At 39.1% G+C, this 56,981-nt stretch carries 70 protein-coding genes, 1 rRNA gene, 1 pseudogene and 2 other annotated features (1 of these 74 running past the window's edge); of the genes and pseudogenes, 70 read left to right on the top strand and 2 right to left on the bottom strand.

Annotated features, from left to right (window positions below):
• The 68 genes and pseudogenes from ispD to B1B04_RS15525 form a co-directional block, all read left to right on the top strand.
• Window positions 1–24, top strand: partial view of a 2-C-methyl-D-erythritol 4-phosphate cytidylyltransferase gene (gene ispD, locus B1B04_RS15860; RefSeq protein ID WP_079562453.1) — the 3' end only. The gene continues 669 nt to the left of window position 1, outside the view; only the last 24 of its 693 coding nucleotides appear in the window; its start codon lies off the left edge, out of view; it ends in the stop codon at window positions 22–24.
• A 273-nt stretch (window positions 25–297) separates the two neighbouring features.
• Window positions 298–774 (top strand): 2-C-methyl-D-erythritol 2,4-cyclodiphosphate synthase, encoded by a 477-nt coding sequence (ispF, locus tag B1B04_RS15855; protein ID WP_053482833.1) that lies wholly within the window; start codon window positions 298–300, stop codon window positions 772–774.
• 91 nt (window positions 775–865) lie between these two features.
• Window positions 866–2,326 carry a glutamate--tRNA ligase gene (gene gltX, locus B1B04_RS15850; protein WP_079562390.1) on the top strand — a complete coding sequence of 487 codons (1,461 nt, stop codon included), beginning with the start codon at window positions 866–868 and terminating at the stop codon, window positions 2,324–2,326.
• Window positions 2,327–2,376: 50 nt separating this feature from the next.
• Window positions 2,377–2,595, top strand: a binding site (T-box leader).
• Window positions 2,596–2,754: 159 nt separating this feature from the next.
• A complete protein-coding gene (gene epsC / locus B1B04_RS15840) occupies window positions 2,755–3,405 on the top strand; it encodes a serine O-acetyltransferase EpsC (protein WP_079562388.1) in 651 nt (216 codons plus the stop codon).
• Window positions 3,402–4,802, top strand: coding sequence for a cysteine--tRNA ligase (gene cysS, locus B1B04_RS15835; protein ID WP_079562387.1), 1,401 nt, complete (start codon window positions 3,402–3,404; stop codon window positions 4,800–4,802). Before epsC ends, cysS begins: the two co-directional genes overlap by 4 nt.
• A gap of 5 nt (window positions 4,803–4,807) precedes the next feature.
• Entirely contained in the window at window positions 4,808–5,227 is a 420-nt protein-coding gene (locus tag B1B04_RS15830; protein WP_276207763.1) for a Mini-ribonuclease 3, read from the top strand.
• Entirely contained in the window at window positions 5,227–5,979 is a 753-nt protein-coding gene (gene rlmB / locus B1B04_RS15825; RefSeq protein ID WP_079562385.1) for a 23S rRNA (guanosine(2251)-2'-O)-methyltransferase RlmB, read from the top strand. Before B1B04_RS15830 ends, rlmB begins: the two co-directional genes overlap by 1 nt.
• 2 nt (window positions 5,980–5,981) lie before the next feature.
• Entirely contained in the window at window positions 5,982–6,494 is a 513-nt protein-coding gene (locus B1B04_RS15820; protein ID WP_079562452.1) for an NYN domain-containing protein, read from the top strand.
• A 68-nt stretch (window positions 6,495–6,562) separates the two neighbouring features.
• A complete protein-coding gene (gene sigH / locus B1B04_RS15815; protein ID WP_079562384.1) occupies window positions 6,563–7,210 on the top strand; it encodes an RNA polymerase sporulation sigma factor SigH in 648 nt (215 codons plus the stop codon).
• Between the two features lie 7 nt (window positions 7,211–7,217).
• Window positions 7,218–7,433: a 50S ribosomal protein L33 gene (gene rpmG / locus B1B04_RS15810; RefSeq protein WP_370044011.1), complete on the top strand. Its 216-nt coding sequence runs from the start codon at window positions 7,218–7,220 to the stop codon at window positions 7,431–7,433.
• Window positions 7,434–7,480: 47 nt separating this feature from the next.
• Complete coding sequence (gene secE / locus B1B04_RS15805) at window positions 7,481–7,666, top strand: preprotein translocase subunit SecE (RefSeq protein ID WP_053596042.1); 186 nt, start codon at window positions 7,481–7,483, stop codon at window positions 7,664–7,666.
• Between the two features lie 510 nt (window positions 7,667–8,176).
• Entirely contained in the window at window positions 8,177–8,710 is a 534-nt protein-coding gene (gene nusG, locus B1B04_RS15800) for a transcription termination/antitermination protein NusG (RefSeq protein ID WP_079562382.1), read from the top strand.
• A 227-nt stretch (window positions 8,711–8,937) separates the two neighbouring features.
• A complete protein-coding gene (rplK, locus tag B1B04_RS15795; RefSeq protein ID WP_004233593.1) occupies window positions 8,938–9,363 on the top strand; it encodes a 50S ribosomal protein L11 in 426 nt (141 codons plus the stop codon).
• A gap of 119 nt (window positions 9,364–9,482) precedes the next feature.
• Window positions 9,483–10,181: a 50S ribosomal protein L1 gene (gene rplA / locus B1B04_RS15790; RefSeq protein WP_079562381.1), complete on the top strand. Its 699-nt coding sequence runs from the start codon at window positions 9,483–9,485 to the stop codon at window positions 10,179–10,181.
• Between the two features lie 61 nt (window positions 10,182–10,242).
• Window positions 10,243–10,389, top strand: a sequence feature (ribosomal protein L10 leader region).
• Window positions 10,390–10,421: 32 nt separating this feature from the next.
• Window positions 10,422–10,922: a 50S ribosomal protein L10 gene (rplJ, locus tag B1B04_RS15785; RefSeq protein ID WP_079562380.1), complete on the top strand. Its 501-nt coding sequence runs from the start codon at window positions 10,422–10,424 to the stop codon at window positions 10,920–10,922.
• A gap of 72 nt (window positions 10,923–10,994) precedes the next feature.
• On the top strand, window positions 10,995–11,357 hold the full coding sequence (rplL, locus tag B1B04_RS15780) for a 50S ribosomal protein L7/L12 (protein ID WP_079562379.1): 363 nt from the start codon (window positions 10,995–10,997) through the stop codon (window positions 11,355–11,357).
• 77 nt (window positions 11,358–11,434) lie between these two features.
• Window positions 11,435–12,037: a class I SAM-dependent methyltransferase gene (locus tag B1B04_RS15775; protein ID WP_079562378.1), complete on the top strand. Its 603-nt coding sequence runs from the start codon at window positions 11,435–11,437 to the stop codon at window positions 12,035–12,037.
• A 241-nt stretch (window positions 12,038–12,278) separates the two neighbouring features.
• Window positions 12,279–15,854: a DNA-directed RNA polymerase subunit beta gene (gene rpoB, locus B1B04_RS15770; protein ID WP_170938996.1), complete on the top strand. Its 3,576-nt coding sequence runs from the start codon at window positions 12,279–12,281 to the stop codon at window positions 15,852–15,854.
• A gap of 208 nt (window positions 15,855–16,062) precedes the next feature.
• Window positions 16,063–19,749 carry a DNA-directed RNA polymerase subunit beta' gene (gene rpoC, locus B1B04_RS15765; protein ID WP_079562376.1) on the top strand — a complete coding sequence of 1,229 codons (3,687 nt, stop codon included), beginning with the start codon at window positions 16,063–16,065 and terminating at the stop codon, window positions 19,747–19,749.
• 138 nt (window positions 19,750–19,887) lie between these two features.
• The gene (locus B1B04_RS15760) at window positions 19,888–20,136 is read left to right on the top strand and encodes a ribosomal L7Ae/L30e/S12e/Gadd45 family protein (RefSeq protein WP_079562375.1); all 249 of its coding nucleotides are present in this window, start codon (window positions 19,888–19,890) and stop codon (window positions 20,134–20,136) included.
• A 98-nt stretch (window positions 20,137–20,234) separates the two neighbouring features.
• Window positions 20,235–20,654: a 30S ribosomal protein S12 gene (gene rpsL / locus B1B04_RS15755; RefSeq protein ID WP_008181595.1), complete on the top strand. Its 420-nt coding sequence runs from the start codon at window positions 20,235–20,237 to the stop codon at window positions 20,652–20,654.
• 150 nt (window positions 20,655–20,804) lie between these two features.
• A complete protein-coding gene (gene rpsG / locus B1B04_RS15750) occupies window positions 20,805–21,275 on the top strand; it encodes a 30S ribosomal protein S7 (RefSeq protein ID WP_079562374.1) in 471 nt (156 codons plus the stop codon).
• 45 nt (window positions 21,276–21,320) lie between these two features.
• Window positions 21,321–23,399: an elongation factor G gene (gene fusA / locus B1B04_RS15745; protein ID WP_079562373.1), complete on the top strand. Its 2,079-nt coding sequence runs from the start codon at window positions 21,321–21,323 to the stop codon at window positions 23,397–23,399.
• A 139-nt stretch (window positions 23,400–23,538) separates the two neighbouring features.
• Entirely contained in the window at window positions 23,539–24,726 is a 1,188-nt protein-coding gene (gene tuf, locus B1B04_RS15740) for an elongation factor Tu (protein WP_079562372.1), read from the top strand.
• 295 nt (window positions 24,727–25,021) lie between these two features.
• On the top strand, window positions 25,022–25,705 hold the full coding sequence (locus B1B04_RS15735) for a response regulator transcription factor (RefSeq protein ID WP_079562451.1): 684 nt from the start codon (window positions 25,022–25,024) through the stop codon (window positions 25,703–25,705).
• A gap of 6 nt (window positions 25,706–25,711) precedes the next feature.
• Window positions 25,712–26,728: a sensor histidine kinase gene (locus B1B04_RS15730; RefSeq protein ID WP_079562371.1), complete on the top strand. Its 1,017-nt coding sequence runs from the start codon at window positions 25,712–25,714 to the stop codon at window positions 26,726–26,728.
• 96 nt (window positions 26,729–26,824) lie between these two features.
• Complete coding sequence (locus tag B1B04_RS15725) at window positions 26,825–27,586, top strand: ABC transporter ATP-binding protein (RefSeq protein ID WP_079562370.1); 762 nt, start codon at window positions 26,825–26,827, stop codon at window positions 27,584–27,586.
• Window positions 27,576–29,543, top strand: a complete 1,968-nt coding sequence (locus tag B1B04_RS15720) for an FtsX-like permease family protein (RefSeq protein ID WP_079562369.1) — start codon at window positions 27,576–27,578, stop codon at window positions 29,541–29,543. The genes B1B04_RS15725 and B1B04_RS15720 overlap by 11 nt, the downstream gene beginning before the upstream one ends.
• Before the next feature lie 165 nt (window positions 29,544–29,708).
• Window positions 29,709–31,025 (top strand): Na+/H+ antiporter family protein, encoded by a 1,317-nt coding sequence (locus tag B1B04_RS15715; protein ID WP_079562368.1) that lies wholly within the window; start codon window positions 29,709–29,711, stop codon window positions 31,023–31,025.
• Window positions 31,026–31,475: 450 nt separating this feature from the next.
• Complete coding sequence (gene rpsJ / locus B1B04_RS15710; protein WP_004233624.1) at window positions 31,476–31,784, top strand: 30S ribosomal protein S10; 309 nt, start codon at window positions 31,476–31,478, stop codon at window positions 31,782–31,784.
• A gap of 43 nt (window positions 31,785–31,827) precedes the next feature.
• On the top strand, window positions 31,828–32,457 hold the full coding sequence (gene rplC / locus B1B04_RS15705; protein ID WP_079562367.1) for a 50S ribosomal protein L3: 630 nt from the start codon (window positions 31,828–31,830) through the stop codon (window positions 32,455–32,457).
• Between the two features lie 26 nt (window positions 32,458–32,483).
• Entirely contained in the window at window positions 32,484–33,107 is a 624-nt protein-coding gene (rplD, locus tag B1B04_RS15700; RefSeq protein ID WP_079562366.1) for a 50S ribosomal protein L4, read from the top strand.
• Window positions 33,107–33,391, top strand: a complete 285-nt coding sequence (gene rplW / locus B1B04_RS15695) for a 50S ribosomal protein L23 (RefSeq protein WP_079562365.1) — start codon at window positions 33,107–33,109, stop codon at window positions 33,389–33,391. Before rplD ends, rplW begins: the two co-directional genes overlap by 1 nt.
• Window positions 33,392–33,438: 47 nt before the next feature.
• Window positions 33,439–34,269: a 50S ribosomal protein L2 gene (gene rplB, locus B1B04_RS15690; protein WP_079562364.1), complete on the top strand. Its 831-nt coding sequence runs from the start codon at window positions 33,439–33,441 to the stop codon at window positions 34,267–34,269.
• Between the two features lie 60 nt (window positions 34,270–34,329).
• Window positions 34,330–34,608 (top strand): 30S ribosomal protein S19, encoded by a 279-nt coding sequence (gene rpsS / locus B1B04_RS15685; protein WP_049662848.1) that lies wholly within the window; start codon window positions 34,330–34,332, stop codon window positions 34,606–34,608.
• A 22-nt stretch (window positions 34,609–34,630) separates the two neighbouring features.
• Window positions 34,631–34,975 (top strand): 50S ribosomal protein L22, encoded by a 345-nt coding sequence (gene rplV, locus B1B04_RS15680; protein ID WP_004233639.1) that lies wholly within the window; start codon window positions 34,631–34,633, stop codon window positions 34,973–34,975.
• A gap of 3 nt (window positions 34,976–34,978) precedes the next feature.
• Complete coding sequence (gene rpsC / locus B1B04_RS15675) at window positions 34,979–35,632, top strand: 30S ribosomal protein S3 (protein ID WP_049662850.1); 654 nt, start codon at window positions 34,979–34,981, stop codon at window positions 35,630–35,632.
• Between the two features lies 1 nt (window position 35,633).
• Entirely contained in the window at window positions 35,634–36,068 is a 435-nt protein-coding gene (rplP, locus tag B1B04_RS15670) for a 50S ribosomal protein L16 (protein WP_010860599.1), read from the top strand.
• Window positions 36,058–36,258: a 50S ribosomal protein L29 gene (gene rpmC / locus B1B04_RS15665; RefSeq protein ID WP_049662852.1), complete on the top strand. Its 201-nt coding sequence runs from the start codon at window positions 36,058–36,060 to the stop codon at window positions 36,256–36,258. The genes rplP and rpmC overlap by 11 nt, the downstream gene beginning before the upstream one ends.
• An 18-nt stretch (window positions 36,259–36,276) precedes the next feature.
• A complete protein-coding gene (rpsQ, locus tag B1B04_RS15660; protein WP_053482810.1) occupies window positions 36,277–36,540 on the top strand; it encodes a 30S ribosomal protein S17 in 264 nt (87 codons plus the stop codon).
• Window positions 36,541–36,585: 45 nt separating this feature from the next.
• Window positions 36,586–36,954, top strand: coding sequence for a 50S ribosomal protein L14 (gene rplN, locus B1B04_RS15655; RefSeq protein WP_004233650.1), 369 nt, complete (start codon window positions 36,586–36,588; stop codon window positions 36,952–36,954).
• A gap of 35 nt (window positions 36,955–36,989) precedes the next feature.
• Entirely contained in the window at window positions 36,990–37,298 is a 309-nt protein-coding gene (rplX, locus tag B1B04_RS15650) for a 50S ribosomal protein L24 (RefSeq protein WP_079562363.1), read from the top strand.
• Between the two features lie 28 nt (window positions 37,299–37,326).
• Complete coding sequence (gene rplE / locus B1B04_RS15645) at window positions 37,327–37,866, top strand: 50S ribosomal protein L5 (protein ID WP_079562362.1); 540 nt, start codon at window positions 37,327–37,329, stop codon at window positions 37,864–37,866.
• A gap of 21 nt (window positions 37,867–37,887) precedes the next feature.
• Complete coding sequence (locus B1B04_RS15640) at window positions 37,888–38,073, top strand: type Z 30S ribosomal protein S14 (RefSeq protein ID WP_004233656.1); 186 nt, start codon at window positions 37,888–37,890, stop codon at window positions 38,071–38,073.
• 29 nt (window positions 38,074–38,102) lie between these two features.
• Entirely contained in the window at window positions 38,103–38,501 is a 399-nt protein-coding gene (gene rpsH, locus B1B04_RS15635) for a 30S ribosomal protein S8 (protein WP_008181717.1), read from the top strand.
• Between the two features lie 30 nt (window positions 38,502–38,531).
• Entirely contained in the window at window positions 38,532–39,071 is a 540-nt protein-coding gene (gene rplF / locus B1B04_RS15630; RefSeq protein WP_079562361.1) for a 50S ribosomal protein L6, read from the top strand.
• A 32-nt stretch (window positions 39,072–39,103) separates the two neighbouring features.
• Window positions 39,104–39,463: a 50S ribosomal protein L18 gene (rplR, locus tag B1B04_RS15625; protein ID WP_075807301.1), complete on the top strand. Its 360-nt coding sequence runs from the start codon at window positions 39,104–39,106 to the stop codon at window positions 39,461–39,463.
• Window positions 39,464–39,484: 21 nt separating this feature from the next.
• Complete coding sequence (gene rpsE, locus B1B04_RS15620; RefSeq protein WP_053482806.1) at window positions 39,485–39,988, top strand: 30S ribosomal protein S5; 504 nt, start codon at window positions 39,485–39,487, stop codon at window positions 39,986–39,988.
• A gap of 13 nt (window positions 39,989–40,001) precedes the next feature.
• Window positions 40,002–40,184 (top strand): 50S ribosomal protein L30, encoded by a 183-nt coding sequence (rpmD, locus tag B1B04_RS15615; protein WP_049662869.1) that lies wholly within the window; start codon window positions 40,002–40,004, stop codon window positions 40,182–40,184.
• Window positions 40,185–40,218: 34 nt separating this feature from the next.
• Entirely contained in the window at window positions 40,219–40,659 is a 441-nt protein-coding gene (rplO, locus tag B1B04_RS15610) for a 50S ribosomal protein L15 (RefSeq protein ID WP_079562360.1), read from the top strand.
• Complete coding sequence (gene secY, locus B1B04_RS15605; RefSeq protein WP_079562359.1) at window positions 40,659–41,954, top strand: preprotein translocase subunit SecY; 1,296 nt, start codon at window positions 40,659–40,661, stop codon at window positions 41,952–41,954. The genes rplO and secY overlap by 1 nt, the downstream gene beginning before the upstream one ends.
• 70 nt (window positions 41,955–42,024) lie before the next feature.
• On the top strand, window positions 42,025–42,678 hold the full coding sequence (locus tag B1B04_RS15600; protein WP_079562358.1) for an adenylate kinase: 654 nt from the start codon (window positions 42,025–42,027) through the stop codon (window positions 42,676–42,678).
• A gap of 250 nt (window positions 42,679–42,928) precedes the next feature.
• Window positions 42,929–43,006: pseudogene (locus B1B04_RS25420) on the top strand (type I methionyl aminopeptidase); the annotation flags it as partial.
• A gap of 86 nt (window positions 43,007–43,092) precedes the next feature.
• Entirely contained in the window at window positions 43,093–43,311 is a 219-nt protein-coding gene (infA, locus tag B1B04_RS15595) for a translation initiation factor IF-1 (RefSeq protein ID WP_004233690.1), read from the top strand.
• 37 nt (window positions 43,312–43,348) lie between these two features.
• Complete coding sequence (gene rpmJ, locus B1B04_RS15590) at window positions 43,349–43,462, top strand: 50S ribosomal protein L36 (protein ID WP_000868344.1); 114 nt, start codon at window positions 43,349–43,351, stop codon at window positions 43,460–43,462.
• Window positions 43,463–43,486: 24 nt separating this feature from the next.
• Window positions 43,487–43,852 (top strand): 30S ribosomal protein S13, encoded by a 366-nt coding sequence (rpsM, locus tag B1B04_RS15585; protein WP_049662875.1) that lies wholly within the window; start codon window positions 43,487–43,489, stop codon window positions 43,850–43,852.
• A 25-nt stretch (window positions 43,853–43,877) separates the two neighbouring features.
• Window positions 43,878–44,267, top strand: a complete 390-nt coding sequence (gene rpsK, locus B1B04_RS15580; RefSeq protein ID WP_053482801.1) for a 30S ribosomal protein S11 — start codon at window positions 43,878–43,880, stop codon at window positions 44,265–44,267.
• 140 nt (window positions 44,268–44,407) lie between these two features.
• The gene (locus B1B04_RS15575; RefSeq protein WP_004233733.1) at window positions 44,408–45,352 is read left to right on the top strand and encodes a DNA-directed RNA polymerase subunit alpha; all 945 of its coding nucleotides are present in this window, start codon (window positions 44,408–44,410) and stop codon (window positions 45,350–45,352) included.
• Window positions 45,353–45,409: 57 nt separating this feature from the next.
• The gene (rplQ, locus tag B1B04_RS15570; RefSeq protein WP_012296051.1) at window positions 45,410–45,790 is read left to right on the top strand and encodes a 50S ribosomal protein L17; all 381 of its coding nucleotides are present in this window, start codon (window positions 45,410–45,412) and stop codon (window positions 45,788–45,790) included.
• Between the two features lie 512 nt (window positions 45,791–46,302).
• A complete protein-coding gene (locus tag B1B04_RS15565; protein WP_079562357.1) occupies window positions 46,303–47,148 on the top strand; it encodes an energy-coupling factor ABC transporter ATP-binding protein in 846 nt (281 codons plus the stop codon).
• Complete coding sequence (locus B1B04_RS15560; protein WP_079562356.1) at window positions 47,124–47,996, top strand: energy-coupling factor ABC transporter ATP-binding protein; 873 nt, start codon at window positions 47,124–47,126, stop codon at window positions 47,994–47,996. Before B1B04_RS15565 ends, B1B04_RS15560 begins: the two co-directional genes overlap by 25 nt.
• Window positions 47,993–48,790, top strand: coding sequence for an energy-coupling factor transporter transmembrane component T family protein (locus B1B04_RS15555; RefSeq protein ID WP_079562355.1), 798 nt, complete (start codon window positions 47,993–47,995; stop codon window positions 48,788–48,790). The genes B1B04_RS15560 and B1B04_RS15555 overlap by 4 nt, the downstream gene beginning before the upstream one ends.
• A gap of 14 nt (window positions 48,791–48,804) precedes the next feature.
• Entirely contained in the window at window positions 48,805–49,545 is a 741-nt protein-coding gene (gene truA / locus B1B04_RS15550) for a tRNA pseudouridine(38-40) synthase TruA (protein ID WP_079562354.1), read from the top strand.
• 531 nt (window positions 49,546–50,076) lie between these two features.
• On the top strand, window positions 50,077–50,514 hold the full coding sequence (gene rplM, locus B1B04_RS15545) for a 50S ribosomal protein L13 (RefSeq protein WP_053596074.1): 438 nt from the start codon (window positions 50,077–50,079) through the stop codon (window positions 50,512–50,514).
• A gap of 25 nt (window positions 50,515–50,539) precedes the next feature.
• Entirely contained in the window at window positions 50,540–50,932 is a 393-nt protein-coding gene (gene rpsI, locus B1B04_RS15540) for a 30S ribosomal protein S9 (protein WP_004233744.1), read from the top strand.
• Between the two features lie 225 nt (window positions 50,933–51,157).
• Window positions 51,158–52,108: a DUF4822 domain-containing protein gene (locus B1B04_RS15535; protein ID WP_079562353.1), complete on the top strand. Its 951-nt coding sequence runs from the start codon at window positions 51,158–51,160 to the stop codon at window positions 52,106–52,108.
• 233 nt (window positions 52,109–52,341) lie between these two features.
• A complete protein-coding gene (locus B1B04_RS15530; protein ID WP_079562352.1) occupies window positions 52,342–53,055 on the top strand; it encodes an N-acetylmuramoyl-L-alanine amidase in 714 nt (237 codons plus the stop codon).
• Window positions 53,056–53,126: 71 nt separating this feature from the next.
• Window positions 53,127–54,182 (top strand): P-loop NTPase, encoded by a 1,056-nt coding sequence (locus B1B04_RS15525; RefSeq protein ID WP_079562351.1) that lies wholly within the window; start codon window positions 53,127–53,129, stop codon window positions 54,180–54,182.
• Between the two features lie 53 nt (window positions 54,183–54,235).
• On the opposite strand, the gene gerD is transcribed toward B1B04_RS15525, so the two are convergent.
• Entirely contained in the window at window positions 54,236–54,844 is a 609-nt protein-coding gene (gene gerD, locus B1B04_RS15520; protein WP_079562350.1) for a spore germination lipoprotein GerD, read from the bottom strand.
• 153 nt (window positions 54,845–54,997) lie between these two features.
• Here gerD and B1B04_RS15515 point away from each other — a divergent pair, with 153 nt between their 5' ends.
• Window positions 54,998–55,672, top strand: a complete 675-nt coding sequence (locus B1B04_RS15515) for a KinB-signaling pathway activation protein (protein WP_079562349.1) — start codon at window positions 54,998–55,000, stop codon at window positions 55,670–55,672.
• A 156-nt stretch (window positions 55,673–55,828) separates the two neighbouring features.
• On the opposite strand, the gene B1B04_RS15510 is transcribed toward B1B04_RS15515, so the two are convergent.
• Window positions 55,829–56,488, bottom strand: a complete 660-nt coding sequence (locus tag B1B04_RS15510) for a hypothetical protein (RefSeq protein WP_240518312.1) — start codon at window positions 56,486–56,488, stop codon at window positions 55,829–55,831.
• 399 nt (window positions 56,489–56,887) lie between these two features.
• Between B1B04_RS15510 and B1B04_RS15505 the strand changes: the two genes are divergently transcribed.
• Window positions 56,888–56,981: ribosomal RNA gene (locus tag B1B04_RS15505) — 16S ribosomal RNA — on the top strand; the annotation flags it as partial.

Genomic DNA, 56,981 nt, shown 5'->3' with positions numbered 1-56,981 from the left:
AAACGTGCTTTGAAAACATTATGATAGCATACAAAAATCTCATTAGCAGTAGATGCTGATGAGATTTTATTTTTTAATTGAACTTTAGTCTAGAGTAAGGTTTACTGTTAACTCAATTTCCTAGGAAATATGTTAAAATATGAGGGTATAATATAGAGTAAATATAAAAGTGAAGGAAGGTGAATGAGACTGTCTTATAAGCTGAATAGAAGCTATTTAAGTCTGCATATTTCTTGAAGTAAATGAGCTTCAGTTGGTGGATTTTTTATTTATCTTATTAGACATTCTCAAAATCATATGTTTCGAGTGGGACAAGGATTTGACGTGCATGCATTTGAAGAAGGGCGTCCATTAATTATTGGTGGTATAACAATTCCTCATGAAAAAGGGTTGGTAGGGCATTCGGATGCAGATGTTTTATTACACACTGTAACAGATGCAGCGTTAGGGGCTATTGGTGAGGGCGATATCGGTCGTCATTTCCCAGACACAGATCCTGCGTTCAAAGATGCTGATTCAGCGAAATTATTAGAGCATATTTGGAAAATTGTTGAGGATAAAGGCTATGTTTTAGGTAATGTGGATTGTACGATAATGGCACAGCGTCCGAAAATGGCACCGTATATTGAACAAATGCAAAATCGTATTGCTGAATTGCTTCATGCAGAGCCTTCTCAAGTGAATGTTAAAGCAACAACAACTGAGCGTTTAGGTTTTACAGGTCGCGAGGAAGGGATTGCAGCGATGGCGACAATCCTATTGATGAAGAAATAAAAGCGAGCTCTCAGTGCTTTTATTTCCTGTAACAGAGTGGTAAAATGAACAAAGTCAATTTTTTGAACGAAAATTTAGGAGGCTTTTAATTATGGCGAAAGAAGTTCGTGTTCGTTACGCGCCATCCCCTACTGGTTTCTTACATATCGGTGGAGCGCGTACAGCGTTATTTAACTATTTATATGCAAAACATCATAACGGTAAATTCATCGTACGTATTGAGGACACAGATGTTGAGCGAAATGTAGAGGGCGGAGAAGCATCTCAGCTAGATAACTTAAAATGGTTAGGTATTGAATATGATGAGTCGATCGATATTGGTGGACCGTATGCACCTTATCGTCAAATGGAGCGTCTTGATATTTATAAAGAGCACGCTGAAAAGCTACTAGAGCAAGGTTTAGCTTACAAATGCTTCTGTTCTTCAGAGAAATTAGAAGCGTCTCGTGAAGAACAAAAAACACGAGGTGTAGCAGCTCCGACTTATGATGGTACTTGCCGTCATTTATCAGCAGAGGAAGTTGCGGCTAAAGAAGCTGCTGGTGAACAATATACAATTCGTATGCGCGTACCTGAAAATGTAACATATGAATTTGAAGATTTAGTACGTGGACAAGTATCATTTGAGTCAAAAGATATTGGTGACTGGGTACTTGTTAAAGCAAACGGTATCCCAACGTATAACTATGCGGTAGTGCTAGATGATCACTTTATGGAAATTTCACATGTATTCCGTGGTGAAGAGCATTTATCGAATACACCAAAACAAATGATGATTTTTGATGCATTCGGCTGGGAATATCCAAGCTATGGTCATATGACATTAATCATTAATGAAAATCGTAAAAAATTATCAAAACGTGATGAATCAATTATTCAATTCGTAACACAATATAAAGATTTAGGTTACCTACCTGAAGCAATGTTTAACTTCTTTGCATTACTTGGCTGGTCTCCTGAAGGGGAAGAAGAGATTTTCTCAAAAGAAGAATTTATTAAAATCTTTGATGAAAAACGTCTTTCAAAATCACCGTCTATGTTCGATAAACAAAAGCTTACTTGGATGAATAACCAATACATTAAAAAATTATCTTTAGAAGAAGTAGTGGCTTTATCTTTACCACACTTACAAAAAGCTGGTTTATTACCAGAAGAATTAACAGAAGAAGAACGTGCATGGGCTACAGATTTAATCGCACTTTATCATGATCAAATGAGCTTTGGTGCTGAAATTGTAGAACTATCTCGCCTATTCTTTAACGATCATATTGAATATGATGAAGAAGCAAAAGCAGTTTTAGCAGGTGAACAGGTACCTGAGGTAATGACTGCATTTAAAGCGCAGCTTGAAAGTTTAGAGGAATTTACGCCTGATACAATTAAAGCGGCTATTAAAGCTGTTCAAAAAGAAACTGGACACAAAGGTAAAAATCTATTTATGCCAATTCGCGTCGTAACGACGGGTGAAACGCATGGTCCAGAACTTCCGAACGCAATTTGCTTAATTGGCAAACAGAAAATAATTGACCGTGTAGAAAAATTTGCGCAATAAGTAGAAATTGATTGACAATTTATTAGTTCGTTGTAAAATGTATTTACATTGAAAAAGCGTTGATAAGGAGAAGTAAGTGGCGCATGCTCTAAAGAGAGGACCATCACCGGCTGAAAGTGGTCTGAGCCTAGGCAAAACTGAAATGCACCTTTGAGCATAAAGCTGAAAAAAAGTAGGCTTTATCGATTCGTTCCCGTTATAGAACGTCCAGAGTGGAAGGCATTCGCCTTCAATCAGAGTGGAACCGCGCAAATTTTAGCGTCTCTGTCATTCCTTTTTTGGGATGATAGGGGCGCTTTTTTATTTTCTAGACATAGACTTGAAGTGGGGGATGCGCCAAAATCACTCGGTAACTCTGGGGTGAAATCAACGTCAGCTATAGTATTTCGAAGGATCAAGGTAGATCAAAATGAAAAGGGGGAGCTTTTGTGTTTAAAAGAATGAAGGAAGATGTAGAAACAATTTTTGAGAATGACCCGGCTGCGCGTAGTGTATTCGAAGTGATATTAACATACTCGGGCTTGCACGCTACTTGGGCACATCGAGTTGCACATTGGTTCTTTAAAAAGCGTTTTTATTTTATAGCCCGTACCATTTCACAAATTAGTCGCTTCTTTACTGGAATTGAAATTCACCCTGGAGCGAAAATCGGTCGACGTTTCTTTATTGACCATGGGATGGGTGTTGTTATTGGTGAAACATGTGAGATTGGTGATAATGTAACGTTGTATCAAGGTGTAACTTTAGGTGGTACAGGAAAAGAAAAGGGGAAACGCCATCCGACATTAGAGGATAATGTACTAGTTGCAACAGGTGCGAAAGTGTTAGGTTCTATTACAATTGGTGAAAATAGTAAAATTGGTGCAGGCTCAGTTGTCTTAAAAGAAGTGCCACCAAATGCTACGGTTGTCGGTATTCCTGGTAAAATAGTGATTAAGGATGGAGTCCGTCTAGAGAAAAAACTAGACCATCAAAATATCCCTGACCCTGTAGAAGAACGTTGTCAAGCTTTCGAGAAGCAGATTGCAGCAATGAATCAGGAAATCGAACGCTTACAAAAGGAGAGAGAAATACAATGAGTATTCAAATTTTCAACTCATTAACACGACAAAAGGAAACTTTCGTACCGCTGGAGGAAGGCAAAGTAAAAATGTACGTTTGCGGTCCGACAGTATATAACTACATTCACATTGGGAATTCACGACCTGTTATTGTCTACGATACAGTGCGTCGTTATTTCCAATACAAAGGCTACGATGTGAAATTTGTTTCAAATTTCACAGATGTGGACGACAAAATTATTAAGGCTGCAAATGAACTTGGAGAAGAGGTTCATGAATTAACGGAACGCTTTATTGCTGCATACTTTGAAGATATTACAGCGTTAGGCTGCAAGAAAGCAGATGTACATCCACGCGTAACAGAGCATATGGATGATATCATTCAATTCATTCAAGTTTTAATCGATAAAGGCTATGCTTATGAGTCAGCGGGTGATGTTTATTACCGCACTCGTAAATTTAATGGTTACGGTAAATTATCTCACCAAGCGGTGGATGATTTAAAAATCGGTGCTCGTATAGAAGCGGGTGAGAAAAAAGATGATGCGTTAGATTTCGCTCTATGGAAAGCTGCGAAGCCAGGCGAAATTTACTGGGAAAGTCCATGGGGCAAAGGACGTCCAGGTTGGCATATTGAATGCTCAGTAATGGCGCGTGAGCATTTAGGAGATACTATGGATATTCATGCTGGTGGGCAAGATTTAACATTCCCGCATCATGAAAATGAAATTGCACAATCTGAAGCTCATAATGATAAGACATTTGCGCGTTATTGGATGCACAATGGGTATATTAATATTGATAATGAAAAAATGTCCAAATCTCTTGGCAATTTTATACTCGTAAATGATATTCGTAAACAAATTGACCCGCAAATTTTACGATTCTTTATGCTTTCGGTGCATTATCGTCATCCGATTAACTTTGCGAAGGATTTAGTAGATGCAGCCGCAAATGGTTTAGAACGAATTCGTACTGCCTACAACAATGTCAAACACCGTTTAACAGCAACAGCAAGCTTAGGTGATTGCTCAGAAGGATGGCTTGGAAAAATTGCTGAACAAAAAGCGCATTTTGAAGAAGCGATGGATGATGATTTTAATACAGCCAATGCTATTTCCGTATTATTTGAATTAGCGCGAATCGCAAATATTTATTTAAATGAAACGAATACTGATGAAAAAGTATTATTGCATTTTACTGAAACTTTTGAGGTGTTAGGTGACGTCTTAGGTATTGAATTTGCAAAAGAAGAAGAGTTATTAGACGAAGAAATTGAAGCGCTTTTACAGGAGCGTATAGAAGCTCGTAAAAATCGTGATTTTGCCCGTTCAGATGAAATTCGTGACCATTTGCAAGCACAAGGTATCGTTTTAGAAGATACGCGACAAGGAACTAGATGGAAACGAGGGTAAGTAATTTGGATAAACTCCGCAACGAAGATGTTAAGCAATTGAATGCATTAGCGTTAGCCTATATGGGGGACGCAGTTTTAGAACAAAAGGTACGAGAGCATCTGCTACGTGCGGGTCGCGTCAAACCTAACACACTTCATAGGGAAGCGACACATTACGTATCAGCGAAAGCACAATCTATGATTGTACATCGAATGATGGATGAAGGCTTTTTAACAGAGGAGGAGTTGGCTGTGTTCCGTCGTGGACGCAATGCCAAATCCGGCTCTGTGCCGAAAAATACAGATGTTCAAACATACCGTAATAGCTCAGGCTTTGAGGCTGTGCTTGGTAGTTTATTTTTATTAAATGAATTAGAACGCGTTTATGCAATCATTGCATACGCTATTCAAATAATCGAGGAATCGAAAGGAGTGTCAAATTAATGGCAGAGCAAAATGGAGAAATGATTGCCGGTAAAAACCCAGTGTTAGAAGCACTTCGTTCAGGCCGCGATATGAATAAAGTATGGATTGCAGAAGGTGTGAAAAAATCGGGGGTTAACGAACTTCTAGATTTGGCACGTGAACGTGGTGTCATTGTTCAATTTGTCCCGAAGAAAAAGGTTGATCAATTATCAGATGCCAATCACCAAGGAATTGTTGCCTCTGTTGCGGCATATCAATATGCGGAGCTAGAGGATTTATTTGCGGCTGCGGCAAAAAAACAAGAAGATCCATTTTTCTTAATTTTAGATGAGCTAGAGGATCCGCATAATTTAGGCTCTATTATGCGAACTGCTGATGCGATAGGTGTGCATGGTATTATTATTCCGAAACGCCGTTCTGTGAGTTTGACAGCCGTAGTGGCAAAGGCATCAACTGGGGCAATTGAGCATGTACCTGTCGTGCGTGTTAACAATCTAGCGCAGACGGTGGATGAGCTAAAAGAACGAGGGGTATGGATTGCAGGTACAGATGCCAAGGGTTCTGCAGACTATCGTAAAATGGATGCAACATTGCCGCTTGCGATTATTATTGGTAGTGAAGGCAAAGGAATGGGCCGCTTATTAAAAGAGAAATGTGACTTTTTATATCATTTGCCGATGATTGGACATGTCACATCACTAAATGCATCGGTAGCTGCTGCACTTTTAATGTACGAAGTGTATCGTAAACGTCAAGAAGTGAATGATTGACAATGAAAACTATTTTGCTTGTTGACGGCTATAATATGATAGGAGCTTGGAAAGAGCTACGACCATTACGTGATACAAATTTTGAAGATGCCCGTAAGAGATTGATTGAGCTTATGGCTGAGTATAAGGCAGCTATGGGGTGGCGCGTAATTATAGTTTTTGACGCACATCTTGTACCGGGTGTGGAGCAAACTTATTTAGAAAACGATGTCGAAATCATTTATACACGGAAAAATGAAACAGCAGATGAACGTATTGAAAAAATGACTCACGAACTAAAGGCTAGAAATGTACAGATTCACGTAGCGACTTCCGATATGGCAGAGCAAAACGTTATTTTTGGTAACGGTGCTCTGCGAAAATCGGCAAGAGAGCTAGAAATTGATATGGGTATTATCCAACATAAAATTTCTCATGAGGTGAAACAAAAACATGATAGCAGACCGCCATCCCGCATGGAGCTTAAGCCGGATGTTGCTTTGGCCTTTGAAAAATGGCGGCGTGGTTTGAAATGATTGATTGACTCATATTTTCCAATTCCGTTATACTGTTCCTAATTATCTGTTGTGGCTGAGGTGATACCATGTTTAAAAATAGTATTGTACAAGTGACACAAGATTTTGAACGATTCAATGATGAAGAACTTATTGAAATGGTGCATCAAGGTAATACAGATGCGTTGGATTATTTAATTACGAAATACCGTTTGTTAGTAAGAGCAAAGGCTAGATCTTATTTTTTAATTGGTGCAGATAAGGAAGACATTGTGCAAGAGGGCATGATTGGTTTATATAAAGCCATTCGTGATTTTAAGGGAGATAAGCTTGCTTCTTTTCGAGCTTTTGCTGAGCTGTGTATTACAAGGCAGATTATTACGGCTATTAAAACAGCTACGAGACAAAAGCATATTCCACTAAACTCATATGTTTCTCTGGACAAGCCTATTTTTGACGAAGAGTCAGATCGTACTTTAATGGATGTATTAACGGGTGCTATTATGGATGATCCGGAAGAGTTAATGATTCATAGAGAAGAGTTTGGCTACTTAGAAGAGAAGATGGGTGAGATTTTAAGTGAACTAGAACTACAAGTGTTAGCTCTTTACTTAGATGGTCAGTCTTATCATGAAATTTCTGCGAAACTAAATCGTCATGTGAAGTCTATTGACAATGCTTTACAACGAGTAAAGCGTAAATTAGAGCGACATTTAGTTCTTGAAGAAATGTCTTAGCAGTTGTATGCCTTTGTTGACATTGACAAATATAGGTGTTAGTCTTGAAAAGACAAAGTGCCGAAAAGGTGATTATATGGCAAAAAAAGTCGTTCTAAATTGCGAAAAATGCGGATCGAGAAATTATACGTTTCCAGCTAAGGAAGATTCAACTGTACGCCTCGAATTAAAGAAATTTTGCTCGCATTGCAATGAACATACAGTGCATAAACAAACGCTATAAATAATTTGTAAATAGACAGATATGATTGATTCGGAGGTTAGGCTAGAATGGGCAAGATTAAAGGCTTTTTCAGCAATGTAATGTCGGAAATGCGCAAAACAAGCTGGCCAAAAAGTAAAGAACTGACGAAATATACAGTCGTTGTAATTTCAACTGTTGTAATTATGGCTTTATTTTTTGTGTTAGTAGACTTAGGTATTTCATCATTATTCCGCTGGTACTTAGAGTTATAATTTAGTAAATAGCATGTTAATACTTCTGAAATAGCCCGTCATTACAATAAACGGGTTTTTTCGTTTGTTTCGTTTGTTGTATGAAGTAATCAGCAGTAAAATATTCTTAATATGATAAGTACGCTACTCGGGATAGTATGGGGGTAGCGATAGATGACTATGCTAGATTTGGTATATATCATCAGGCTTTCGCTAGCTATTAGCGAAAGCTATGTTTTTCTAATAGCAGTTTGTGAAAAGAGTAAAGAATGCACTTAGCATATCCGATTCTTTTCACTTTTATCATCATTCAGTAGAAGATTCCTGCTTCTAAAAGTGGTAGGTTGAATGCAAATGCAGTTCCTCTTTGGTAGGTGTCCAAACACCGACTGAATGAAGATAAAGCCGCTGGCAGATGTCACGGATTTTGAAAGGAACTAATTGTGCAAGCACAATACAAAATCCAGACACAATTACGCCAAGGCGTAATTGATTTAGTAAGGGAGGGACGGACGAGGAGTCCTAGTAGTTATGGAGAAAAATTGGTATGTTGTTCATACGTATTCAGGGTATGAAAACCGTGTAAAAGCAAACCTAGAGAAACGTGTAGAAACGATGGGTATGCAAGATAAGATTTTCCGTGTTATTGTGCCTGAACACGAAGAAACGGAATTAAAGGATGGGAAAAAGCGTACAATGATGCGTAAAGTTTTCCCTGGTTATGTTTTAGTAGAACTTATTATGACAGATGATTCTTGGTATGTTGTGCGTAATACGCCAGGCGTAACTGGCTTTATCGGTTCATCTGGCGGTGGTGCGAAGCCAACACCATTATTACCTGAAGAAGCGGACCGTCTACTACAACAAATGGGCATGACTGACAAAGTTGTCGAGATTGATATTTCTGTTGGAGAAGCGGTAGAAGTATTAGAAGGGCCTTTCGCACACTTCCAAGGACGTGTTGAAGAAATTGACACTGAAAAAGGAAAAGTGAAGGTTTCTGTAGACATGTTTGGTCGCGAAACAATTATGGAACTTGATTTTGAGCAAATACAAAAAATGTAGTTTTAGCAACTAAAGTGCCATATGTCTGATGAGTATGTCACAGAATTTGTTATTTACTACTTGCTTAAAAAAAATAAAAGTGGTATCATTTCAAAGGTCAGACTGTCATACTTTGGTTTGACGTCTGCAATGATAATTTTAATGTTATCGGCACTTAGCTGACAGACAGATATTGAGTGGGAGGGGCAACCCAATTACCACATCACGGACTTAAGGAGGTGTGTCTCGTGGCTAAAAAAGTTATTAAAGTTGTTAAACTTCAAATCCCTGCTGGTAAAGCAAATCCAGCCCCACCGGTTGGTCCTGCATTAGGTCAAGCAGGTGTGAACATCATGGGATTCTGTAAAGAATTCAACGCGCGTACTGCTGATCAAGCTGGTCTTATTATTCCAGTTGAAATTTCAGTATTCGAGGACCGTTCATTTACTTTCATTACGAAAACTCCACCTGCAGCAGTTCTACTTAAAGTAGCAGCTGGTATCCAATCTGGATCAGGTGAACCAAACCGTAAAAAAGTTGCAACGGTTAAACGTGATAAAGTTCGCGAAATCGCTGAAACTAAAATGCCAGACCTTAACGCTGCTTCAGTTGAAGCTGCAATGTTAATGGTTGAAGGTACTGCACGAAGCATGGGTATTGTTATTGAAGACTAATCCCATTACTTGATGATGTATTTGTTTTTTGGAAGGTTGCGGAGTTTCTTTGTGAACGCGCAACCTTTATTCGTGGGAGGTAAAATCCGCTATAACCACAATCAAGGAGGAATTATATAATGGCTAAAAAAGGTAAAAAACTGCAAGATGCAGCAAAATTAATCGACCGTAACGCAGTATACGGTGCACAAGAAGCAATCGAACTTGCTCAAAAAACTAGCTCAGTGAACTTCGACGCTACTGTAGAAGTTGCTTTCCGTCTAGGAATCGATACTCGTAAAAACGACCAACAAATCCGTGGTGCAGTAGTGTTACCAAACGGTACTGGTAAAACTCAACGTGTATTAGTATTCGCTAAAGGTGAAAAACTTAAAGAAGCTGAAGCAGCTGGTGCTGACTATGTAGGCGATGCAGAATACATCCAAAAAATCCAACAAGGTTGGTTCGATTTCGATGTAATCGTTGCAACTCCTGACATGATGGGTGAAGTTGGTAAACTTGGTCGTGTATTAGGACCTAAAGGTTTAATGCCAAACCCTAAAACTGGTACAGTTACTTTCGATGTAACTAAAGCGATCGAAGAAATTAAAGCTGGTAAAGTAGAATACCGTGCTGACAAAGCTGGTATCATCCACGCTCCTATCGGTAAAGTTTCTTTCTCTGCAGAAAAATTAGTAGAAAACTTCTTAACTGTATTTGATGTAGTACAAAAAGCAAAACCTGCTGCTGCTAAAGGTACTTACATGAAATCTGTAAACGTTACAACTACAATGGGCCCAGCTATTAAAGTTGACGCTTCAAGCGTAGCAGTAAAATAATTAGTTTTTTTATATAAATCTGTTGACGGCTCTGTCTATCTGTGATATGATGGATGCTGTTGTGAATCATCCATTTGTACCGTAGACAGTAGGAGTGACTTGTCACTTAATGATCCTACCGAGGACATCGGAATTCGGATTCTTATTTTAAAGATGATGACTTTCAGCCTCTGTGTCTATTTGACCCAGAGGCTTTTCTTTTGTCGGTATAAATGACCCATTCTAATAGGAGGTGTCATCATGAGCAAAGCAATCGAAAACAAACAAGTACAAGTTCAAGAGATTACTGAGAAATTCCAAAACGCTGCTTCTGTAGTAGTTGTGGATTACCGTGGTCTTAACGTTACACAAGTGACTGAGCTTCGTAAACAACTTCGTGAAGCTGGCGTTGAGTTCAAAGTTTACAAAAACACTTTAACTCGTCGTGCGACTGAAGCTGTTGGCCTTGAAGGAATCAATGACGTATTAGTTGGTCCTAACGCAATTGCGTTCTCTAATGAAGATGTTGTAGCTCCTGCTAAAATCATCAACGAGTTCGCTAAGAAAAATGAAGCTTTAGAAATTAAAGCAGGTATTATTGAAGGTACAATCTCTTCTGTTGAAGATGTTAAAGCACTTGCAGAACTTCCATCACGCGAAGGTCTTCTTTCTATGCTTTTATCTGTACTTCAAGCTCCAGTGCGCAACTTCGCACTTGCAACAAAAGCTGTTGCAGAACAAAAAGAAGAACAAGGCGCGTAATTCCATACGCACTATAACTTCTGCGGCTTAACCCGCAACAAAAAAACATTATCCAATTAGGAGGAAATTATAATGAATAAAGAGCAAATCTTAGAAGCTATCAAAGCTATGACAGTTCTTGAATTAAACGATTTAGTAAAAGCTATCGAAGAAGAATTCGGTGTAACAGCTGCTGCTCCTGTAGCAGTAGTAGGTGGTGCTGCTGCTGGCGCTGCTGAAGAAAAAACTGAGTTTGACGTAGTACTAGCATCTGCTGGTGGCGAAAAAATCAAAGTAATCAAAGCGGTTCGTGAAATCACTGGTTTAGGTCTTAAAGAAGCTAAAGAAGTAGTAGATAACGCTCCTAAAGCTCTTAAAGAAGGCGTTTCTAAAGATGAAGCTGAACAAATCAAAGCTAAACTTGAAGAAGTTGGCGCATCTGTAGAAGTTAAGTAATCTCGTATTACTTTTAAACAAAAGGAAAGCTCGTCATTGCGGCGAGCTTTTTTTCTTCATTCTGAGGAGGCGTGAAAATGTCAGATCACTATTATACAAGTAAGCCTCAAACTGAGAGTAAACCTCGTCACTGGACATTCAAATTGTTAGGGCATACGTTTTCCTTCGAAACGGATGCAGGGGTATTTAGTAAAAGCGAAGTAGATTTTGGATCCCGTGTATTAATAGATGCTTTTCAAATGCCAGATATTGATGGTGCAATTTTTGATGTGGGGTGTGGGTATGGACCGATTGGATTATCGATTGCCAAAACAAACCCAGATCGTGCCGTTCTTATGATGGATATAAATGAACGTGCAGTTGCACTCTCACAAAAAAATGCGCAAATAAACGGTGTTCAAAATGTACGGATATTTGTGAGTGACGGACTATCGATGGTTGACAACGATGTAAAAGCCGCAGCTATTTTAACCAATCCTCCAATTCGCGCAGGAAAGGAAACAATTTTCCGTTTTTACGATGGAGCTTATGATAAGTTAGTGTCATCTGGCGAGTTGTGGGTAGTAATACAGAAGAAGCAAGGTGCACCATCAACGGTAAGTTATTTAGAAGAAAAATTTTCTGAAGTCGATGTTGTGGAGAAGAAAAAAGGCTACTGGATAGTACGTGCAAAAAAATAAATGAAATATGCATAAATTATTGACTTGACAAATCGGCTATGATAACATGGTAAAATGCAAAAATATTATTTTGAGGTCGTATGCCCTTTTGTATATGATTGTTATAATGTGGGTATACTTGCCAAGATAAGTTTAGTTAACCGAAAATGAGATCTTTTTGAAGACTCGTTTTCTTTTTGTCTTTCGAAATCATACACTATTTGTATGATTTTGCAAAGACCTAATATCGCTTTATTGAGGGGTGAATGAGTTGACAGGTCAACTAGTTCAGTATGGACAACACCGCCAGCGTAGAAGCTTTGCGCGTATTAACGAGGTGCTTGAGCTTCCAAATCTGATTGAGATTCAAACGGCGTCTTACGAGTGGTTCCTTGAAGAAGGTCTACGTGAAATGTTCCGTGACATTTCGCCGATCGAGGACTTTACAGGTAATCTTTCATTAGAATTCATCGATTATTCATTAGGAGATCCTAAGTATGAAGTCGATGAGTGTAAAGAGCGAGATGTTACTTACGCAGCTCCATTACGTGTGAAAGTACGTCTTTACAACAAAGAAACAGACGAAGTGAAGGAACAGGATGTCTTTATGGGTGACTTCCCATTAATGACAGAAACAGGTACGTTCATTATCAATGGTGCTGAACGTGTTATCGTTTCACAATTAGTTCGTTCACCAAGTGTGTATTTCCATGATAAAACTGATAAAAACGGTAAGAAAGGTTTCGGAGCAACAGTTATTCCAAACCGTGGTGCATGGTTGGAATATGAAACTGACGCGAAAGATGTAGTATACGTGCGTATTGATCGTACTCGTAAGCTACCAGTAACAGTGTTACTTCGTGCATTAGGTTTCGGTTCAGACCAAGAAATTATCGATATTATCGGTGACAATGAATTTTTACGTAATACGTTAGAAAAAGATAACTCTGAAAGTACTGAAAAAGCACTTTTAGAAATCTATGAACGTTTACGCCCAGGTGAGCCACCAACAGTTGAAAGTGCGAAGAGTTTATTATACTCTCGTTTCTTTGATGCGAAACGCTATGATTTAGCGAATGTTGGTCGCTACAAAATGAATAAAAAGCTTCATATCAAAAATCGTTTATTTAACCAAACGATTGCTGAAACGCTTGTAGATCCAGAAACAGGCGAAATTTTAGTAGAAAAAGGTACAGTTCTTGACCGTCGTACTTTAGATAAAATCTTACCGTATTTAGAAGATTCATCTAAAGGAATCGGTTTCCGCACTTTATCGCAAGTAGGTGGAGTGCTTGAGGATGATGTAACAATCCAGTCTATTAAAATTTATGCACCAAAAGATGAAGCGCAAAAAGAAATCAATATTATTAGTAATGCGTACATCGATGAAGAAGTGAAGAATATTACGCCTGCTGACGTTTTATCTTCAGTAAGTTATTTCTTCAACTTACTTTACCAAGTAGGGGCAACAGATGATATCGACCACTTAGGTAACCGTCGTCTACGCTCTGTTGGTGAGCTTCTACAAAACCAATTCCGTATCGGTTTATCTCGTATGGAACGTGTAGTACGTGAGCGTATGTCTATTAACGATACAGCAGCAATCGTACCACAACAATTAATTAATATTCGTCCAGTAATTGCGTCAATCAAAGAGTTCTTTGGTAGCTCTCAGTTATCACAATTCATGGACCAAACAAATCCATTGGCAGAGTTAACGCATAAACGTCGTCTATCTGCATTAGGACCTGGTGGTTTAACACGTGAACGTGCTGGTTTCGAAGTACGTGACGTTCACTATTCTCACTATGGTCGTATGTGTCCAATCGAGACACCAGAGGGTCCAAACATTGGTTTAATTAACTCATTATCTTCATTTGCCAAAGTAAATAAATTCGGATTCATTGAAACACCTTATCGTCGTATTGACCACGAAACAGGTGCAGTAACGAATCAAATTGATTATTTAACAGCTGATGAAGAAGATAACTACTATGTAGCACAAGCGAACTCACTATTAAATCCTGATGGTACATTTGCTAAAGAAGAAGTAGTAGGCCGTTTCCGTGGGGATAATACAGTATTTAACAAATCGCAAATGGACTACATGGACGTATCACCTAAACAAGTAGTGTCAGCTGCGACTGCATGTATCCCGTTCTTAGAAAACGATGACTCGAACCGTGCACTTATGGGTGCCAACATGCAACGTCAAGCAGTTCCTCTTCTTAACCCAGAAGCACCATTTGTTGGTACTGGTATGGAACACGTTGATGCGCGTGACTCAGGTGCGGCTGTAGTAGCGAAATATGATGGTATTGTTGAGCACGTTGAAGCTCGCTCTATCCATGTTCGCCGTATTGAAGTCGTTGACGGTAAAGAGGTTAAAGGCGATTTAACAAAATATAAATTACAAAAATTCATTCGTTCTAACCAAGGTACTTCATACAACCAACGTCCACTTGTAAAAGTTGGCGAACGTGTGAAACCACGTGACATTTTAGCAGATGGTCCATCTATGGAAAATGGTGAACTTGCTCTTGGTCGTAACGTACTTGTTGCGTTCATGACTTGGAACGGCTTTAACTATGAGGATGCTGTTATTATGAGCGAACGCCTTGTAAAAGACGATGTTTATACATCTGTTCATATTGAAGAATATGAATCAGAGTCTCGTGATACAAAATTAGGACCTGAAGAAATCACTCGTGATATTCCAAACGTCGGGGAAGATGCACTTCGTAATTTAGATGAACGTGGTATCATTCGCGTTGGTGCGGAAGTACGTGACGGTGACATTCTTGTAGGTAAAGTAACGCCTAAAGGGGTTACAGAATTAACAGCTGAAGAACGTTTATTACATGCTATCTTCGGTGAAAAAGCTCGTGAAGTACGTGATACTTCATTACGCGTACCACATGGTGCTGGCGGTATTATTCTTGACGTAAAAGTATTTAACCGTGAAGATGGCGATGAATTACCACCAGGTGTTAACCAATTAGTTCGTGCTTACATTGTTCAAAAGCGTAAAATCCGCGTAGGGGACAAAATGGCCGGACGTCATGGTAACAAAGGGGTTATCTCTCGTATCTTACCGGAAGAGGATATGCCATTCATGCCAGACGGTACTCCTGTTGATATCATGTTAAACCCACTTGGTGTACCTTCTCGTATGAACATCGGACAAGTTTTAGAATTACACTTAGGTATGGCTTCTCGTTCCCTAGGCATTCATATGGCAACTCCAGTATTTGATGGTGCCAACGAGGAAGATGTTTGGGAAACGATGGAAGAAGCAGGTATGAACCGTGATGGTAAAACAATCCTGTATGATGGACGTTCAGGTGAACCATTTGATAACCGTGTATCAGTAGGGATCATGTACATGATCAAACTTGCTCACATGGTTGATGATAAACTTCACGCGCGTTCAACTGGTCCATACTCACTTGTTACACAACAGCCACTTGGTGGTAAAGCACAGTTCGGTGGACAACGTTTTGGTGAGATGGAGGTATGGGCACTTGAAGCATACGGTGCTGCTTATACACTTCAAGAAATCTTAACAGTTAAATCCGATGACGTTGTTGGTCGTGTGAAAACATACGAAGCAATCGTTAAAGGTGAAAGTGTACCAGAGCCAGGCGTTCCTGAATCATTCAAAGTATTGATTAAAGAACTTCAATCTCTTGGTATGGATGTGAAAATGTTAACAGTCAATGATGAAGAGGTAGAGCTTCGCGATTTAGACGAAGAAGAAGATCTTCAACCAGCTGATGCACTTAACATTGCACCACAGAAAGATACAGAAGAAGAGCCAGTAGAGTCTTTTGAATAATGGAAAACGTTAATTCACATTATTAGTGAACACGGTCAAAGTTATTTTTCAAATTAGTCGGGCAGGATTTAACGCCCTGTCCGGCTTCTTCTTTTAATAAATTATTCTATTTTTAATCTTTTGCTAAAGAGAAATGATTCTTGCAAACGATTATCGAGCTGCGTAAAAGAGTCTTTATAAAGACCTATACTAGAGGGAGGTAGGCTCCTTGATAGACGTTAATGAATTTGAATATATGAAAATTGGTTTAGCTTCTCCTGACAAGATCCGTTCTTGGTCATACGGTGAAGTTAAAAAACCTGAAACAATTAACTATCGTACTTTAAAACCAGAAAAAGATGGTTTATTCTGTGAGCGTATTTTCGGTCCAACTAAGGACTGGGAGTGTCATTGTGGTAAATACAAACGTGTACGCTACAAAGGCGTAGTTTGTGATCGTTGTGGTGTTGAAGTAACACGCGCGAAAGTTCGTCGTGAACGTATGGGCCACATCGAATTAGCAGCACCAGTTTCACATATCTGGTACTTCAAAGGTATTCCTAGCCGTATGGGTCTTATTTTAGATATGTCCCCACGTGCACTAGAAGAAGTAATTTACTTTGCTTCTTACGTTGTAATCGAGCCAGGTGCTACAAACTTAGAAAGTAAACAACTACTTTCTGAAAAAGAGTACCGTGCATATCGCGAAAAGTTCGGCAACACATTCGAAGCATCTATGGGTGCGGAAGCAATTAAAAGATTATTAGGCAAAATTGATCTTGAAGATGAAACTCATTCTTTAAAAGAAGAGTTAAAATCAGCACAAGGTCAACGACGTACGCGTGCCATTAAACGTCTTGAAGTTGTTGAATCATTCCGTAACTCAGGTAACTCTCCTGAATGGATGATTTTAGATGTACTACCGGTTATTCCACCAGAGCTTCGTCCGATGGTGCAATTAGATGGTGGCCGTTTCGCAACTTCTGACTTAAACGATTTATATCGTCGTGTAATCAACCGTAATAACCGTTTAAAACGTTTACTAGACCTTGGTGCTCCAAGTATCATCGTACAAAACGAAAAACGTATGTTACAAGAAGCTGTTGATGCATTAATTGATAACGGTCGTCGTGGTCGTCCTGTAACAGGTCCTGGTAACCGTCCATTAAAATCACTTTCACATATGCTGAAAGGTAAACAAGGTCGTTTCCGTCAAAACTTACTTGGTAAACGTGTTGACTACTCTGGTCGTTCGGTTATCGTAGTAGGTCCAAACTTAAAAATGTACCAATGTGGTCTACCAAAAGAAATGGCAATTGAATTATTCAAGCCTTTCGTAATGAAAGAGTTAGTAGAACGTGGCCTAGCTCATAATATTAAATCTGCTAAACGTAAAATAGAGCGTTTAAACAACGATGTATGGGACGTTTTAGAAGATGTTATTCGTGAGCATCCAGTATTACTAAACCGTGCACCTACGCTTCACCGTCTTGGTATTCAAGCGTTTGAACCAACACTAGTTGAAGGTCGTGCTATTCGTCTTCACCCATTAGTATGTACAGCTTATAACGCTGACTTCGATGGTGACCAAATGGCGGTTCACGTACCATTATCAGCGGAAGCGCAAGCAGAGGCTCGTCTTCTAATGCTTGCTGCACAAAATATCCTGAACCCGAAAGACGGTAAACCAGTTGTAACACCATCTCAAGATATGGTATTAGGAAACTACTACTTAACACTTGAACGTGAAACAGCTCGCGGCGAAGGAACAATTTTCTATGGACCAAACGAAGTATTAATTGCATATGATACAGGTCATGTTCATTTGCATACTCGTATTGCGATTAAAGCAAGCTCGTTAAATAACCCAACATTTACTGAGGAACAAAATAATATGTTCTTATTAACGACTGTTGGTAAAGTAATCTTTAACGAAATCTTGCCTAAATCATTCCCATACATTAATGAGCCAACTGATTTCAACTTAGAGCAAGAAACACCAAGCAACTACTTCGTTAACTTAACAATTGATGAAGAAACGTTAAAAGAGCTTGAAGCAGATGCTGCTTATAAGGGACTTGATGAAAAAGGTAAAGTAGAAGCACAACGCACAGCTGTACTGCGCAAACACTTTGCATCAGTACCAGTTGTAAATCCATTCCGTAAAAAATTCTTAGGTAATATCATTGCTGAAGTATTTAAACGTTTCCACATTACTGAAACATCTAAAATGCTTGACCGCATGAAGAACCTAGGATTCAAATATTCAACACGCGCTGGTATCACAGTAGGTGTATCTGACATCGTCGTATTACCAGACAAAGGCGAAATTTTAGCGGTAGCTCAAGAAAAAGTAGATAAAGTTCAAGCGCAATTCCGTCGTGGTTTCATCACGGAAGATGAGCGTTATGATCGCGTTATCTCAAGCTGGAGTGCTGCGAAAGATGAAATTCAATCTAAGCTAATGAAGTCGCTTGAGAAAACAAACCCAATCTTTATGATGTCTGACTCAGGTGCCCGTGGTAACGCATCTAACTTTACACAGTTAGCTGGTATGCGTGGTCTGATGGCCAACCCGGCTGGTCGTATCATCGAACTTCCAATTAAATCTTCATTCCGTGAAGGTTTAACGGTATTAGAGTACTTCATCTCAACTCACGGTGCTCGTAAAGGTCTTGCCGATACAGCCCTAAAAACTGCCGATTCAGGTTACTTAACACGTCGTCTTGTTGACGTAGCACAAGATGTTATCGTTCGTGAGGATGACTGTGGAACTGACCGTGGTTTAACAATCGGTGCGTTAATGGAAGGCACAGAGCTAATTGAAGCGTTAGATGAACGTATTATCGGTCGTCATACGAAGAAAACAATCCATCATCCAGAAACGGGCGATGTAATTTTAGAAAAAGACGGTTTAATCGACCAAGATATCGCTCGTAACATTATAGAGCTAGGTATCGAAGAAGTTACAATCCGTTCTGCGTTTACATGTAATACAAAACATGGCGTATGTAAAAAATGTTACGGCATGAACTTAGCAACAGGTGAAGAGGTTGAAGTTGGAGAAGCAGTTGGTATTATTGCGGCTCAATCAATCGGTGAACCAGGTACACAGTTAACAATGCGTACATTCCATACAGGTGGGGTTGCCGGGGATGATATTACACAAGGTCTTCCACGTATCCAAGAGATTTTCGAAGCACGTAATCCTAAAGGTCAATCAGTTATTTCTGATATCGCAGGTACTGTTTCAGACATCACTGAAATTCGTGAAGGTCTAAAAGAGATTACAATTGAAGGTGAAGTAGAAACACGTAAATACGCAGCACCTTACAATGCTCGTCTGAAAGTACAAGAAGGCGACTTTGTAGAACGTGGTCAAGTATTAACAGAAGGTTCTATCGATCCAAAACAATTGTTAAAAGTTAAAGACGTTTCAACAGTTCAAGTATACCTGTTAAAAGAAGTACAAAAAGTATACCGTATGCAAGGGGTAGAAATCGGTGATAAACATATCGAGGTAATGGTTCGCCAAATGCTTCGTAAAGTACGTGTAATTGAAGCTGGAGATACAGAATTATTACCAGGTTCATTACTAGATATTCACCAATTCTCAGAGGCAAACGTAGATGCTGTTATGAATGGCAAAAACCCTGCAACTTGTCGTCCTGTGATCCTTGGTATTACAAAAGCGTCTCTTGAAACAGAATCATTCTTATCTGCTGCATCATTCCAAGAAACAACTCGTGTGTTAACGGATGCTGCTATTAAAGGTAAACGTGATGAACTTCTTGGTCTGAAGGAAAACGTAATTATCGGTAAACTTGTTCCTGCAGGTACTGGTATGCAACGTTACCGTCAAATCCGTATTGAAAAAGATGAGCTTGAGACAGAAAACCTAATTTCTGCTGAATAATCATTAAAATAAGTGCCGAGGAGATGTATTTTTATCATCTCTTCGGACTTTTTAAAGATATGAGTTGACAGTCGAAATTGGTAATGATAATATATTGAAGGTTGATAGTTAACTGTCTGTACTTCGGAGGATATGAAAATGTCTTATGATAGAGTAAGGGATAGTCAAACAATCATAGGTACAAAGCAAACAGTAAAAGCAATGCGAGCCGGTTCAGTGAAAGAACTTTTTGTGGCACTTGATGCAGACAATTGGGTAACCGATTCGGCCATATCTTTCGCGAGAGAAATCGGTATACCAGTTACTCTTGTTGAGTCGAAAAAGAAACTGGGCAAGGCCTGTGGAATCCATGTTGGAGCTGCAGTAGTTGCGATTACTGTAGAGTAGTTTTTGTGTATTAAACACAAAGACTTTGTTTTTACCCAAAAAATGAACCACCTGGATGTGTGGTATTAACAAGGAATAAATGAAGGGAGGAAAAATCGATGCCTACAATTAACCAATTAGTACGTAAGCCTCGTCAATCTAAAAGCACGAAATCAAAATCACCAGCGTTAAACAAAGGATATAACTCATTTAAAAAATCTTTAACTGATGTTAAATCTCCACAAAAACGCGGAGTTTGTACTCGTGTAGGTACAATGACACCTCGTAAACCAAACTCAGCGTTACGTAAATACGCTCGTGTACGTTTAACTAACCAAATCGAGGTAACTGCTTATATCCCAGGTGAAGGCCACAACTTACAAGAGCACAGTGTTGTTCTTATCCGTGGCGGACGCGTAAAAGACTTAGCGGGTGTTCGTTACCATATCGTACGTGGTGCTCTTGATACAGCTGGTGTAAACGGTCGTTTACAATCACGTTCTAAATACGGAACAAAACGCCCTAAAGAAAAAAAATAATTTAACATTATTAAGCGTTGCTTAATAATGAACTTTAAAATAGTTGTCGCAAATTTTTAATCTTGCTAGCAGATTGGGAATTTGCCAGTCAACTATGACAAAATAATTCTTATAAAATAAATCGATAACTATTCGAAAGGAGGAAAACACATGCCTCGTAAAGGTCCTGTTTCCAAACGTGACGTGTTACCAGATCCAATTTATAGTTCAAAACTAGTAACTCGTTTAATTAATAAAATGATGGTTGATGGTAAAAGAGGTACTTCTCAAAAGATTTTATACGGTGCGTTCGATATCGTTAAAGAACGTTCTGGTGAAAATCCAATTGAAGTATTCGAAGCTGCCCTAAACAACGTAATGCCAGTTCTTGAAGTTCGTGCTCGCCGTGTTGGTGGTTCTAACTATCAAGTACCAGTAGAAGTACGTCCAGAACGTCGTACAACTTTAGGTCTTCGTTACCTAGTTAACTACGCTCGTCTTCGTGGTGAAAAAACTATGGAAGAGCGTTTAGCTAACGAAATCCTGGATGCTTCTAACAACACAGGTGCATCAGTTAAAAAACGTGAAGATATGCACAAAATGGCAGAAGCGAACAAAGCATTCGCTCACTACCGTTGGTAATCAATATCTAAACCGCATACGCCCAATATGGAAGGAGAAATACCTATGAAACGCGAATTCTCCCTAGAGAATACACGTAATATTGGGATCATGGCTCACATTGATGCTGGTAAAACAACAACAACTGAGCGTATCCTTTATTACACAGGTAAGATTCACAAAATTGGTGAAACTCATGAAGGCGCTTCTCAAATGGACTGGATGGAGCAAGAGCAAGAACGTGGTATTACAATCACTTCTGCTGCAACAACAGCTCAATGGAACGGCCACCGTGTAAACATCATCGATACTCCTGGACACGTAGACTTCACTGTAGAAGTTGAACGTTCACTACGCGTACTTGATGGTGCTGTAACAGTTCTTGATGCTCAATCTGGTGTTGAGCCTCAAACTGAAACAGTATGGCGTCAAGCTACAACTTACGGCGTTCCACGTATCGTGTTCATTAACAAAATGGATAAAACAGGTGCAGACTTCCTATATTCTGTAGGAACTCTACACGAACGTTTACAAGCAAACGCTCACCCTATCCAATTACCTATCGGCGCTGAAGATCAGTTCTCAGCAATCATTGACTTAGTTGAAATGAAAGCTACTTTCTATGGTGACGAAAAAGGTACAGCAGTGACTGAAGGTGAAATCCCTGAAGAACACCGCGCACAAGCTGAAGAATACCGTGAAAAATTAATCGATGCTGTTGCAAGTGTTGATGAAGAAATCATGGAAAAATATTTAGAAGGCGAAGAAATTTCTATTGCTGAACTTAAAGCGGCTATCCGTCGTGCTACGATCGCAGTAGAATTCTACCCAGTAATCTGTGGTACAGCATTCAAACACAAAGGCGTACGCCCAATGTTAGATGCAGTTATCGATTACTTACCATCTCCATTAGATGTACCAGCAATCAAAGGTACTGATGTTGATGGTGACGAAGAATTAGAACGTCATTCTTCAGATGAAGAGCCATTCTCAGCTCTTGCATTCAAAGTTATGACTGACCCATTCGTAGGTAAATTAACTTTCTTCCGTGTGTACTCTGGAACATTAGAATCAGGTTCATACGTACAAAACTCTTCTAAAGGTAAACGTGAGCGTGTAGGTCGTATCCTACAAATGCACGCAAACTCTCGTGAAGAGATTTCTAAAGTATTCGCTGGGGACATCGCAGCAGCAGTAGGTCTTAAAGATACTACTACTGGTGATACTCTATGTGACGAGAAAAACCTAGTTATTCTTGAATCAATGGAATTCCCTGAGCCAGTAATTTCTCTTTCTGTAGAACCAAAATCAAAAGCTGACCAAGATAAAATGGGTCAAGCTTTACAAAAACTTCAAGAAGAGGATCCAACTTTCCGTGCTCACACTGACACAGAAACTGGTCAAACAATCATCTCAGGTATGGGTGAGCTTCACCTTGATATCTTAGTTGACCGTATGCGCCGTGAATTTAAAGTAGAAGCTAACGTAGGTGCTCCAATGGTATCTTACCGTGAAACATTCCGTAGCTCTGCAAAAGTTCAAGGTAAATTCACTCGCCAATCTGGTGGTCGTGGACAATATGGTGACGTAACGATTGAGTTCTCTCCAAATGAAGAAGGTAAAGGCTTCGAATTCGAAAACGCTATCGTTGGTGGTGTAGTACCTCGTGAATACATTCCTGCTGTAGAAGCTGGTCTTCGTGACTCTCTTGACCGCGGTGTAGTAGCTGGTTACCCACTTATCGACATTAAAGCGAAATTAGTATTCGGTTCTTACCATGACGTTGACTCGAATGAGATGGCGTTCAAAATTGCTGCATCTATGGCTCTTAAAGAAGCTGCTAAACAATGTGACGCAGTTATCTTAGAACCAATGATGAAAGTAGAAGTTGTAATTCCAGAAGAATACCTTGGTGATATCATGGGTAACATTACTTCTCGTCGCGGACGCGTTGAGGGTATGGAAGCTCGCGGTAACTCACAAGTTGTTCGTGCAATGGTTCCTTTATCGGAAATGTTTGGATATGCAACAACTCTTCGTTCAGCAACGCAAGGTCGTGGGGTATTCTCAATGACATTCGATCATTATGAAGAAGTTCCAAAATCGATCGCTGCTGAAATCGTTAAAAAAAATAAAGGTGAATAATTGAATTTTCATCTTGCATAAAGTATAACTAATTTGTAAGCTATGATTGTGGGATGGCGGATGGGCCCGTTCGCCATCAGCAATCATTCTATAAATTTTAAAAAAATATAAACATATAATTTTGAGGAGGCAATCTCTAATGGCTAAAGAAAAATTCGACCGTTCAAAAACGCATGCTAACATTGGTACAATCGGACACGTTGACCATGGTAAAACTACTTTAACTGCTGCTATCGCAACAGTTCTTTCTAAAAAAATGGGTGGAGAAGCTAAATCATACGCTGATATCGATAACGCTCCAGAAGAAAAAGAACGTGGTATCACAATCAATACTTCTCACGTAGAATACGAAACTGATACTCGTCACTATGCACACGTTGACTGCCCAGGACACGCTGACTATGTTAAAAACATGATCACTGGTGCTGCACAAATGGACGGCGGTATCTTAGTAGTATCTGCTGCTGACGGCCCAATGCCACAAACTCGTGAACACATCCTTTTATCTCGTCAAGTAGGTGTTCCATACTTAGTAGTATTCATGAACAAATGTGATATGGTAGACGACGAAGAATTATTAGAATTAGTAGAAATGGAAATCCGTGACCTACTATCTGAATATGACTTCCCAGGTGACGATCTTCCAGTAATCAAAGGTTCTGCTCTTAAAGCTCTTGAAGGCGAAGCAGAATGGGAAGAAAAAATCGTTGAATTAATGGACGCTGTAGATTCTTACATCCCAACTCCAGAACGTCAAACTGACAAACCATTCATGATGCCAGTAGAGGACGTATTCTCTATCACTGGTCGTGGTACAGTTGCAACTGGCCGTGTTGAACGTGGTCAAGTTAAAGTTGGTGACGTAGTTGAAATCGTAGGTATTACTGAAGAAGCTAAATCTACAACTGTAACTGGTGTAGAAATGTTCCGTAAATTATTAGACTATGCTGAAGCTGGTGACAACATCGGTGCTTTACTTCGTGGTGTAGCTCGTGAAGATATCCAACGTGGTCAAGTATTATCTAAACCAGGTTCAATCACTCCACACACAAGCTTCAAAGCTGAAGTTTATGTTTTATCAAAAGAAGAGGGTGGCCGTCATACTCCATTCTTCACTAACTACCGTCCTCAGTTCTACTTCCGTACAACTGACGTAACAGGTATCTGTAACTTACCAGAAGGCGTTGAAATGGTAATGCCTGGCGATAACATCGAAATGACAGTAGAACTTATCGCTCCAATCGCTCTTGAAGAAGGTACTAAATTCTCTATCCGTGAGGGTGGCCGTACTGTAGGCGCTGGCGTAGTTGCTTCTATCCAAAAATAATTTAAGCATTTAGCTTATTTTTAAAACCAATCTGTAGGGACGCTTACAGATTGGTTTTTTATGTTAAAATAAGTTAAAAACATTTGATAATTTTATTTTAATTAGATTATCTTATGTATACATACTGGCTGAAATGCCAAAGAGCATAAGAATTTCAGCAGGATAAAGTGGGAAGAAAATCTTTTATCTACGAAATTGCTGGGGATAAAATCTAATACAGCCTGTAGAGTGTAGAATCGCATCCCTTTCAATATACATAATAAACATTTCTTGGAAGGAGAGTTTGCAAGTGGAGATGAAAATATTGTTGATAGAAGACGATCCATCCATTTTCGAAATGATCCAGACACGTTTTGCACAGTGGTCTCTTCAAGTTGTAGGTGCTAAAGATTTTCAAAAGGTAATGGACGATTTTATTGAGGAAAAACCACAGCTTGTATTGATAGACATTCAGCTACCTGCCTATGATGGCTTTCATTGGTGTCGTGAAATACGTCATATTTCAAAGGTGCCCATTCTCTTTCTATCTTCACGAGACCATCCAATGGATATGGTTATGGCAATGCAAATGGGTGCAGATGATTTTGTACAAAAGCCGTTCCATATGGAGGTATTACTTGCAAAGGTACAAGCCGTTTTACGTCGTACATATGATTATATAGAAGAATCAATGGATGTTACACGGTTTAATGGTGCAGTTATTGACTATGCGCGCAGTGAAATTATGTATGAGGGTAAGCTTGCTTCATTAACTAAAAATGAGCTCTTTATTTTACGTGTATTAGCGGAGAAGGTCGATCAAATTGTTTCTAGAGATGATTTAATGAGAAAGTTATGGGACGATGAACGCTTTGTCAATGATAATACATTATCGGTAAATGTTAATCGATTACGTACTAAGCTTGAGGAAATAGGGTTACAAGAAGTGATTTTAACTAAAAAGGGACTAGGTTATATGGCTTTAACACAAGGGACGTGATGGACAATGCTCATTTTATTTTTAAGAGAACGCCTCGCATGGATAGGCTTTTTTGTTTTTATCATCGTTTTGATCAATGTTTTATTTTCTTTAGACGTTGGATTAGTGGGAATCTCGATTTTGTATATTAACATTAGCATGCTTATTAGCTTTATGATCTTTCTTTTTTGGCGATACGTAGTAGAAGTAGGGCGGCTGAAAAATTTCCTAGGAAATGTTGAAAACCAATTTGATGACGTGCATAGCAAAAATTTAGTGTTATCGCCTTTTCAAACGGCATACTTTACGAAAATTGAAGAAGTTCTCTACGGTAAGAACACAGAGTTAAATCAAGCAAAGGTACAGCTGCAGGAATATTCGGATGAACTTCTAGCATGGGTTCATGAAGTAAAGGCACCTTTAACTGCAGTTAATTTAATGCTGGATCGCGTAGAAGATTTGACATTACGTCGTAAATTAGAGACAGAATGGCTAAGACTGCATTTATTGGTTGATCAGCAGCTACACCAAACACGATTAGCTTCTATTGAAAAAGATAATTATATGATGGACATTGAACTAAAAACCGTTGTCTATAAAGAAATAAGAGCTATGCAGGCATGGTGTATAGAAAAAGGTATTGGTTTTGATGTGGAAGAGTTAACAGATACAGTGACGACGGACGGCAAATGGCTAGCCTTTATCATCCGACAAATTCTGTCCAATGCGATTAAATATAGTCCCGCAAATTCAGAGGTATTGATATTTACTGAAGTAGATGCTACTGGGGCAACACTATTACATATAAAAGATGCAGGTATTGGTATTCGTCAGGAGGATCTACCACGAATATTTAATAAATCGTACACTGGAACAGCCGGAAGGGAGTCTGCACAATCTACAGGTATGGGTCTATACTTAGCACATAATGTGGCACAGAAAATTGGCGTCCGTATTACCGTCCAATCTAGTGTAGGTGAAGGCTCGATATTTACATTACGTTTTCCATTACAAAATGAATATGTCAAACTAACAGGTAGATGACGAAATTGTCACCTACCTTTTTATATTGTCATGTAAAACACACGAATTGCCGACGTAGACAGGGTACACTTGAACTATAGAAAGGGGCGTTTACAAGTGGCGGTTTTAATTGGTCGTAAAGTAAAAAAAGTATATGGTAAAAAATCAACAGCCCAAGAAGTGTTAAAGGGTATTGATGTAGAAGTAAATCAAGGTGAATTTGTTGGCATTATGGGACCTTCAGGATCTGGGAAGACAACACTCTTAAATGTTTTGTGTTCAATCGACTTTGCTACAGAAGGTGTTATTGAAATAAATGGTCAAAACTTACGTGGTATGAAGGAGAAGGAGTTAGCTAATTTCCGTCGTGAACAATTGGGGTTCATATTCCAAGATTATAATTTATTAGATACACTAACGGTGAAAGAGAATATTCTACTACCATTAGCTATTGGCAGACTACCAAAGGCTGTTGCAGAGAGTCGTGTAAAGGAGCTTACACATTTATTAGGTATTGCTGAGATTTTAAACAAATATCCAAATGAAATATCAGGTGGTCAAAAGCAACGTACATCGGCAGCTCGGGCACTAATTACAAATCCTTCACTTGTATTTGCTGATGAACCTACAGGCGCACTTGACTCTAAATCAGCTACTGCACTTTTGAAAAATCTACAAAGTATTAATGAGTCAAAAAAAGCAACAATTATGATGGTTACGCATGATGCGGTAGCAGCGAGTTTTTGTACACGTGTTTTATTTTTAAAGGACGGACTTATTTATAGTGAGCTATATAAAGGAGATAAAACGAGACAGGCATTTTTCCAAGAAATCATGCATACGCAAAGTGTGCTAGGCGGTGACGGCTATGAGTCTTAGTAAACTCGTATTGCGCAGTATGAAGAAAAATATGAAGCATTATTATTTATATTTTTTCGCACTTATTTTTAGTGTGACTTTATATTTTTCTTTTGTGACATTGCAAAATAATGCTGAAGTGCTCGCTACAGTAGAGAAGAGCGGTACGGCCACAGCGGGTTTTAAAGCAGCAACCTATATGCTGTACTTTATTGTCTTATTTTTCGTCCTATATGCCAACCATCTATTTATGAAGCGTCGTAGTAAGGAGATAGGCTTGTATCAGCTAATAGGGATGACAAAGGGGCTTATCGTACGTTTATTAGCGGTAGAAAGTATCTTATTATTTGTAGGCGCGGTCGTTTTAGGTATACTTGCAGGGTTCTTTAGTTCACGCTTATTTGCAATGGTTTTACTGCGCGTACTCGAAAAAGAGGCACTTGTGACGATGACATTTAGTACAGAGGCATTACAGCAGTCTATCTCAGTATTTGCCATTCTACTAGTCATTGTACTTGTGCAAATGGCTTTGATGATTTACCGTGTATCATTACTATCATTATTCAGTGCTTCTAAGCAAGCTGATGAGCGCGTAAAACGTTTCAGCCCATTACAAATGGTTATTGGCTTTTTGGGACTTGTATTTATTGCATATGGCTACTATGCATCAACGAAGCTCTTTGATATTAACTCTCAGGGTAATTTAACACTTAATATGATTATTATTTTAGCAACTACCATAGGTGGGACGTTCCTTGTTTTCCGTTTCTCTGTAGCATTTATTATGAATTCAATTCGTCTTAAGAAAAATGGACATTTAACTGTGCGTGATGTATTAGCATTAACACCGATTATGCATCGTATGAAGGGTAATGCGAAATCCTTAACGCTTATTACGGTTTTAACAGGTGTTTCACTTGGGGTTACAACTTTAGCGTATATTTCGTATTATTCATCAGAATCGTCGGCATATAGCCGAGTACCTGGTGATTACGTTTTACTTGAAGATAAGGACCAGGAATTTTTAAAGAAGCTAGAGGACAATCATATTGCTTTTGATAAAAGCGATTTCCGATTGCAGAGTGTTTCAGCTTCCTTTTCACAGCTATTATCGAAAGAACAGCAAAATAAAGATAATCCCCTTTTTGGTTTAGAAGGAATCATTTATACAATCCCACTTTCTGATTATCAACAAATAGTTCCTGAAGCTTCCGTTTCGGATAATGATGTTATATTAACAAACTATGGTGGTTATATGGCAGAGATGTTTCCACTTGAAAAGGATCGTGATGTTGTTGTCACTCCTGGAGGTCCAGAGGTACCTAAAGAAGAAACGCTTCATGTCAAAGATGTTCAACATGAAAGTATTATAAGTGGTACTGTGACTGCTGGGCCTGGGGGACCGATTTTTGTAGTTTCAGATGCATTGTTTGAAAAACTAGCTACTTATTCAAGCGCTTCTGAATGGCACAAACAAACTTCTATTAAGATAAAGAATAAAAGTGATTTAGCTCAAGCAGAGAAGTTATATATACAATTAAATGAAGAAAATTATCCAAACCTTATACAATCCTATGAAGAAGAACGTAAGGGGAATATTGAATCATTAGGAATTACAATATTTACCGCAGCATTTTTAGGATTAGCATTTTTAATGACAACAGGTAGTATTTTATACTTTAAGCAAATGTCTGAGGCTGAAGAGGAGCGAGGCTCTTATACGATATTAAGAAAAATTGGCTTCGCTGAAAAAGATATTATGAAAGGTATTTATATGAAACAAGCCTTTAATTTTGGTGTTCCATTAATAATAGGGCTACTTCATAGTTACTTTGCTGTTAAGTCAGGATGGTTTTTATTCGGTTCAGAGTTAACCGCACCATTGTGGATTGCTATGAGCTGCTATATAGCGTTATATGCTATCTTCGCTGTACTTTCTGTTGGCTATTATAAAAAAGTCATTCGTGGATCGTTATAAATAGGAAGAAGTCTTAAAGCAGTATGATTAGTTAAGGTCATACTGTTTTTTTGTTGTTTGAATTTAGGGGATTTTTCCAGGGTATAAAAACAACTTGACTTTCAAGTATTAGACGATTAAAGTTTAGTATATTAGTAATCTAGTGTACGAAAGTGAAGTGTTAAAATGAACGCAGTAATTGTGGCCGTGGCTGTCATGTTAATATTAAGCTTGCTCCGTATCAATGTTGTTCTTTCTCTTGTGTTGGGCGCCTTCGCAGGAGGTCTAACAAGCGGCATGGGTATTGAAGCAACTGTACAATCATTTACAGAAGGATTAGGAGCAGGCGCAACGATTGCTTTAAGTTATGGGTTGCTTGGTGGTTTCGCTATTGCCATTTCAAAAACAGGAATTCCTGAATTAATGATTGCAGGGATTTTAAACATATTAAATAAAAATGGTACAAGTAATCGAAAAGGTTTAGTAAAGGTTTTAATTTTCCTACTGATCTTTATGATGTCTATTTTCTCGCAAAACTTAATTCCAATTCATATAGCCTTTATCCCGTTATTGATCCCTCCGATTTTAAGGGTATTAAATATGTTAGAAGTAGACCGACGAGTGATTGCTACATTAATTGCTGTTGGTTTAATAGGAACGTATAGCTTCGTACCTGCTGGCTTCGGAGCTATTTTCCAAGATATCGTTTCTACTCAAGTTACCAAGGCAGGTATGGAGGCATCTTCACGTGATGTACCAGTAGCGATGGCTATACCCGTTCTGGGGATGTTAATTGGATTATGTGTAGCCTTTTTCGTATATCGAAAACCTAGACAATATCAAAATAAAGATGTTGATACAGAGTCTTTAAACGTTCATGTCAGTAAGTTCGTTATTTTTTCTACGACTGTGGCTTTAATTGTCTCTCTATGTGCACAAATTTATACTGATTCGATGATTGTAGGCGCCTTTGCAGGAATTATGATGATGTATTTTACTGGTGCACTTAAATGGAGAGAGGCAGATGAGATTCTTTCTGAGGGAATGAAGATGATGGCCTTTATCGGTTTTGTGATGATCGCTGCAAATGGTTTTGCATCTGTTATTAACGCCACGGGTCATGTAGATAGCTTAATCGCAAACTCGCTATCAATTCTCCAAGGCAATAAGAGTCTAGCTATATTGATAATGTTGGTCATCGGTTTAATAGTGACGATGGGGATTGGTTCATCCTTTGCGACAGTACCTATTATTGCAACCTTATTTGTGCCTCTCGCACAAGGGTTAGGAATGAGTCCTTTGGCGATTATCTGTCTTATAGGTACAGCAGGTGCTTTAGGTGATGCAGGCTCTCCTGCTTCAGATTCTACTCTTGGACCAACTGCAGGTTTAAATGTAGATGGACAGCATAATCACATTTGGGATACATGTGTGCCAACGTTTATTTTTATAAACATCCCACTTATTATATTTGGCTGGGTTGCATGTGTATTTTTCTTATAAGTAATAGAAAGAGCGGCTTCTAACTATTAGAGGCTGCTTTTTTTGTCTTTATGAGATTATAGATTGTTAATGCCGTCATAACTAAGTGCATCATCTTCAAATTGAGTTCACCAGTCCTTTACAAACTAGTTCTTGCAGTTTGTTATTGTTTGAAATATTCGAAAACGTTGATATAACAACCTTATGTGTTGCAAAGTGCATGAGAATTTTATATACTAGTAAACGGTTTAGAGGAACGAGAAATATTAGTAGTAAGAATATCAACAACATTTAAAAGAATTTAGCGAAAAGACTTGCTTATTCTTTTTTTATTGGGTATAATGTTGAATGTTGGTCTTTGACTGCGATGAAACGAGAGGTTGCCGACACACCCGGCCGCTTTGCCATGGCGGTGTGACGGAAAATTTTCGTGGAGAATGTCTAGAAAATAGGCGAGAAGGAGGGAAAATAATGGCAAAACAAAAGATTCGTATTCGTTTAAAAGCGTATGATCACCGTATTTTAGATCAGTCTGCTGAGAAAATTGTGGAAACTGCAAAACGTTCAGGTGCAAGTGTATCAGGTCCGATTCCACTTCCAACTGAGAAGTCTGTGTACACGATTCTTCGTGCCGTTCACAAGTACAAAGATTCTCGTGAACAATTCGAAATGCGTACGCATAAACGTCTGATCGATATCGTTAACCCAACACCACAAACTGTTGACGCGTTAATGAAACTTGATTTACCATCTGGCGTTGATATCGAAATCAAACTTTAATGGTAAAAATATAACTATTCAAAACTTACAGGAGGTGTGACAAATGGCTAAAGGAATCTTAGGTAGAAAAATTGGTATGACACAAGTTTTTGCTGAAAACGGCGATTTAATCCCGGTAACAGTTATCGAAGCTACTCCAAACGTAGTTCTTCAAAAGAAAACTGCTGATACAGATGGCTACGAAGCTATCCAAGTTGGTTTCGAAGACAAGCGCGTTAAGCTTTCTAACAAACCAGAACAAGGTCACGTAGCAAAAGCGAACACTGCTCCTAAGCGCTTCATTCGTGAATTCCGCAACGTGAACGTTGAAGAATACGAAGTTGGTCAAGAAGTCAAAGTAGAAATTTTCGCAGAAGGCGATGTAATTGATGTAACAGGTGTTACTAAAGGTAAAGGTTTCCAAGGTGTAATTAAACGCCATGGTCAATCTCGTGGTCCTATGGCCCACGGTTCTCGTTACCACCGTCGTCCTGGTTCAATGGGTCCAGTTGCTCCGAACCGCGTATTCAAACAAAAGAAATTACCTGGTCAAATGGGTGGCACAGTAGTTACAATCCAAAACTTAGAAGTCGTGAAAGTTGATGCGGAACGTAACTTACTACTTGTTAAAGGTAATGTTCCTGGTTCTAAAAAAGCTCTAGTTACAGTTAAAACTGCAATTAAAGCTAAGTAATCACCTAAGGAAAGGAGGAAACAGGAATGACAAAAGTATCTGTACTTAGTCAAACAGGTGCTTCAGTTGGTGAAATCGAATTAAACGATGCGATCTTCGGAATCGAGCCAAATGAAGCAGTATTATTCGACGCTGTAGTTGCACAACGTGCTTCTCTACGTCAAGGTAATCACAAGGTTAAAAACCGTTCTGAAGTTGCTGGTGGTGGTCGTAAACCATGGCGTCAAAAAGGAACTGGTCGTGCTCGTCAAGGTTCTATCCGTTCTCCACAATGGCGCGGTGGTGGTGTCGTATTCGGCCCAACTCCACGTAGCTATTCTTATAAATTACCGAAAAAAGTTCGTCGCTTAGCTCTTAAATCTGCTTTATCAGCTAAAGTAGTAGAACAGAACTTCTTAGTTCTTGATGCTCTTTCACTAGCAGCACCAAAAACAAAAGAATTCACAAAAATCCTTAAAGATCTTTCTTTAGAGAAAAAATCTTTATTCGTAACTGCTGACCTAGATGAAAACGTAGCATTATCTGCTCGTAACATCCCTGGTGTAACAGTTTTAACTGCAAACGGAATCAACGTTCTTGATCTATTAGGTCACGATAAAGTTGTATTCACAAAGTCTGCAGTAGAAAAAGTTGAGGAGGTGCTTGGATAATGGAAGCACGTGATATTTTAAAACGTCCAGTCATTACTGAGCGTTCTTCAGAACTTATGGCAGAGAAAAAGTATACTTTCGAAGTAGACACTCGCGCTAACAAAACTCAAGTAAAAGACGCTGTAGAAGAAATCTTTGGTGTGAAAGTTGAGAAAGTAAACGTTCTTAACTACAAAGGTAAATTCAAACGCGTTGGCCGCTACGGTGGTTACACTAACAAACGTCGTAAAGCGATTGTTAAATTAACTACTGATAGCAAAGAAATCGAATTATTCGAAATGTAATCCTTTATGGATTTATGATTTGAACAATCAAGAAGGAGGGAAACACAATGGCGATTAAAAAGTATAAACCTACCTCTAATGGTCGTCGTAATATGACGTCTTTAGACTTTGCGGAAATTACAACTAACAAGCCTGAGAAATCATTGCTTGAACCAACTAAACGCAAAGCTGGTCGTAACAACCAAGGTAAAATCACTGTTCGTCATCATGGCGGTGGACATAAGAAGCAATACCGTGTTATCGATTTCAAACGTGTAAAAGATGGCATTCCGGCTAAAGTTGCTACTATTGAATATGATCCAAACCGTTCTGCGAATATCGCATTAATCAACTACGCTGATGGAGCAAAAGCTTACATCTTAGCACCAAAAGGTCTAGAGGTTGGTCAAACAATCGTATCTGGTCCAGATGCTGATATTAAAGTAGGTAATACATTACCATTAGCAAACATTCCAATGGGTACTACAATCCATAACATCGAGTTAAAACCTGGTAAAGGTGGACAATTAGTACGTTCTGCTGGTACTTCTGCACAAGTACTTGGTCGTGAAGACAAATACGTAATCGTTCGTCTACAATCTGGTGAAGTACGTTTAGTGTTAGCTACTTGCCGCGCTACAATCGGTCAAGTTGGTAACGAACAACACGAACTAGTACACATCGGTAAAGCAGGTCGTAGCCGTTGGTTAGGTAAACGCCCAACAGTTCGTGGTTCTGTAATGAACCCTAACGATCACCCACACGGCGGTGGTGAAGGACGTTCTCCAATCGGACGTAAATCACCAATGACTCCTTGGGGTAAACCAGCACTTGGTTACAAAACTCGCAAGAAGAAAAACAAAACGGATAAATTCATCATCCGTAGTCGTAAAAAATAAAGTGGTTAAACTACGGTTCTATGTGAGAGCCGTGGTGGAATCACGGAGGGAGGTTCCTACATGGGTCGCAGCTTGAAAAAAGGACCTTTTGTTGATGACCACTTAATGAAAAAAGTGGAAGCGCAAGAGGCTTCTGAGAAAAAACAAGTTATCAAAACTTGGTCTCGCCGTTCTACAATTTTCCCGACTTTTATCGGTTTAACGATTGCTGTTTATGATGGACGTAAACACGTTCCTGTATACGTAACAGAAGATATGGTAGGCCACAAACTTGGTGAATTCGCACCAACACGTGCTTACAAAGGTCACGGTGCAGACGACAAGAAAACAAGACGCTAATTTTGAGAGGAGGTAAATCCTAATGACACAAGCTAAAGCTATCGCTCGTACTGTTCGCATTGCTCCTCGTAAAGTCCGTCTAGTTGTAGACTTAATCCGAGGCAAGCAAGTTGGTGAGGCAGTTGCAATTTTACGTCATACTCCAAAAGCGGCGTCTCCAGTCGTTGAAAAAGTATTAAAATCTGCAGTTGCTAACGCTGAGCATAACTACGATCTTGACATCAACTCTTTAGTAGTTTCTGAAGTATTCGTTGATGAAGGTCCAACATTAAAACGTTTCCGTCCACGTGCACAAGGACGTGCAAGCGCAATTAACAAACGCACAAGCCACATCACTCTAGTGGTATCTGAGAAGAAGGAGGGTTAATCCGTGGGTCAAAAAGTACATCCAATAGGACTGCGCGTTGGTATTATTCGTGACTGGGAGTCAAAATGGTACGCTGAAAAAGACTATGCAACTCTACTTCACGAAGACATCAAAGTGCGTAAATATATTGAAACGGCTCTTAAAGACGCTTCTGTTTCTAAAGTAGAAATCGAACGCGCTGCAAACCGTGTAAACATTACAATTCACACTGCGAAACCAGGTATGGTAATCGGTAAAGGTGGTTCTGAAGTTGAGAATCTTCGTAAATACCTTAGCGATTTAACTGGTAAACGTGTACACATCAACATTATCGAAATTAAACGTGCTGATCTTGACGCTCGTCTAGTAGCTGAAAACATCGCTCGTCAATTAGAAAACCGTGTATCATTCCGTCGTGCGCAAAAGCAAGCGATCCAACGCACAATTCGTGCTGGTGCAAAAGGAATTAAAACACAAGTATCTGGTCGTTTAGGTGGCGCTGATATCGCGCGTGCTGAACACTATAGTGAAGGAACTGTTCCACTTCATACTCTACGTGCTGACATCGACTATGCACACGCAGAAGCTGACACTACTTACGGTAAATTAGGCGTTAAAGTATGGATCTACCGTGGTGAAGTTCTTCCTACGAAGAAATCTGTGGAAGGAGGCAAATAATATGTTATTGCCTAAACGCGTAAAATACCGTCGTGAACACCGCGGAAACATGCGTGGCGAAGCGAAAGGCGGTAAAGAAGTATCTTTCGGCGAATGGGGCTTACAAGCTCAAACAGCTAGCTGGATTACTAACCGTCAAATCGAATCTGCACGTATCGCGATGACTCGTTACATGAAACGTGGCGGTAAAGTTTGGATTAAAATCTTCCCACACAAACCTTACACTAAAAAACCTCTAGAAGTCCGCATGGGTTCTGGTAAAGGTTCTCCTGAAGGTTGGGTTGCAGTAGTAAAACCAGGAAAAGTAATGTTCGAAATCGCTGGTGTATCTGAAGAGATCGCACGTGAAGCACTTCGTTTAGCATCACATAAGCTTCCTGTTAAATGTAAGATCGTAAAACGTCAAGAAACTGGTGGTGAATCTAATGAAAGCTAATGAAATCCGTGACCTTGCCACTTCTGAATTAGAATTGAAAGTGAAATCACTGAAAGAAGAGCTTTTCAACCTTCGCTTCCAATTGGCGACTGGTCAATTAGAAAACACAGCTCGTATTCGTGAAGTGCGTAAAGCAATCGCGCGTATGAAAACTGTTATTCGTGAAAGAGAAATCAGTGCAAATAACTGATAAAGGAGGTTTTCAAGTATGACTGAGCGTAATCAACGCAAAGTTTACACGGGCCGCGTTGTTTCAGATAAAATGGACAAAACTATTTCTGTTTTAGTTGAAACTCACAAAAAGCACAAGCTTTATGGTAAACGTGTAAAATACTCTAAAAAGTTTAAAGCTCATGATGAGTTAAACACAGCGAAAATCGGTGATATCGTACGTATCATGGAAACTCGCCCGCTATCAGCTACTAAACGTTTCCGTCTAGTTGAAGTTGTAGAAAAAGCGGTTATTATTTAATAACACTATTTCGGAACAACCAATTTCCGAAGGGAGGTAACCTAAGTGATCCAACAAGAAAGTCGTATGAAAGTTGCTGACAACTCAGGTGCACGTGAAGTTCTTACAATTAAAGTCCTTGGTGGCTCTGGCCGTAAAACTGCTAACATCGGTGATATCGTTGTTTGTACAGTTAAGAAAGCAACACCAGGTGGCGTTGTTAAGAAGGGTGACGTTGTTAAAGCTGTTATCGTTCGTACTAAATCAGGCGTACGTCGTAAAGATGGTACGTACATCAAATTTGATGAAAATGCTTGTGTAATTATTCGTGATGATAAATCACCACGCGGAACTCGTATTTTCGGACCTGTTGCACGTGAATTACGTGACAGCAACTTCATGAAAATCGTTTCTCTAGCTCCAGAAGTTCTTTAATTTCATGATAGTGCCAATCAAGGAGGTGCGACAGCATGCATGTAAAAAAAGGTGACAAGGTTAAGGTGATCACTGGTAAGGACAAAGGCAAAGAAGGCGTTATCCTTGCTTCTTACCCTAGACAAGATCGCGTTCTTGTTGAAGGTGTGAACATCGTGAAAAAACACGTAAAACCTAACCAATTGAATCCACAAGGTGGAATTGTAAGCCAAGAGGCTGCAATTCACGTTTCGAACGTAATGCTAATCGATCCTAAATCTGGCGAGCCGACTCGTGTAGGTTATAAAATCGAAAACGGTAAAAAAGTTCGTGTTGCAAAAAAATCAGGTGCAGTAATCGACTAATTTCTATAAAAAGAAGGGAGGTACACAAATGAGCCGCCTAAAAGAAAAATATTTAAATGAAGTTTCAACTGCTCTTATGAGCAAGTTTGGATATAAATCAGTTATGCAATTGCCGAAAGTTGACAAAATCGTTATCAACATGGGTGTTGGTGATGCAGTTCAAAACTCAAAAGCATTAGATGCAGCTGTAGAAGAATTAACAATTATCACTGGTCAAAAACCAGTTGTAACTAAAGCGAAAAAATCGATCGCAGGTTTCCGTCTACGTGAAGGTATGCCTATCGGTGCTAAAGTTACATTACGCGGTGAGCGTATGTATGAATTCTTGGACAAATTAATCTCAATTTCACTACCTCGTGTACGTGACTTCCGTGGTGTTTCTAAAAAAGCATTCGACGGTCGCGGTAACTACACTTTAGGTGTTAAAGAGCAATTAATTTTCCCAGAAATCGATTACGATAAAGTTTCAAAAGTACGCGGTATGGACATCGTGATCGTAACGACAGCGAATTCTGATGAAGAAGCTCGCGAGTTATTGACACAATTCGGTATGCCGTTCCAAAAGTAATTAAACAAGGAGGGCGAAAACGTGGCTAAAAAATCTATGATCGTTAAACAACAACGTAAGCAAAAGTTTAAAGTGCAAGAATATACACGTTGTGAACGCTGTGGCCGTCCACACTCTGTATATCGTAAATTTAAACTTTGCCGTATTTGTTTCCGAGAACTTGCATATAAGGGACAAATTCCTGGCGTGAAAAAAGCCAGCTGGTAATCCCCTAATTTGGGAAGGAGGTAAATGTAATGACAATGACTGATCCGATTGCAGATATGCTTACTCGCATTCGTAATGCGAACATGGTTCGTCACGAGAAGTTAGAAGTACCAGCTTCCAACGTGAAAAAAGAAATCGCTGAAATTTTAAAGCGTGAAGGTTTCGTACGTGACGTAGAATACGTGGAAGACAACAAGCAAGGTATTATCCGTATCTTCTTAAAATACGGTAAAGATAACGAACGCGTTATCACTGGCTTAAAACGTATTTCTAAACCTGGTCTACGAGTATATGCTAAAACAAATGAAGTGCCTAAAGTACTGAACGGTCTTGGTATCGCTTTAGTGTCAACTTCACAAGGTCTATTAACAGATAAAGAAGCTCGCGCTAAACAAGTTGGCGGCGAAGTTCTAGCATACGTTTGGTAATTAGCAATAAATGAATGGAGGTGCAACTAAATGTCTCGTGTAGGTAAAAAAATTATCGAGGTACCAGCTAACGTAACTGTTACTGTTGCAGCTGACAACACAGTTACCGTTAAAGGTCCTAAAGGCGAACTTGTTCGTTCTTTCCACCAAGATATGAAAATTGAGCAAGAAGGTAACGTGATTTCTGTATCTCGTCCTTCTGACTCAAAAGAACACCGCACAAACCACGGTACAACACGTGCGCTTTTAGCGAACATGATTACTGGTGTTTCTGCAGGTTTCGAAAAATCATTAGAACTAATCGGTGTCGGTTACCGTGCGCAATTACAAGGTAAAAAACTTGTTCTTAACGTAGGTTATTCACATCCAGTTGAGTTCACACCTGAAGATGGTTTAGAAGTTGAAGTTCCTTCAAACACTAAGATCATCGTTAAAGGTATTAGCAAAGAACGTGTTGGTGCTCTTGCATCTAACATCCGTGACGTGCGTCCACCAGAGCCTTACAAAGGTAAAGGTATCCGTTATGAAGGCGAATATGTTCGTCGTAAAGAAGGTAAAACAGGTAAATAATGCTGTCTAAGCATTAGAAAGGAGTGACCCTTGTGATTACGAAACAAGATAAAAATCAGGTTCGTAAAAAACGTCATGCGCGCGTACGTTCTAAAATTTCGGGTACTGCTGAGCGTCCACGCTTAAACGTATTCCGTTCAAACAAGAACATCTACGCTCAACTTATCGATGACGTAGCAGGCGTAACAATTGTTAGCGCATCTTCTCAAGAAAATGGTTTTGAAGCTGCTGGTAGCAATGTTGATGCTGCAACTAAAGTCGGTGAAACAATCGCAAAACGCGCTACGGAAAAAAATATTACTGCTGTAGTATTTGACCGTGGTGGTTACTTATATCATGGACGTGTTAAAGCTTTAGCTGAAGCTGCACGTGAGAACGGTTTAGAATTCTAATAAAAAGGAGGGACACATTTCATGAGTCGAATTGACGCAAACAAACTTGGAGAACTTGAAGAACGCGTAGTTACTATTAACCGTGTTGCTAAAGTTGTTAAAGGTGGACGTCGCTTCCGCTTCACAGCATTAGTTGTTGTTGGCGATAAAAACGGTCACGTTGGATTCGGTACTGGTAAAGCTCAAGAGGTGCCAGATGCTATCCGTAAAGCTGTTGAAGATGCGAAGAAAAACTTAATCGAAGTGCCACGCGTAGGTGGAACAACTCCACACTTAGTGCAAGGTCGCTTTGGTGCAGGAGAAATCCTAATTAAACCTGCTGCTCCTGGTACAGGGGTTATCGCTGGTGGTCCAGTACGTGCCGTACTAGAACTTGCTGGTATTACTGATATTCTTTCAAAATCTCTTGGAACTAACACACCAATCAATATGGTGCGTGCAACTATTCAAGGTTTAACTGAATTAAAACGCGTAGAGGACGTAGCTAAATTACGTGGTAAATCAGTGGAAGAAATATTAGGATAAGGGGGGAAAGATAATGGCTAACAAATTAGAAATCACCCTTACAAAATCTGTGATTGGTTCTAAACCAGCACAACGCAAAACTATTGAAGCACTAGGTTTACGTAAATTAAACCAAACTGTTGAGAAAGCTGATAATGCAGCTACTCGCGGTATGATTGATGTAGTAGCTCACTTAGTTACTGTAAAAGAAAACTAATTTTTAATTAACGAACAAGGAGGTGCCATCCAATATGAAACTTCATGAGTTAAAACCAGCAGAAGGTTCCCGTAAAGTACGTAACCGCGTAGGTCGCGGTATCGGTTCTGGTAACGGTAAAACTGCAGGTAGAGGTCATAAAGGTCAAAACTCTCGTTCTGGCGGCGGTGTACGCCCAGGATTCGAAGGTGGTCAAAACCCTTTATTCCGTCGTTTACCGAAACGCGGCTTTACTAACATTAACCGTAAAGAGTACGCGATCGTTAATCTTGACACATTAAACCGTTTTGAAGATGGTGCAGAAGTAACAACTGCATTATTACTTGAATCAGGTTTAGTGAGCAATGAAAAAGCTGGAATTAAAGTTCTTGGAAACGGAACTCTTAACAAAAAGCTTACAGTAAAAGCTCATAAATTCTCAGCTTCGGCTAAAGAAGCAATTGAAAATGCCGGCGGAACTACTGAGGTGATTTAATGTTTCAGACGATCTCTAACTTTATGCGTGTTCGAGATATACGAAATAAAATCATTTTTACTCTTTTAATGTTAATCGTTTTCCGTATTGGTACGTTCGTACCAGTACCAAACGTTGACGCAAATGTATTAAAGGCAACTGATGAGTTTAACCTCGTTGGTTTCCTGAATACTTTTGGCGGTGGTGCTTTAAAGAACTTCTCAATCTTCGCGATGGGGATTATGCCTTACATCACTGCTTCAATTATTGTTCAGTTATTGCAAATGGACGTAGTACCGAAATTTGCTGAGTGGGCAAAGCAAGGTGAAGTCGGAAGACGTAAACTTGCACAATTTACTCGTTACTTTACAATTATTCTTGCCTTTATCCAATCATTCGCAATGTCATTTGGTTTTAATAGAATGTATGGTGGATCTTTGATTAAAGAAGAAGGAATTATAACATATGTTACGATTTCAATTGTATTAACTGCGGGTACAGCATTCCTAGTATGGCTTGCTGACCAAATTACTGCGCATGGTGTTGGAAATGGTATTTCAGTTGTAATTTTCGCAGGTATCGTTGCGGCATTACCGACTGGCATTAACCAAATCTATGCACAGCAAATCGAGGGTGCTGGTGATAAGTTATTTATCAATCTAGTGATTCTTGGTTTACTTGCTTTAGTTTTGCTAGCAGTTGTTGTTGGAGTTATCTATGTGCAACAAGCACTACGTAAAATTCCAATTCAATATGCAAAACGAGTTACTGGACGCAATCAACAAACAGGTTCTCAACAAACGCATTTACCGTTAAAAGTAAATGCTGCAGGGGTTATTCCGGTAATTTTTGCATCAGCGTTTCTGATGACACCTCGTACGTTAGTTCCGTTCTTTGGTGAAAGTGGCGTATCAACATTTATTCAAAACACGTTTGATTATACAAAACCTGTTGGGATGATTGTTTACGTTACCTTGATCATCGCGTTCACATATTTCTATGCATTCATACAAGTGAATCCAGAAAATGTGGCAGATAACTTGAAAAAGCAAGGTGCTTACATTCCAGGTATTCGTCCTGGTGAAAGTACTCAAACGTATTTAACAAGCGTGTTATATCGTCTGACATTTGTTGGTGCGATTTTCTTAACTGTTATATCAGTAATGCCGATTATAATCATAAACTTTATGAATCTACCTGCCACAGTGCAGATCGGTGGTACTAGTATAATTATCGTAGTCGGCGTTGCGCTCGAAACGATGAAACAGCTAGAATCTCAACTTGTTAAACGTCACTACAAAGGCTTTATGAAATAATGTTGGTTTTTAGGGAACGTTCCATCGTTTCCTGAAATCAGCAAACCTTTTGTGGGAGGAATATTTCCGTATGAATATCGTTTTAATGGGTCTGCCAGGTGCTGGTAAAGGTACTCAAGCAGATAAAATCGTTGAGAAGTACGCGATTCCTCATATTTCTACAGGCGATATGTTCCGTGCTGCTATGAAAGATGGTACAGAACTAGGCTTGCAAGCTAAATCGTTCATTGATCAAGGTGCTCTAGTACCTGATGAAGTAACGATTGGTATTGTTCGCGAGCGACTTGCTAAACATGATTGTGAAAAGGGCTTCTTATTAGATGGATTCCCACGTACTGTTCCTCAAGCTGAAGCTTTAGACAGCATCCTTGCTGATCTTGGTAAAGCTATTGAACATACAATTAACATCCAAGTTGAAAAAGATGAGCTAGTTGCTCGTCTATCAGGTCGTCGTATTTGTAAAACTTGTGGAACATCTTATCATCTAATTTTCAATCCTCCAGCTGAGGAAGGAAAATGTGATAAAGATGGTGGCGAGCTTTACACACGTGCGGATGATAATCCTGAAACGGTTGCAAACCGTCTGGAAGTAAATATGAAACAAGCACAACCATTACTGAACTACTATGAAGTAAAAGGTGTGTTAACAAATATAGATGGACAGCAAGATATTAACAAAGTGTTTGCTGATCTTGATGCTCTTTTACAGGGCAGCCGCAGCTGATACCCGGCTCCGGGCGCAGAATACTGCTTCCGCGGGAGGCATGCGGGAGCAACAACGAAACATAATTTTTTTTGAGAGTTGCAAAAGCATATTGTGCCCGGTATATATTTCTTTTAAAAAGTGCAACATGACTTTTGAAAGAGTATAATGGGTTTCGTGGAAGCATCTGTGTAACGGGTATGAATATCTCATCAAAGACATTCCGGTATTCGTGTAAACATGGGAGGTTCAGTGCCCTAAATGGTTCTGTATATTCCGTGGATTGTGTGAAGCGAAACCAGACGAGCGTCTTTCAAACATCTCTCATACAATCCAAACATATGTTGAAACGAGGTTGCTTCTATAGTTGCAGCAGATATCCGTTTGATGTAACGATGAGAACTTTAATTTGCATATAGAGAGGAGACAGAGTAGATGGCGAAAGATGATGTAATTGAAGTCGAAGGGACAGTTGTTGAGACTTTGCCAAACGCGATGTTTAAGGTAGAATTAGAAAATGGACATGTGATTCTAGCACACGTTTCTGGTAAGATTCGTATGCACTTTATCCGCATTCTACCTGGAGATAAGGTTACTATCGAGTTATCTCCTTATGATTTAACTCGCGGTCGTATCACATACCGTTTTAAATAATCTTTTGCGCTCCGGACTACTAAGGAGGTTAGGTTAGATGAAAGTGAGACCATCTGTGAAACCGATCTGCGAAAAATGTAAAGTAATTCGCCGACGCGGTAAAGTAATGGTAATCTGTGAAAATCCTAAACACAAACAAAAACAAGGTTAATTCTAAAGGAGGTGCACAACGTACATGGCACGTATTGCTGGTGTTGATATTCCTCGCGACAAACGCGTGGTAATTTCATTAACTTACATTTACGGTATTGGTAAAACTACAGCTCAGAAAGTATTAGCTGACGCAGGTATTTCAGAAGATACACGCGTACGCGACTTAACTGAAGATGAGTTAAACAAAATCCGTGAACAATTAGACTCTTACAAACTTGAAGGTGACTTACGTCGCGAAACTTCATTAAATATCAAACGTCTGATGGAAATCGGTTCATTCCGTGGTATCCGTCACCGTCGTGGTTTACCTGTTCGTGGTCAAAATACGAAGAATAATGCGCGTACGCGTAAAGGTCCTCGTAAAACTGTAGCGAACAAGAAAAAATAATAAGTAAAGGAGGTTCCTTCTTAACATGGCTCGTAAACAACAAACTCGTAAACGTCGTGTGAAAAAGAATATCGAATCTGGTATCGCACACATTCGTTCTACATTTAACAATACAATCGTAACGATTACAGATATGCAAGGTAACGCTGTATCTTGGTCAAGTGCTGGTGCTCTTGGTTTCCGTGGTTCACGTAAATCTACACCATTCGCTGCTCAAATGGCTGCAGAAACTGCTGCTAAAGCATCCCTTGAACATGGTCTGAAAACGTTGGAAGTAACTGTTAAAGGTCCTGGTGCAGGTCGTGAAGCTGCAATTCGTGCACTTCAAGCTGCTGGTTTAGATGTAACTGCTATTAAAGACGTTACTCCAGTTCCTCATAATGGTTGCCGTCCGCCAAAACGTCGTCGCGTGTAATGGGTGCGTCTCATATTGTATGAGAACATCATTTTTTGTACAGACTGTCTTGTGCAGATAATAAACGATACGTCAATGACGATCGAATCTATGATGGAAAGAACCTATACATTCGATGTTTTGAAGGAGGGTAAATAAAAATGATCGAAATTGAAAAACCAAAGATTGAAACGGTGGAGATCAGCGAAGATTCCAAATATGGAAAGTTTGTTGTAGAACCGCTTGAACGCGGATATGGAAACACTTTGGGTAATTCTTTACGTCGTATCCTTCTGTCTTCATTACCAGGAGCTGCTGTCACTTCAATTCAAATTGACGGTGTTCTTCACGAATTCTCAACTGTAGAAGGCGTTGTAGAGGATGTAGCTTCAATTATTTTGAACGTGAAAAAACTAGCTCTTAAAATCTACTCTGACGAAGAAAAAGTTATTGAGATTGATGTAAAAGGCGATGGTACAGTTACAGCTGCTGACATTACACATGACAGTGATGTAGAAATTTTAAACCCGGATCTATATATTGCAACAATCGCTAAAAACGGTCATTTACGTATGCGTATGTACGCTCAACGCGGCCGTGGTTACACTCCTGCTGATCAAAACAAACGTGAGGATCTTCCTATCGGCGTGATCCCGATCGACTCTATTTACACTCCAGTATCACGCGTCAATTTCCAAGTGGAAAATACTCGTGTAGGTCAGTCTTCTGACTACGATAAACTTTCTCTTGATGTGTGGACAGATGGTAGCATCGGTCCGAAAGAGGCGATTTCGCTCGGAGCAAAAATTTTAACCGAGCATCTAAACATCTTCGTTGGCATGACAGATGAGGCACAAACTGCTGAAATCATGGTCGAAAAAGAAGAAGATCAAAAAGAAAAAGTTTTAGAGATGACTATCGAAGAACTTGATCTTTCTGTTCGTTCTTATAACTGCTTAAAACGCGCTGGTATTAATACAGTACTAGAACTTGCGAATAAGTCAGAAGACGACATGATGAAAGTTCGTAACCTTGGACGTAAGTCACTTGAAGAAGTAAAAGCGAAGTTAGAAGAGCTTGGTTTAGGGTTACGCAAAGAAGACTAAGCGATTTAAACAAAACTTACAAGATCAGATAATTTTTTATAAAGGAGGGAAACATCCATGGGTTACAGAAAACTTGGTCGTACAAGTTCTCAACGTAAAGCGATGTTACGTGACTTAGCTACTGATTTAATCATCAACGAGCGTATCGAAACTACTGAGGCTCGCGCTAAAGAAGTACGTAAAGCTGTTGAAAAAATGATTACTTTAGGTAAACGCGGAGATTTACACGCACGCCGTCAAGCTGCTGCATTCATCCGTCGTGAACTAGTAACAACTACTGATGCTGAAGGTAACGAAACAACTTCATTTGCACTTCAAAAGTTATTTGATGATGTTGCACCACGTTATGCAGAACGTCAAGGTGGTTACACTCGTATTCTTAAAGTAGGTCCTCGTCGTGGTGACGGTGCACCTGTTGTTGTGATTGAATTAGTTTAATCATAAGAGAAAACAAGTGGTGAAGAGGGTGGAATCACCACCCTCTTTCTTTATAAAACGATTTATACGACAAATAATTAAGCTGAGCGTTATGATGAGCGGACACTGTTGTGTGGCGTCTCGTTTAGCTCTCCGCACCTCATTCAGAGGGAACAAGGGCTTGAGCACCCGTGTTTCTTGAAAATGTAACGACTAGCGCATTTCTATCGAATGAGGTGCGCGCTTTTTTATTTTTTAGGGAAGTAAGAGTTAGCGCCAATTTAGTGGTGCTTTTTTTTATAGGCTGATTTTATAATGGTAGTCACCGGGACGATTGAGGTGGCCCGCTCAATATATGATGTATTTTTTAAAGATAACCTTTAAATTATACGTACACTAATATAGGGCAGACAAAAGAATGGAAAGTGATTTTAGCACTTTTCTTTTATTGACATACTGATTGTAGTAGAATTCATACATAAAAAAGTGTAAGTTAGTTAGTAGAGCTGAGCATGTAGAGAGGAGTTCTAGAAATGCCAGAAATTTTATCATTAAATAATGTGACATTTTCATATACACCAGAAGAAAAAGAAAGTCGCAATGCTGTCGAAAATGTAAGCTTTGCGGTACAGGAAGGGGAATGGATTGCCATTGTTGGCCATAACGGTTCCGGTAAATCCACTATTGCAAAGCTTATGAATGGTTTGCTTTATCCACAGCAAGGGGATGTCCGTATTTTACGACAACCATTGAGTGAAGAAAACCTGTGGGAAAGCCGTTCACAAATGGGCATGGTTTTTCAAAATCCAGACAATCAGTTTGTTGGAGCGACAGTGCAGGATGATGTTGCTTTTGCTCTTGAAAATAACGGAGTACCGTTTGAAGAGATGGTAGAACGTGTCCATGCAGCACTCGACCAAGTAAAAATGAACAATTTTTTAGATCATGAGCCACATCATTTATCGGGTGGGCAAAAGCAGCGCGTTGCCATTGCAGGCGCACTCGCGTTGAAACCTAAGCTCCTTATTCTTGATGAAGCTACTTCTATGCTAGATCCACAAGGTCGTGTTGAGGTACTACAAACAGTTCAAACTTTACGTGCTGAAACAGGGTTAACAGTACTATCTATTACGCATGATTTAGAAGAAGCTATGCTTGCAGATCGTGTTCTCTTTATGAATGACGGAAAGAAATTTGCTGAGGGTACACCTGCTGAAATTTTCACACTTGGGGACAAGCTAGTTGAGTTTGGATTAGACTTGCCATTTGCCATGAAGTTATCAAAGTTATTGCAAAAGGAAGGTGTTCCATTAATGGGACAACATATGACAGAAGAAGAGTTGGTGAATGATTTATGGACATCAAACTTCAACAAGTAAGCTATGCTTATGCACAGGGTACACCTTTTGAAAAACTTGCTTTATTTGATGTGGATTTTGAAATTCCTTCACATACGTACCAGGCAATTATCGGACATACGGGTTCCGGTAAATCGACAATTCTTCAACATTTTAATGCACTTCTAAAACCAACATCTGGAGAAGTACATATTGGGGATCGTGTTGTTGTAGCTGGGAAAAAGGCCAAAGATTTAAAGGCTGTACGTCAAAAGGTTGGCATTGTGTTTCAATTCCCGGAGCATCAGTTATTTGAAGAAACGGTATTAAAGGATATTATGTTTGGTCCTATGAACTTTGGTGTTTCTGAGCAAGAGGCAGAAGCACGAGCAAAGGAGCTAGTAGGCTTAGTAGGCTTACCAGGGGACGTACTTGAAAAATCACCTTTTGATTTATCGGGTGGACAAATGCGCAGGGTAGCAATTGCTGGTGTTTTGGCGATGGAACCTGAAGTGATTGTTTTAGATGAACCAACTGCAGGGCTTGATCCTCGTGGTCAAAAAGAGATTATGGATATGTTTTATAAGCTACACAAGGAACGTGGCCTAACAACGATACTCGTTACCCATAGTATGGAGGACGCAGCTCGTTATGCAGATAGTATTGTCATTATGCATGAAGGGAAAAATGTACTAAGTGGCACACCTCAAGAAATTTTTAAAGATGTAGAGACATTAAAAAATTTCCGCTTAGAACCACCTCGTATCGTACGATTTCAACAAAAAATTGAAAAAATGATAAACAAATCATTCTCGAAGATATGCTTAACTGAAGAAGAGTTAGCAATTGAAATTGCTCGGGTCCTAAGAGAGGAGCGTGGACAGTCATGATGGAGAAAATGATATTTGGTCGCTTTCTTCCAGGGGATTCTCCCGTTCATAAGCTCGATCCACGGTCAAAGCTTATATTTGTGTTTGCATTCATCATTATTGTTTTTTTAGCAAACAATACTGTGACATATGCTTTGCTATTAGCGTTTACCTTACTCATTGTGCTAGTGTCACGGATTCGATTGTATTTTTTAATTAACGGTCTAAAGCCAGTACTTTTTTTAATGGCGTTTACCTTCTTAATTCATATATTTATGACGAAAGAAGGCGCCATTGTATTTGAGTGGAAGTTTATCACTATTTATGAGGAAGGTATCCGACAAGGGATATTTATTTCGATACGCTTTCTAGTTCTAGTGTTTATGACATCTATCTTAACACTTACAACGTCACCGATTTCCATTACGGATGGCATTGAAGTGCTGCTAAATCCATTAAAAGCGGTGAAAGTGCCAGTACATGAGTTAGCTCTAATGATGTCTATTTCATTGCGTTTTATCCCAACGTTAATGGATGAAACAGATAAAATTATGAAAGCACAAATGGCACGTGGTTCGGATTTATCTTCAGGACCAATAAAGGATCGTATTAAAGCGGTTGTGCCATTATTGGTACCTCTCTTTGTAAGTGCTTTTAAACGAGCTGAGGATTTAGCAACAGCTATGGAAGTAAGAGGCTACCGTGGAGGCGAAGGGCGTACGAGATATCGCAAGCTAAAGTGGGATATGAGTGATACATTTGCACTTATGTTATTAGTAGGAATGGCCGTATTACTATTCTTCTATAGAAGTTAAAAGGAGTAATCTTTATGCGACGATTAAAAGCAATTATAAGTTATGATGGAATGCAATTTTCTGGTTACCAAGTACAGCCTGGAGAGCGTACAGTACAGGCAGAGCTTGAACGTGTTCTAGCCATTATGCATAAAGGGGAAAAGATCAAGGTAACAGCTAGTGGACGTACAGATGCAAGAGTGCATGCAACAGGTCAAACATTGCATTTTGATTCACCACTCGCGATTCCAGTAGATAAATACATGAAGGCATTAAACGTTCAACTGCCAAGAGATATTCGAGTAATGTCGATTGAAGAAGAAGCTGCTGATTTTCATGCTCGCTACAGTGTAACAGGGAAGCGGTACCGATATATATGGTCATGTGAGGCTGTACAAAGTCCATTCCGCAGACATTACACAGTAGAGACAAATGGTGTGAAGCCAAATGTTAAGGCAATGCAGGGGGCGGCAAAGGCTATTATCGGTACACATGATTTTTCATGCTTTTGTGCAGCTAATACAAGTGTCAAAGATAAGGTGCGCACAGTGACTACGCTACGATTTGAATGGTATGGTGAGGAGCTACATATGGTAATTGAAGGCAATGGCTTCTTATATAATATGGTCCGTATTATCGCAGGTACGCTTTGGGAAGTTGGTATAGGACGTCGTGATATGGAGAACGTGGAGTTAATCGTTAAATCTATGAATCGCGATAAGGCGGGTAAAACTGCACCGCCACAAGGTCTATATCTTGAGAAAGTCTTCTATTAAAAAGGTTCGTCACCATAGCGTGTAGTTGATTTCCGTTCCGACTGGGTGCTTTGTCGCTGCCGCTTTGCTTTCGCACAGAGCAGAGCTTCCTGGGGGCGTCCGATGAGCCGCTTCGCTGTAGGGTCTCGGGCCAACAGATGTTTTTTGTGCGAAAGCGTAGTGCTAACGTAGTGGCAGTAGCACCGATGTTGGTCACGAAGGAGTCGCCCAGTCTCCATTCCAATCAACCTATATCAATTCCGCCCTTACGTAATTGCGTCTGGATTTTGAATTGTGCCCTCGAATGTTATAGAAATCTTGACACGAAATAACATTATATTTTAAAAATGAAGGCTAATGAAAGCCCTAATTTAACCAAGAAATGAATCTGAACAACTTCTCCAGGTGTTTATTGAAATTGCTTGACTTTAAAAGTCATTCATTATATGATAACAGATGGTATTTTCATTACCACCACAAATAAGCCCCGAAAACTTATAGTGTAGTTTAATGAAAAATAACGGTAATCGAATCGATTAGGAGGATATATACATGCGTACAACATTCATGGCTAAAGGTCACGAAGTAGACCGTAAATGGCTAGTAGTTGATGCAGAAGGCCAAACTCTTGGACGTTTAGCTTCTGAAGTAGCTGCTATCTTACGTGGTAAACATAAACCAACATTCACACCAAACGTTGACACAGGTGATCACGTAATCATCATCAACGCTGACAAAATCCATTTAACTGGTAACAAATTAGAGGGTAAACTTTACCGTCACCATACTCAATTTGCGGGTGGATTAAAAACTCGTACTGCTGGTGAAATGTTAGACAAGTACCCAACAAGAATGATCGAATTAGCAATTAAAGGGATGCTTCCTAAAAACTCTTTAGGTCGCAAAATGTTCGGTAAACTAAACGTTTACACTGGAACAGAGCACCCACACGCTGCACAAAAACCAGAAGCATACGAGCTTCGCGGATAATATAAATTAAGAGGAGGATATTACTTTGGCACAAGTTCAATACATCGGCACTGGTCGCCGTAAAAGCTCTGTAGCTCGCGTACGTTTAGTACCAGGTACAGGTAAAATTGTTATCAACAAACGTGAAATCGAAGAATACGTACCATTCGCTGCATTACGTGAAGTAATTAAACAACCATTAGTAGCTACTGAAACTACAGGAAGCTATGACATCCACGTAAACGTTAACGGTGGTGGATACACTGGTCAAGCTGGTGCAGTACGTCACGGTATCGCACGTGCTCTACTTCAAGTAGACCCAGATTTCCGTGCTGCATTAAAATCTGCTGGATTACTTACTCGTGATTCACGCATGAAAGAACGTAAAAAACCAGGTCTACGCGGCGCTCGTCGTGCACCTCAGTTCTCAAAACGTTAATATTACGTATATCAACGTTTCCAAACCCTTTCTCGAATATTTTCGAGAAAGGGTTTTTTTGTTTGGAAAAAGTTATACCTGGGTTCTTAGTGAACTTCAAGTATTGCAAGAAGTGCTGAGGCACTTTTATTATCTGTAATGTTAGTAGCGATTATGATGTGTAATTTATATAGAAATGGCGGATACTACTTTTAAGTTGTTTATTCTGAAAGTGGAGGTCAATATATGAAAAAGCTACTAATAGTATCACTTGCAGTAATGGCACTTCTTGGTGCATGTCAGAATAAAACTGACGTAAAAAAAACGGAGGAAGTAAAAACAGGGAATACTGAAGATCAGAGACAAGTAGAAATGACAAAAGGTCAAGCAAATGCCAACATTCTTAGTAGTACAAACTGGCAAGCCTCAAAAGTTTACGATAAAAATAATAAAGATGTAACAGCAGAGAATTCAAACTTAATGGGCCTTGCGAAATATGACGCTGACTCAGGACGCTATGAACTCTTCGATCCAAATACAGCTGGAAGTCTTGACGATAAAGGGGTTTTCTTTTTTACGAATGACGGAAAGCATAGAATATTGATTTCAGAAACGAAAAATTACCAAGCAATTGAAGAGATTACTAAGATAAAAAATGATATGTTTACGTATAAAAAAATGGGTAAAGATGCAAATGGTAAAGATGTAGAGGTCTTCGTTGAGCATGTCCCTTATAAGGAAAAAAAGCTAACATTTACTGAGTCAGCTAAAGCTTTAAATAATTCGACGGGCACTGTTGTTAAGGATGTGGATGGAGATAAGATCTTAGCTGATACGCTTTGGCAAGGAAGCGTTGTATTAGATGTAAATAAAAATGATGTAACACAATATAATAGAAATTTCATTAGCCTTGCGAAATATGATGCTAATACAAATAAATATGAATTTTTCAATCCTGAAACAGGTGAAAGTCGCGGTGACTATGGGTACTTTAATGTTATCGATGGAAATAAATTAAGAGCTCATGTTTCAATTGGCGACAATAAATATGGGGCTGTGCTCGAAATTACCGAGTTAAATAATAAGAAATTCACGTATCAAAGAACTGGGAAAGATAAAGATGGTAAGGATATAACAGTATTTGTTGAGCATGAACCTTATACAGGTAAGTTTAAACCTGAATTTACACTAAAATAAGAAATTAACGGCATTAGTCCTTAGAGTACAAATGGATTAATGCCGTTTTATCATTACCCAAAAAGTATCTTCTACTACTAATCAAACACTCAATTTTAACTTCTTTCAATAAACAAATACCCGCAAAAAGTAGGCTAAGAGTTCCTTTCTAATTACTTAAAGAGTTTTTTTACTTTCTAGCATAGTTCAATCACTAACTTCGTACACTACATATAAAAGGGTGGTGGATATGGGTGAAGCGCTGGCTTGCACTAGGAGTAATTATGCTAATGAGTATAGTGTTCGTGGCATATGAAACGAATGCTTCGAACCGTAACTTCTTCTTACCGGACCCACTTGGTGGCATAAAAATTGTCATTGATGCGGGACACGGCGGTCAAGATGGAGGTGCTTCGAAGGGTGAAGTAATTGAAAAGGAGATTACACTTGCAATTGCTCAGCATGTTGAGAAGCAATTAAAGAAAAAAGGCGCAACAGTCGTAATGACACGAACAAAAGATGGAGATGTAATCGATGAGCATGCGTCCTCAGAAAAGTTTGGAACTTTGAGAGAACGAAAAAAGCAGGACATCTTTTTAAGAAAAGACATAGTAGAAAAAGAAAAACCGGATATTTTTATTACAATTCATGCAAATGCCATTCCTGAAACAAAATGGCGTGGAGCACAGGTGTTTTATCATCAAGAAGGACATGCTGAAAGTGAATTTTTAGCAAAGAGTATTCAAGATTCCATTCGCACTAATTTGAAAAATACTGATCGAGAAGCAATGTCTATCAAACAAATATATTTACTGAAAAAGGCTGTGGTACCTGCTGCACTAGTAGAAACAGGATTTATAAGTAATGATGAGGAACGTGCACTATTAATAGATAAGAAATACCAAGAAAAAATGGGAGATGCCATTGTTGAAGGTATAGAAGAGTATTTATTAGCAAAAATTGAATAGAGCAACAACACAACGGAAATCAAATCATTATGATATACTAACATTGAGATAATATAAGGGGAGTGTTCGTCGTGATAAATGAACAACAAGTACGAGAAATACTAGGACAACTACAAGATCCATTTTTACATAAATCATTCGCTGAAACAGACGGTATTACAAACGTAACAATAAAAGAAGAGAAGAATCATGTGAGTGTAAAAATTGCGATTGCTAAAACAAATACACCTGAACAATTACAGCTACAAATGAAAATTGTTGAAGTTTTAAAAGAAGCGGGTGCAAATACAGTTGGGATTCGTTTCGAAGAGCTGTCAGCAGAAAAACTACAGAGCTTCCGTGGTGTAGCAACTGAAGCTGAAGCACAAGATATTTTATCTCCGCTTAGCACAGTACAAGTTATTTCAATTGCCTCTGGTAAAGGCGGGGTAGGGAAATCTACAGTATCAGTTAACTTAGCAGTTGCATTAGCTCGTCTAGGTAAGAAGGTTGGTTTAATTGATGCTGATATTTATGGGTTCAGTGTGCCTGATATGATGGGCGTGACAGATATGCCTAAAGTGGTAGACAATCGAATTTTCCCTGTTGATCGTTTAGGTGTGAAAATGATTTCAATGGGCTTCTTTGTTGAAAATAACGCACCGATTGTATGGCGCGGACCAATGTTAGGTAAAGTGTTAGATCAGTTTTTCCGTGATGTAGAATGGGGCGAGCTAGACTATCTACTATTGGATTTACCACCAGGTACAGGTGACGTTGCATTAGATATTCACCAAATGCTTCCTTCATCAAAAGAAATTGTCGTAACAACACCACATCCTACGGCAGCGTTTGTTGCAGCTCGTGCAGGTGCAATGGCTTTACAAACAGACCATGAAATTTTAGGTATTATTGAAAACATGGCATGGTATGAATCGAAATCGGGTGACCGTGAATTCGTATTCGGTCAAGGTGGAGGACCAAAGTTAGCAGAAGAGCTACGTACAGAGCTACTTGGTCAAATTCCTCTTGGTCAACCTGATTGGTCAGAAGAAGATTTTGCACCTTCTGTTTATGCTGAAAAACACACAACAGGACAAATCTATTTAGACATCGCGACGAACATCATTAATAAATTAAATAAATAATGAAAACGGATTTCCTCAAACAATGGAGGAAATCCGTTTTTACATATAAGTGATTACTGAGGGCCTTTTTGTTCACTACCTTCTCCACCGCTACCAGCTTCTTTTTTACCGCCAGCGCTAGCGCCAGCCTTACTTGTCTCGCCACCGCTTTTCCTAATAAGCTCCTGCCATTTTGCTTGCATAAGTGGACTTTCAATCGTTTCTTTGACGACAGTTTCCACTTCTTTTCTCATATTGGAGGATTTTAGAATGTTCTCTAATTGTTTTTGCATATCTGGCTGGCCAAAGAAAGCCTCCATATCTTTTTGGAAAGTGGGGTCTTTTATTAATTCCTTCATAATATCCTGTTGTTGCTTCTGCATACTTTTAGCTACGGTTTCTTTAAATTTTGGATCTTCGAAAGTTTTCTTCCAAAAGTCTTCTGCTTCTTTGGAAAGCAAGGTAGCCTCAGTAGCTTTCTTCACTTCATCATGTTCCAAAACCAATAATTCACGGAAACTTGGTTCCTCTAAAAGCTTTCGCAGCGCCTTTTTACCATCCTCGGTTTGTAAAGAGTCGATCATTATTTTTTTTATTTCTTCATAGGACATGGTAGAGGCTTTCTCTTGTGAACAGGCAGAAAGAAACAGCATTAGAATTAGTAGTAAGAAGAATTTTCGCATGAATAATCAGTCCTTTCTTATAGATAGACTCTTTCAATTATTGTTCACATTTATGAGGACTTTATGTATTGGTTAAGATGAGAAATAGCTTTTTTAACAATGCATTGTTAAAATAAGTACAGATATACATAAGAAATTGGGGGACTTTTAGTTGTGACGATACGAAATTGGGCTAAGTTTTTCTTCTTTGCAATGCTCGTTGGTGGCGCAGTCAACGGAATTTGCAGTTTGTTTATTCGATGGGACTTCTTCCAACCATATATTGCAAACGGTCACTGGGGAGAATTTTTGGCCGGGCTTTTATGGATGGTTTTCTTAGGGTTTACAATGAGTGTTATTGCACAGGCAGGCTTTTTTGCTTATTTAACGCTTCATCAAGTAGGGGTTAATATTTTTAGAACACTTACATTATGGAATTGGGTACAGCTAGTATTAATTGCTATTACTATTTTTGATATTATATTCTTCCGTTTTATACCTGGTGTGAAAGATGGACAAAGCTGGGTGTTCTATAGTGGTTTGTTAATTTTATTAATATTCGGTGCTATAGCAACAGCTATTCAAAAAGTAAAATTAACTGGAAAAAAACACGTTTTCATTTCGGCTTTATTTTTTATGATTGTTGTTACAACACTAGAATGGACAATTGCATTAATGGGTCGAGATGAAAATATTAACGAGTATGTTGCACTATTACTATTCCCACTACTCGCTGTAAATGCTTATCAATTATTAGTATTACCAAAATATAATGCAAAATCCGAAGAAGATCGTCAAAAATTAGAAGCACGCCGTAAAGCACGTCGTGAACAAGCTAAAAACGCATAATCATAAAAAAGAAGTTGCCTCTATATTTGTAGAGGCAACTTTTTTTATCTCGCATTAAGGGGTAGTAACTTTGAAAGTAAAGGTATATGGGAGATCAACTGTCCGTTGGGGAAGACTAGTGGGGATGAAGAAAACCCCATTGATTAAAGTATCACTTTATGGTGATTTTTTAGTTTGAACTTTATAGCCGAATATATTTTCCTCAATCGACATAAATTTATTTTGTTGTAGGAATGTATTGAGCTCTTTAATTGAGACTTTATTATTTTGGTGTAAAGTTAGAAAAACAAAATCTCCCTTTTGTAATTTAGGTGCCTTTTCACCTTTCCAGATTAGGGAGGGAGAAAGTATATTCATCTGCTGCTGAAATAAGTTATTTTGTAAATCCTGCGAATACTGATGATTTCGTGTTGCAAACCAAAGTGGGGTTTCTTGTAAATACTTTTCGTAAATATTAATATCTTTTTGAACGGCGGCAAGATCAACTGGCTTATCCAAGGAATCCTCGGGTCCTAATAATCCTGTAGGTAGCTTGCGTTCTTGAATGACTTTTATGTGCTCAGGTGAACGTTTAATCCACTCAGCATCTAACAAAAGAAGCGGATAAGGTTCTTTTACAGTTTTAAGCCAGTCCAGCAGGGCTTCATCAGAGAAAGAAATTTCGACAACAAGTGATGTGCCATAATGTCCTTTTGTTACAACTGCTGGAGCATCGGCGATGTTGAATACAGAAATCATAGTAGAATTTATCGGCTTTATAAAGAAAAACAATATTACGATGAAAATCAGAGAAATCAACGTTTTACGAATCATCATAACAACCTCGTTTCTAAATTTTTAACTTCTTTCAGCAAATGTTTTCGTAGCGAAAGTGAAACGTCAGCTACAGAAGTCAATGCTTCGGCGGATGTCACGGAATCGGCTTTGTGCAAGTACAAAGCCGATTCCGGACGCAATTATGCCGAGGCATAATTGATACAAAAATAAAGTCTTAAAAAAACTTATGATATAGTGTTGACTTTCATGAACAATCGATGTTATTATGTATAAGTCGCCAAGAGGTGACACAGTAAATTAAAAAATGAACCTTGAAAACTGAACAAGCAAAACGTAATCAATAAAGTTTTTAGTAGCTAACCTTGAGTTAGTGAACGAAACAAAATTTTGGACATCAAACATGATGCCAGCAAAACAATTTGAGCTAATCAAATTTCTTTTATGGAGAGTTTGATCCTGGCTCAGGACGAACGCTGGCGGCGTGCCTAATACATGCAAGTCGAGCGAACAGAGAAGGAGCTTGCTCCTTCGA

It is taken from the genome of Lysinibacillus sp. KCTC 33748, assembly GCF_002237755.1.
Lineage (GTDB): Bacteria > Bacillota > Bacilli > Bacillales_A > Planococcaceae > Lysinibacillus.
This window is presented reverse-complemented; position numbering and strand designations above follow the sequence as displayed.

Coding starts and splice junctions, on each gene's coding strand:
- rpmC (WP_049662852.1), top strand. CDS start 36,058: ATGAAAGCTAATGAAATCCGTGACCTTGCCACTTCTGAATTAGAATTG.
- B1B04_RS15820 (WP_079562452.1), top strand. CDS start 5,982: ATGAAAACTATTTTGCTTGTTGACGGCTATAATATGATAGGAGCTTGG.
- rplF (WP_079562361.1), top strand. CDS start 38,532: ATGTCTCGTGTAGGTAAAAAAATTATCGAGGTACCAGCTAACGTAACT.
- cysS (WP_079562387.1), top strand. CDS start 3,402: ATGAGTATTCAAATTTTCAACTCATTAACACGACAAAAGGAAACTTTC.
- rplM (WP_053596074.1), top strand. CDS start 50,077: ATGCGTACAACATTCATGGCTAAAGGTCACGAAGTAGACCGTAAATGG.
- rplX (WP_079562363.1), top strand. CDS start 36,990: ATGCATGTAAAAAAAGGTGACAAGGTTAAGGTGATCACTGGTAAGGAC.
- rpsL (WP_008181595.1), top strand. CDS start 20,235: ATGCCTACAATTAACCAATTAGTACGTAAGCCTCGTCAATCTAAAAGC.
- rpsJ (WP_004233624.1), top strand. CDS start 31,476: ATGGCAAAACAAAAGATTCGTATTCGTTTAAAAGCGTATGATCACCGT.
- B1B04_RS15775 (WP_079562378.1), top strand. CDS start 11,435: ATGTCAGATCACTATTATACAAGTAAGCCTCAAACTGAGAGTAAACCT.
- secY (WP_079562359.1), top strand. CDS start 40,659: ATGTTTCAGACGATCTCTAACTTTATGCGTGTTCGAGATATACGAAAT.
- rplW (WP_079562365.1), top strand. CDS start 33,107: ATGGAAGCACGTGATATTTTAAAACGTCCAGTCATTACTGAGCGTTCT.
- gerD (WP_079562350.1), bottom strand. CDS start 54,844: ATGCGAAAATTCTTCTTACTACTAATTCTAATGCTGTTTCTTTCTGCC.
- B1B04_RS15715 (WP_079562368.1), top strand. CDS start 29,709: ATGAACGCAGTAATTGTGGCCGTGGCTGTCATGTTAATATTAAGCTTG.
- rpmJ (WP_000868344.1), top strand. CDS start 43,349: ATGAAAGTGAGACCATCTGTGAAACCGATCTGCGAAAAATGTAAAGTA.
- truA (WP_079562354.1), top strand. CDS start 48,805: ATGCGACGATTAAAAGCAATTATAAGTTATGATGGAATGCAATTTTCT.
- rplO (WP_079562360.1), top strand. CDS start 40,219: ATGAAACTTCATGAGTTAAAACCAGCAGAAGGTTCCCGTAAAGTACGT.
- tuf (WP_079562372.1), top strand. CDS start 23,539: ATGGCTAAAGAAAAATTCGACCGTTCAAAAACGCATGCTAACATTGGT.
- B1B04_RS15575 (WP_004233733.1), top strand. CDS start 44,408: ATGATCGAAATTGAAAAACCAAAGATTGAAACGGTGGAGATCAGCGAA.
- fusA (WP_079562373.1), top strand. CDS start 21,321: ATGAAACGCGAATTCTCCCTAGAGAATACACGTAATATTGGGATCATG.
- B1B04_RS15730 (WP_079562371.1), top strand. CDS start 25,712: ATGCTCATTTTATTTTTAAGAGAACGCCTCGCATGGATAGGCTTTTTT.
- rplP (WP_010860599.1), top strand. CDS start 35,634: ATGTTATTGCCTAAACGCGTAAAATACCGTCGTGAACACCGCGGAAAC.
- rplE (WP_079562362.1), top strand. CDS start 37,327: ATGAGCCGCCTAAAAGAAAAATATTTAAATGAAGTTTCAACTGCTCTT.
- rplL (WP_079562379.1), top strand. CDS start 10,995: ATGAATAAAGAGCAAATCTTAGAAGCTATCAAAGCTATGACAGTTCTT.
- rplV (WP_004233639.1), top strand. CDS start 34,631: ATGACACAAGCTAAAGCTATCGCTCGTACTGTTCGCATTGCTCCTCGT.
- rpsH (WP_008181717.1), top strand. CDS start 38,103: ATGACAATGACTGATCCGATTGCAGATATGCTTACTCGCATTCGTAAT.
- B1B04_RS15760 (WP_079562375.1), top strand. CDS start 19,888: ATGTCTTATGATAGAGTAAGGGATAGTCAAACAATCATAGGTACAAAG.
- rplQ (WP_012296051.1), top strand. CDS start 45,410: ATGGGTTACAGAAAACTTGGTCGTACAAGTTCTCAACGTAAAGCGATG.
- B1B04_RS15600 (WP_079562358.1), top strand. CDS start 42,025: ATGAATATCGTTTTAATGGGTCTGCCAGGTGCTGGTAAAGGTACTCAA.
- B1B04_RS15555 (WP_079562355.1), top strand. CDS start 47,993: ATGATGGAGAAAATGATATTTGGTCGCTTTCTTCCAGGGGATTCTCCC.
- rplB (WP_079562364.1), top strand. CDS start 33,439: ATGGCGATTAAAAAGTATAAACCTACCTCTAATGGTCGTCGTAATATG.
- B1B04_RS15510 (WP_240518312.1), bottom strand. CDS start 56,488: ATGATGATTCGTAAAACGTTGATTTCTCTGATTTTCATCGTAATATTG.
- gltX (WP_079562390.1), top strand. CDS start 866: ATGGCGAAAGAAGTTCGTGTTCGTTACGCGCCATCCCCTACTGGTTTC.
- nusG (WP_079562382.1), top strand. CDS start 8,177: ATGGAGAAAAATTGGTATGTTGTTCATACGTATTCAGGGTATGAAAAC.
- rplC (WP_079562367.1), top strand. CDS start 31,828: ATGGCTAAAGGAATCTTAGGTAGAAAAATTGGTATGACACAAGTTTTT.
- rpsQ (WP_053482810.1), top strand. CDS start 36,277: ATGACTGAGCGTAATCAACGCAAAGTTTACACGGGCCGCGTTGTTTCA.
- rlmB (WP_079562385.1), top strand. CDS start 5,227: ATGGCAGAGCAAAATGGAGAAATGATTGCCGGTAAAAACCCAGTGTTA.
- B1B04_RS15735 (WP_079562451.1), top strand. CDS start 25,022: ATGAAAATATTGTTGATAGAAGACGATCCATCCATTTTCGAAATGATC.
- B1B04_RS15720 (WP_079562369.1), top strand. CDS start 27,576: ATGAGTCTTAGTAAACTCGTATTGCGCAGTATGAAGAAAAATATGAAG.
- rpsM (WP_049662875.1), top strand. CDS start 43,487: ATGGCACGTATTGCTGGTGTTGATATTCCTCGCGACAAACGCGTGGTA.
- rpsS (WP_049662848.1), top strand. CDS start 34,330: ATGGGTCGCAGCTTGAAAAAAGGACCTTTTGTTGATGACCACTTAATG.
- B1B04_RS15535 (WP_079562353.1), top strand. CDS start 51,158: ATGAAAAAGCTACTAATAGTATCACTTGCAGTAATGGCACTTCTTGGT.
- rpsG (WP_079562374.1), top strand. CDS start 20,805: ATGCCTCGTAAAGGTCCTGTTTCCAAACGTGACGTGTTACCAGATCCA.
- B1B04_RS15565 (WP_079562357.1), top strand. CDS start 46,303: ATGCCAGAAATTTTATCATTAAATAATGTGACATTTTCATATACACCA.
- rpsE (WP_053482806.1), top strand. CDS start 39,485: ATGAGTCGAATTGACGCAAACAAACTTGGAGAACTTGAAGAACGCGTA.
- secE (WP_053596042.1), top strand. CDS start 7,481: ATGGGCAAGATTAAAGGCTTTTTCAGCAATGTAATGTCGGAAATGCGC.
- rpsK (WP_053482801.1), top strand. CDS start 43,878: ATGGCTCGTAAACAACAAACTCGTAAACGTCGTGTGAAAAAGAATATC.
- rplA (WP_079562381.1), top strand. CDS start 9,483: ATGGCTAAAAAAGGTAAAAAACTGCAAGATGCAGCAAAATTAATCGAC.
- B1B04_RS15560 (WP_079562356.1), top strand. CDS start 47,124: ATGGACATCAAACTTCAACAAGTAAGCTATGCTTATGCACAGGGTACA.
- sigH (WP_079562384.1), top strand. CDS start 6,563: ATGTTTAAAAATAGTATTGTACAAGTGACACAAGATTTTGAACGATTC.
- rpmG (WP_370044011.1), top strand. CDS start 7,218: ATGCCTTTGTTGACATTGACAAATATAGGTGTTAGTCTTGAAAAGACA.
- ispF (WP_053482833.1), top strand. CDS start 298: ATGTTTCGAGTGGGACAAGGATTTGACGTGCATGCATTTGAAGAAGGG.
- rpmD (WP_049662869.1), top strand. CDS start 40,002: ATGGCTAACAAATTAGAAATCACCCTTACAAAATCTGTGATTGGTTCT.
- rplJ (WP_079562380.1), top strand. CDS start 10,422: ATGAGCAAAGCAATCGAAAACAAACAAGTACAAGTTCAAGAGATTACT.
- infA (WP_004233690.1), top strand. CDS start 43,093: ATGGCGAAAGATGATGTAATTGAAGTCGAAGGGACAGTTGTTGAGACT.
- rplD (WP_079562366.1), top strand. CDS start 32,484: ATGACAAAAGTATCTGTACTTAGTCAAACAGGTGCTTCAGTTGGTGAA.